This is a genomic window from Paenibacillus sp. LPE1-1-1.1, assembly GCF_040676435.1.
Classification (GTDB): domain Bacteria; phylum Bacillota; class Bacilli; order Paenibacillales; family Paenibacillaceae; genus Pristimantibacillus.
The window spans coordinates 1266844-1324514 of record NZ_JBEGHY010000001.1; the positions used below are offsets into that span (position 1 = coordinate 1266844).

A 57671-nucleotide genomic window follows, 5' to 3' on the forward strand; every position below is an offset into this window, starting at 1 on the left:
TGATTCGTTTATCGTCGCAACTTCCATAGTCACACCTCACTATTGTATCTATTGTATCTATGGTACATTTGCAGCATCTCTTGATGCGTTCTCTCTTTCTCTATAAAGAATTATTCGCCCAGTAGTTAAACACTCCTGCCCTTAACATTAATTCAATAAAAACGGGAGCTCATCATATGATCTTTACAATATATTTTCTTGAAATCATGGAATCTTTAGGATAAAATTGCAAAACTGGAGTCTGAGGGGGACAAAAAGGATGAACTTTATTTTTTTCTCGCCGAATTTCCCAAAGTACTGCACCGAATTCTGCTTTCACTTGAAAAACTGCGGAGTGAATGTGCTTGGCATCGGCGATGCAGATTATAACGATCTCAACGAAAAACTGAAAAATTCCCTTACGGAGTACATCAAAATTAATCGTCTGGAAAATTACGACGAGGTTCTGCGCACGGTCGGTTATTATACCCATAAATATGGTAAAATCGATCGTTTTGAATCACTTAACGAGCATTGGCTGGATCTTGACGCGCGCATTCGAACGGATTTCAACATTTTCGGTACGAAGCTCGATTTTATATCCAATTTAAAACAAAAATCGAAAATGGAAAAGTTTTTCAATAAAAGCGAGGTCGAGTCCATACGTTCCATAACGAAATTCCATCGGGTGAAGGCAAAAAAATTTATCGAGAAGATCGGCTATCCCGTCGTCGTAAAGCCAAATCAAGGCGTGGGAGCGAACATGACTTACAAACTCGCGAGCGAGTCGGAGCTGGAGCATTTCTTGCATACCAAACCATCGGAAGTCGAATTTATTATGCAAGAGTTTATAGACGGCGTCTTGCTAACCTACGACGGTCTTGTCAACAAAGATGGAGAAATCGTATTCGCAGCAAGCCACGAATTTCCGCATAGCATCATGGATACCGTAAATTCTGGAAATCATTTCAGCTATTATGGTTTAAAGGAAGTAAGTAAGGAAATCGAGGAATCCGGAAGAAGGATCATTCGAACCTATGGGATCAAAGAAAGCTTTTTTCATCTCGAGTTTTTTAAATCCAATGCAGATGGAAATATTATTGCGTTAGAAGTCAATATGAGGCCGCCGGGTACGTGGATGACGGATGCGATCAACTTCACTTACGATATCGATATTTACAAGCTATGGGCGAATATGATTGTTAACAATCAGGTGGAAGGACCTTTTGCCGGTAAGTATTATACCGGGTTTGCCAGTAAAAAAAACCACCTCACCTACGCTCATGAGCACGAAGAGATCATGCAGCGATATCATCATGAAATTGTCAAACACGACAGCATTACGGATGTGCAAAGCCAATCTAGAGGAAATTATGCGTATCAATTTCGTTCAAAGGACTTTGATAAAGTGAAACAAATTACAGCTTATATTCATGCAGTGGAAAATAGAATCAAGGTGTTCTCATGAAAGTAACCTATCACAAAGTATATAGCGGCAACTTGCATCGGGACATGGAATACAAAATATACGGACATCAAGGGAAGCCCTTACTTGTTTTTCCGACCTCCTGCGGACGGTTTTATCAGTATGAGGAATCCGGCATGATCAACACGTTGGAAAGTTATATTGAACAAGGAAAAATTCAAGTTTGGACATGCGACAGTATTGACGAAGAGACTTTTTATGCCAAGAACTCGACGACCGATGAGAAGATGAAACTCCATGACCAATATGATGCCTATGTGAAAGATGAACTCATTTCTTCCATTCTCCGTCAAAGCAAAGAGAACAACGGTGGAGGCACGCAGAAGATCTTGGCGACGGGATGTTCGCTCGGGGCTTATCACAGTACCAATATGTTTTTCCGGCACCCGCAATATTTTGACAGTTTAATTGCTTTAAGCGGTTTGTATTCGACCAATCGATTTTTTGGAGAAGAGGTCCCTCCTTCAGCTTATTTCCATTCACCGCTTCACTATTTAAGAAACTTGGAGGACGCTTTTTATCTGAATCAATACAGGAACAGCAAAATCATCATTTGCACAGGCCAAGGCGCTCATGAAGATTTAATGCGATCGGAGACGCAGAAGCTCAAGGAAGTGCTGCAGGAGAAACACATCCCGGCAAGCGTTGAATTTTGGGGGTACGATGTCAATCATGACTGGTACTGGTGGAGGAAGCAAATCCTTTACTACATGGATCGCTGCTTAAGTTAAAAAACGCCAGTCCTTTCATTACTGCCTCATACCTTGTTCAGACGATGATTGTCGACACCAAAAAAGCTTGAGAATGCTCTGACATTAGCATTCTCAAGCTTTACCTACTTCTTCGCCTTATAAAACTCATGATACAACTTCATCAACGCCCGCTTCTCAATCCGCGATACATAGCTGCGGCTAATCCCCAGCTCCTTCGCAATCTCCCGCTGCGTCCGCTCATCCCCGCCATGCTCAAGCCCGAATCGCCCAATCACAACTTCCTTCTCACGGTCGTCCAATATGTCGAGATTCTTATATATCTTCGACTTCTCGATCTTCAGCTGCACTTTATCAACAATATCATCGGCCTCGGTACCGAGGATATCGATTAACGTGATCTCGTTGCCTTCCTTATCCGTACCAATTGGGTCATGTAGCGAAACGTCCTTCCGTGTCTTCTTCAATGACCTCAAATGCATAAGTATTTCATTCTCGATACAACGAGCTGCGAACGTCGCGAGCTTCGTCCCTTTGCCGGTCTGGAAGCTTTCGATGGCCTTAATCAATCCAATCGTGCCGATCGAGATTAAATCCTCCAGGTCTTCCCCAGTATTGTCGAATTTTTTGACGTTGTGTACACAACCCTATGTAATTAATTCACTACGGCCTCATCGCTAGCAGCGATAGAGAAATGCTAGGATATATTGGGCTGATGTAGGAAGAAACCTTATTAAATAAGGCTTAATTCCCGATGTCTTAGGATCCGATCCGTTTAGTTCTTTTATGATGATTGGTCACGGTTTTCGTCCCCAATCCAATCAAATCTCTGCCGCACGCAATATTGCACAGCAAATCTATTTTGGCTTTAAAGTTCGGACAGTTTCGCCTTTTAGTTTCGCAGTAGATTCTCTCTCTTTAACGCCTGGTGATCATCTTACCGGCTCCAATAATAAATACAGTTCCATGATGTTGTTTAGTCTTTTATAATCTCTCCTTTAATCCAAGTACATTTTTTCTTCTGATTAAATCCGCTAAAGCCTTGTCCTGTCAGGGTTTTCGCAGATACTTTAGGTCTAATCGGATCGTCCGATGGTTGGGAACGAAGTTCGTCCCCAATCTGTCCCGTGCATCACCTTCACCAGGTGGTGTTCGCTGTTGGACATTCAACTTCCATGCCGCCCGTTCCTAGGGAATTTTCTTTAAATGAACGACCGTCCATTCAAGGATGGAGAAGGGATATCCTTTCTTTACGGTCTTCCTCTCCATCATTTCACATTTCCACACATCGTATATCGTAGCTTCATACTCGGGTTCGGTTCCGTCGAATGGTCCGTACCAGAGGTTTTTGCCAGGCAAATCATATCGGCAGAAGATTAAATATTCGTCAATGCCGTTGTGCAGGGCATAATAATGGTGGCCATCCGTATTTCGAGGATCTCTCTCCATTTTTTGATAAGAGCAAGACTCGAGGATTTGCTTCATATATTTCAACCGCGGACCGCTTTCTCCAACTAATTTTCCCCCGTATGACCAGAACAGGTCCTTGTCGTTTCCTTCGCTCTTAATCACTTCCCCATGGGAAGCATAACCGCCGGCCATGGCAGAGAGCCAATGGCGAAAAACTGTTGTTTGAGCGTCGCTGTTGCCCCAGTCATCCTTGATATTACCTTCATATTGGTACTCATCATTAATGACGGGCTTATTATAGGAATTTTTTAGTTCAAGCAACAATGTATACGTATCAGGGTGCTGATAGGATACATGGGTCAACCAATCCCGATCCGGGTAAATAAATCCTAGCGGGATATTATGATTAGATATGGGATGATGGTGAGAGTCGTTGGCTTTAATAAATGACCCGAATAAGTCCCAATCCTTCCGATCCATTCCGACACAGAACTTGCCTTCCTCGGTTTCCATAATGTCGTATTCATTAGCAAGCGACCACCACACATTACGGAAGGCCGATAACCTCGCAATCATATATTGTATATATAGCAGGTCATCTTCTTGCTGCATACCGCGATCAATGCCCCAGCAATCATAAGGGTGAAATAAGATCACATCCGCTTCGATTCCAAGCCGCAGCAAATCCATGACACGTTCCTCGTAATTTTGAAAGTATTCCGGTAGCAGCATTTGGAAATCAAATTCATTTGGCTTTCCCGCGAACGGAAAGACAGGGGGATCATAGGTAATATCTACGTCATTTACCCCACCTTTGTAGTACTTGGGGAACACAAGCATCCGAATCTTGTTAAAGCCATACTTGGAGAAGGATTCCAATGTCTGTTTCCTGACCTCCTCGGGCCTGTAAGTCCAGGCATACGCCGTCGTCCCCATCACGAAGAAAGGTGTTCCATCGGCAAAGCTAAAATGCTTGCCATTTACCTTAACTGGACCATGATTACCTTCAAGAGCTCTCGTACTTTCAAATGCTCCATTTAAACCGTTGAACTCATCCTGATTAGATGAGATTTGAAAGGTGTATGTTCCTTCTTCCTCCGGCATAAACCGGATTTTCCAAGTGGACCCTCCATCATAGAAACCATGGACTTTGGTTTGTATTTGTTCTTTCTGGAAGTGGGCTTGCAGCCTTACCTCGTGAAAAGGCTTTGCGAACTCCTTTGAAGATTGCAATTCAATTTCAAAAACACACCATCGTTCAACTTTCTGTGTATATTTCATTGTCAGCACCTCGAGACTAGGATGGATTTTTCTATAAAAGACCCATATTCATAAAACTTAATGCGTGTTACTCAAAGTTGTGCCTTCCTTGCCCGGCAACAGTGCTTTTGTCTATCCACTTGCCTTTGGGATGATGGTCTCTTCCGTCATTTCCCGAATATCTATGAGAACGATGGGTCATTGAAACGGATCAACTGCTCGAACAATTATTTACCGCTCTCGCCGTGCGGCTTAACACTACACGTGGAAGGTACGGAATTCGAAAGGCTCGTACCGATCCACCGCTTCTCCGCTGCCCACGCCTGCCACGGTATAATGATCGGCTTCCCCGATCAAGATCCCGTTCTTGGCATCGTCGCGAATGCCCTTCGCTCTGTGATGCAGATTCGATGTCGGCTCCTCATAGGATTCTGCGTAAAGAAGCTTGATCCGGCTCTCCCTGCCGCCGCGCATTTCCAATACCACATAGCCGGTGACTAACTCTCCGGCATCAATCTCCATCCAGATATCGATTCGCCTGCTTCAATGCGCACGGTTTCCGCTCGTCTTCCGTCCAGCAAGGCCTCATAGTACGATTGGACTGCTCTGTCGTTGGCCTTCGTTATGCCCTTGAACGAAGCATGCTCCTCACGCATCGGCGGAATCGGACGCGGAGCCAATTGCCACGGGGTCAGTTGACCGAAGCTTTCGCCGGTCTCGCAGATGATTACCGCATTCGCCCAGCCATCAGCGGTGAATCCGGGAAGCTCCCAACCATGGTCAAGCCCTCTTCCGTCGGTATCTTCACACCCGCCGAGCCATAAGATAATCGGGCTTGGCACAAGCTTAAATCCCGGCATCTTCTTACACTGCCACTTCTCGTCGGAATGCAGCGGTTGGGATTGTCCGTTTTCAATTAGTTCTCCTTCAAGCAGCATGGCGCCGCTAACGGCCCGATGAACCGAAATGGGTCCGCTAACTCCCAACAAATGCGGTCCCGAGGGGGCATAGTGCAGCACCTGAACCGCCAACACGTTCGTACCTGCAATTAAACGATCACTCAGATCAACTGTCTCATAGTAATGCGTGGACCGATCGCCCTTGCATGGTCCTACAGAGACCGATTCGCCGTTGAGGAATAAGCGATACCGGCTATCAGCGGTCACGTCGACGATGAGCCGAGCGTGATCCGGATCGGCGACATCAAATTCGCGGCGGAAGCACACCATCTCGTGCGCTCCCGTTTCCGATGTCCATGGATAACCCTGATGCCAAATCCAGCTTGCGTTCCATTTACGATTCTCTTCCATAATATGCTCCCTAAGTACAGTCGCTTATTTAGCTTCTTATTGCCGGCATCGCAAACGTAAAGTAATAGTGACCCGAGCCGAGTTGAATTCGATGATCTTGCGCCGTTTTCTCGAAGCCCACAAGCCCCGATATGTCTTTCAACTGCATTCCGTTCTCAGAAATGCTCTCATAATCGCAGGTAGGAATGATGACTTCAGCTGTCGTGTTTGCAGGAATGGACAACGTGAGCTCCACGTTATTGCCTTCCTGTTTCCGCCAGGACACGCCAATATTCCCGTAAACGGATTTGTAGAAAGCTTCGGCCCATGAGAGTTGTTCACCAAACTGCGGCTGAATGCGGATTTTTTTGTAGCCCGGCTCCATCAGATCGATTCCGCCGACAACGCGATATAGCCAGTCTCCAATTGCCCCGTAAGCGTAATGGTTGTAGGAATTCATCGCATCGCTCCATAGCGACCCGTCCTGCTTGATCCCGTCCCAGTGCTCCCATATCGTCGTTGCTCCTTGTACAACTGAGAACAGCCAAGACGGATACTCCTTCTGCAGCAGCAGCCGGTACGCCAGATCCGTATAACCGAATCGCGACAACACATGATTCAGATAAGGGGTGCCTACAAACCCCGTCGTAAGGTGTGTCCCATTCTCTTCAATGTGCTCCGCCAGCATCTTGGCCGTCCGCAGACGGTCCTTTTCCTCCAGTAAATCGAACATCAACGCGAGGAGGTATGCCGTCTGTGTAGGCGAGGCTACCCGCCCGTTCGGCGTAACGAACTCCGCCCGGAATGCCGACAAGATCCCTTCATGCAGCTTGCGATACTCCTTTGCGTCTTCAGCATATTCGAGAACGAAAGCCGTTCGGGCTAACAATTCTGTCGAATAGGCGTAGAAAGCGGTGGCGATCAAATCCTTCGGCGTCGCGCCGGTGTAGCTGTTTTCTTTGGCATCCAGACCAAGCCAGTCGCCGAAGTGGAAGCCGGTGTTCCACAGGTATTCGTCGTCGCCTTGCGCCCGCATATATTCAACCCAAGCCCTCATGCTCGGATATTGGTTTTCCAGCACGCGGACATCTCCATAGCATTCATACAGCGTCCACGGACAGATGACGGCGGCATCCCCCCAGGCGGAAGATCCATAACCCGCAGCCGGTACATCGGGAATGACATGCGGCACTCTGCCGTCCGATTCCTGGTCAGCAGCCAGATCCTTGAGCCATTTCTCGAAGAAAGGAACCACATTCATGTTATAGGCAGCGGTACGAATAAAGACTTGCGCGTCTCCCGTCCAGCCTAATCGTTCATCCCGCTGCGGACAATCGGTCGGGATATCCAGGAAATTCCCTCTCTGTCCCCATAAGATGTTTTGCTGCAGCTGATTGACTAATTCATCCGAGCAACGGAAACTTCCGGTTTGCTCCAGATCGGTATGAATGACACAGCCAACGAACTGTTCCAAGAGCTGATTAGTCGAGACACCAGTAACTTTCACATAGCGAAAGCCCTGGAATGAGAAATAAGGCTCATACGATTCTGTTTCTCCGCCTCGACAGATGTAGGTTACGGTTTGCTTTGCGGATCGAAGATTGCCCATATAGAAATTCCCGTCGTGATCCAAGACCTCCGCATGCTGCAGCGTAATAACGGTCCCGGCTTCGGCGCTTACGGTAAATCTCATCCAGCCAACCATGTTCTGGCCCATGTCCAGTACGGTGTCACCTTGCGGTGTCGTAATAACGGTTTTAGGCTTAAGGATTTCAATGACCTTGGCAGGCTCGTTCTCCTGGGCGATCAACTCAGAAGCCGGGGCGTCATGAACGATTGCCCTTTCCCAATGTTCAGCGGCAAACACCGGTGAGGCCCATCCGTCCATCTCAAGTCTGGCATCATAATGTTCGCCATGATAGAGCTCTGACATGAGGAGCGGTCCTGACGATGTACGCCAACTGCCATCCGAGACGATGACGATTTCCGAACCGTCGTCCAGCGTTACGTGCAACTGGATCAATGCGGCGCGTTCCGTTCCGAAGAACTCCTTATCCCCCTCCCATGCCAGGTACCCTTTATACCACCCGTTTCCTAGCATACAGCCGATTGTGTTTGCCCCCTGGGAGATCAACGCTGTCACATCGTACGTCTGATATTGAAGGCGCTTCGTGTAGCTTGTCCAACCGGGATTAAACAGCGTATCATCGGCCGGCACACCGTTCACGAATAGTCGATACAAGCCAAGAGATGTCGCATATACCCGCGCGGAAACGATTTGGCCGGTTATTTTGAAGTCCGAGCGTAAGTAGTCACATTGATCTGTACTTTCAAGATACAAAGGGGCCGTAATCCAGCTTGCCTGCCACTCCTCGGCGGATAACAATGCCGTCTCCCAGTACGAAGGCTCGCTCCATCCCGATACTATCCCTTGATCGTCCCATGCGCGAACCCGGAAATAATAACGCATGCGAGATTTCAATTCAGGACCGGCGTATGCAATGTGAACAGTGCGGCCCGATTCCATCTTTCCTGAGTCCCATACCATATCGGTTCTAAAATCGGGCGCTTTCGCTACCTCAATTTGATACGCGGTTTGGACAAAGCCTCTCCTTTCCGAAATCATCTCCCAACTTAGCCGTGGACGATAATCGTCTATTCCCAATGGATTCTTTCTATAATTCACCCGAAGGTTGGAAACTGTAAAATAGGTCATTCTGATCGTCGCTCCTTTATGTCATTGCGGCTTATATTCGAACCAGTCAAAATAAAAATGGCTGTTAGATGTTCCATAATGAAGAGAAATCCACAACCGAATGCGATTGTGGATCTTCAGAACAAAAGATCACCCATTTGAATTTCGTCTCTCGTCAGCCTCGTTACGGCCTCCTAGCGAACAATTCCAGCTTGGCGTACATATCTTCCAACGTAAATCTAACATCGACTTGACGGTAAACCCTGATCATCCGTTCCTTTTGATGGTGGATATAATGCATGTCTGAGGTGATTCGCGGAGCAGGGATCGTATCATAACCGTTCGTGTACTCAAGATCATCGAGAATGAGACTTACGGCTGGGGAATCTCCGAGCCCCCAGGTCTCACCCCGCGGCCACACGTTCGCTGGATCACTGTTGAATTGAACGAGCTGCTCAAACAGATACTTTCCAATCTCACCGTGAGGCTTTACCCTGCTCTCCAACTCCGCCAGGCTGACGCGCATCGTCCCGTACACATTTTGCGGTACCTGCCAGAGAGGGATTGGGGAGCTCATGACCACGTTTGCCGCGTGGATATCATTGCTCAGGTTGAATTCCGATCTTCCGTTCGGATAAGGCCCGCCGCCGATCCAAATCGCCGTCAATCGGTCCGCGATTCGAGGCTCCATGAGATATGCCGAGGCCAAGTCGGTTAATGGCCCAAGGAAAACGACGAATAGACGGTTCGGATCGTCCTTAAGCGCTTCTCGGATAATCGCTTCGGCGCCTTCCGAGACAACTGGCGTTTCCTCGTCCGGCAAAGCATGAGGGGCTCCTTTATAGATCGGAACGTTTCCTGCTTCTCCCATTAATTGCGCAACGAATTTCGACTCGGCATAGCTTTCTTCCATGGATTCCGTTGTCCGCCCTGTGCCGAAATGCGCGGCGATGATCCCCTTGTTCATGAACATCGGGGTGAGCAAAGCATGAACGATCGCATATTGGTCATCCGCTTCGTTCTTGGCATCGGTGTTGATCAGAAGCCGGACCCGCTTCAGATCCGGAACTTGAAAAGACAATCCCATATTTTCACTTGAGTGCTGCATCCGCATAAAACCCCCTTGTCTTGCCGTCAATGTTATTAGATGAGCTGATGCGGAAGCTTCCTTTGGCGCGAATGTCGTTCGAGGCTGCGCCGATCATGACTTCCATTTCCCCTGCCTCGATTTTCCATCTCATGTCGGCATCCAGAAAGGCAAATTGGCTCAGGCGCATCGTGAATTGGACCGTTTTCGTTTCCTTCGGTTCTAAGGGCACTCTGACAAATCCGGCCAATTCCATGACAGGACGGACCATGCTTGCATAGGGATCACGAATGTAAAGCTGAACCACTTCTTCCCCGAAGACCTCTCCCGTGTTCGTAACATCAATATGGACAATCAGTGGCTCATCCGGCTCATAGGATTCTTTCTCAATCCGCAAGTCCGAGTAAGCATAATTCGTATAAGAAAGTCCATGCCCGAAATAGTACCGAGGCTCACGCGGACAATCCACATAACTTGAGAACTCGTTGATGGTTCCAACGTGGTAGCTAGAACCGTTGTCATGATTATAGAAAACCGGGATCTGTCCCGCGTTGTAAGCTACCGAAACCGGCAATTTGCCTGTTGGATTATAATCGCCAAACAGCACGTCGGTAATCGCTTTCGCTCCGTATTGCCCCGGATTCCAAGCTTCAAGAATGGCATCCAGGTGTTGATCTGCCATGTCACTCGAGATGGGTCTTCCGTCGAAATGAACAGCGACCGTTGGTTTATTCAAGTCAGCCAACTTACGGATGAAGCTTTCCTGGCACTCCGGCAAATGAATGTTGGTCGCATCGATTCCTTCCCCTGTTGTACAGGACGTTCCCCAACCATGCTTCCCGCCTAATGCCAAAAGGACGAGATCGGCGTCTGCCGCGGCTGCTAATGCCTCGTCATGCTTGGAAGTATCATTTCCCGCGTAGGCAAATCCATAGGTATAGGTCACTTCGGCTTCTGGGATATCCAGCGTAATCTGCTCCAACAGATTAAGAGCCCCTGGATAGCACTTCCTCATAAGCTCCTCGACCTCGGGTAGTTCGATCTTCACTTGACTGCCAGGATAGGTAAAGTGATCACAGCCAGCACCGAACTCGTCTTTGCTGAGATTCGAGATTTTCTCAAAGTCGACGCCCGCCATCGTATTCCCGATCCCCAGCATATTTTCGGCTAGCGTGGCAAAGGTATAGCCACCGAACAACGCTCTTGTAGAAGCTGCAAGCTGACCGATCACGGCGATCTTCTGTTTCATCCGTTTCATAGGGAGCACGCCGTTATTTTTCAACAGAATCATCGATTGTCGTGCCGCTTCCAATCCGATCTGCTTGTTCCCGGGGTCTCCATAGATTGAATCCATATCGGCTTTTGATTTCGGGAACGGATTTTCGAAGAGGCCCAATTCAAATTTGGCGGTCAATACGTTTCTGACGGCCCGGTCGAGAACCTCCGCTTCGACGTCGCCGTTCATGATTCGCAGCATCAGTTCATCGTTATAGCAATCCTTGGAGGGCAACTCGATGTCCATACCTGCTTGCAGAGAACGTTCTCCGGCGTCTGTTTTATTCTCGCACAGCATAAGCCTCGTATGCTGCTCGGCAATCGAGGTGTAGTCCGACACGACCATACCTTCGAAGCCCATTTCTCCCCGCAAGAGCTCCGTGAGAATTTTATAGGAACCTGCGACGGATTCCCCGTCAATTGAGCTATAGGTATTCATGACGGATTTCAGCCTTGCGTTGGTAATTGCTGCTTGGAACGGCTTGGCATATACTTCTCTCAGCAATCTTGGGGGAATTGGCGTCGTTGCGGCGTGTATGCCTCCCTGCGTCGCATGATAACCCAGGAAGTGCTTCGCGCAAGCCAGAACTGCTTCTTGCACGTTGCCATCGTTCTGCAGCCCCGAAACATAGGCCGCTCCCATAGCCGATGCCAAAGCCGGATCTTCCCCATAGGTTTCGCCCTGACGTCCGAACCGCGAATCGCGCGAAATATCCAACACCGGAGCAAATGCATGCGAAGCCCCGACTGCCCGGGATTGGCTCCCCACTATTTTCCCCATCTCACGCATGAGTTCCGGATTCCATGATGAAGCCTGCCCAAGTCCGGACGGAAAGCTAGTCGCTTCCGGCAGCAATGCACCAGTAAGCGTTTCGACATGAAAAATCGCAGGAATGCGGTGCTCGCTTCGGTCCATGATCATCTTTTGTATCCGGGTTACTTCTTCCTCAACCGCTTCTTTATCGCTAAGCTTGCCGGCAAACAACATCGAAACTTGACCGGCGCCGCATGGATAGTCCTTCTCGAATTGTTCGAGCATCTCGTTCTGCGGCATATACCCGACGATTTGTCCCATCTTCTCTTCCATACTCATTCTTTCGAGCAAATCATTCGCGCGCACTTCGGGCGAGAGCGAAGAATCCAGATATTTAGTCATAGTCTTCTACCTTCCATTCCTCTTTCCAATCCAAGTAGGCCATCTTGCCATCGAAGCGTACCGGAAGCCATACATAATCCGCGATCGAAGTATCTACAAGCAAGTCATTGTGGTCTTCTTCCGTTATGACACGTTCTATCCCTGGATCGAAGACGGCATTGAATTGTTCGGACACCTTTTGATATTGTTGGCCGTTTTCAAATGCATCGCCAGACGTTTGCGGAAGATTAGGGATCCACCGATCCGCCAAGGCGATATACAGATCTTTTTTGTACGGATGCTTAAATACCGATGTAATCTGCGAATTATAAGAAGTACAGGAAGTATCGTCCGGATGCGGATTATCTAACACCTCCCACGGCCCATGGAACGTTTGCGCGCAGGCAACTTCCGATGGATTGGGATGATAGCCCGTCGTACCGGACGTAAACAAGTAATGCAGTCCCTTCCGATAGAAGTAAGCAGGCGCCTCACGCACGAAAGGAGGCTGTATGTTCGGGAAATGTGTGGAATAATACCCCGTAACATCCGTAAAGTCTTCAGTCAAGTCAGCACAGATTAATTCGCTATGCACTCTTTCGAAATAATAATAAGCTTTGCCGTCCGGGCTTACGACCAAGTCGAAATCACCTGCGCTCATATTCAACGGTCGAAGTCCATGCTTCACCATTATATAAGGTCCAAGAATATGATCGGCTTCCAACACCGTTGATTCTTGTGTCCCGCCTTTTTTCATGATTTTGAGCCAACATACGAATTTACCGGTTCGTTCATTAAAAATGATATGTGGCCTGTCCATGTACTGCATCGGATGCAGCGGTGAATCCGTATCTTCTTCATTCGGGGGAATAATGATGCCCTCGTCCTGCCAATTGTACAAATCCTGAGAAGAGTAACATTTGACCCCCCAGTGCCAGATTCCGCTTTCGGGTGTCGTTCTCTCCTTATTTTCACCATACCAATAGAAGGTATCTCCTACGGTAATGATGGATCCTCCGTGCGCCTGAATGCGCTTGCCTTCTGTATCCAACCAAATTTGGCCCGGTCTAATCGAGTTATATTTCATCTTCATATTCCTTTCATGTAAAAATGCATATCCCTACCGCGGATTACGCGGAAGGGATCGATCAAATCATCACACCGTAAGGTAGCTACTCTTTCACGCTTCCGAGCACGATTCCTTTCATAAAGAACCGTTGCAGAAACGGGTAGACAAGCAGGATCGGCAACGAGCCGAGAAAAATCTGTGCAGATTTGAAAGTGCGATCACTGATTTTTTGTAACTCTGCTATGCTCTCAAGGCTAGCGGAACTAAAATTCTGCTGGATGACCACGGTTTGCAGGTAGCTCTGCAACGGGTAGTTTTGGGGCGAATTCATGAAAATGAGCCCGTCAAACCAGGAATTCCAATGAAAGACCATGGTAAATAACGTAATGGTAGCCAAAGCCGGTGCGGACAACGGTACAAATATTTTCCACAGTGTTGTCCAATGGCCAGCGCCATCCATAAAGGCAGCCTCTTCCATTTCCCTTGGCAGCCCTCGAAAGAAGTTAAGCAGCAAGATCATATTAAATATCGGAATAGCTTGCGGAAGGACAAGTGCCCACACGCTGTCGAGGATTCCGGTGTATTTGACCATCATATATAAAGGAATAAGTCCGCCATTAAAAAGCATTGTGAATACAAACACCCATGCGTAAATCGTGCGTCCGCGGAACTTTTGAACCTCTTTCGACAATGGATAAGCCACTAGTACCGTGAGTACCATATTGACGATCAAACCGATGCTAACGCGTTTTATGGTCATGAGAATGGATCGGAAAAACTCTTCTTTCCCAAGGACATATTTATACGATTCCAGGGTGAAATCAACCGGCCAAAGCTTGACATAGCCTGCGGCGGCAGCGGAACTCGAACTAAACGAAACAGCCAGGACATGAATAAGCGGCATCAGACAAATCAAGGACAGAATCGTCAAGAATACGTAATTAAACCCGATAAACAGTCTGCGGCTCAGTGTGAAGCGTTCTACCATAATCAATCATTTCCTCTCTCTTAGAATATCCGGTAGTTGGCAAAACGGTAGGCTAGAATGTAAGATACCGAAAGTAGAATAAGAGAAACGACCGACTTAAACAGCCCTACGGCTGTAGCTACTCCGTACTGCGCATCAACGATGCCTATCCGGTAAACAAACGTATCGATAATGTCACCTGTTTCATAGACCTGAGGACTGTATAAGTTGAACACCTGATCGAAGCCAGCATTGAGTACTTGTCCCAGAGCCAGCGTTGCTGTCAAAATTATGATTGGAGCCATACCTGGCAGAGTGACATATAGCGTCTGCTTCCACCGATTCGCGCCGTCAATGACGGCTGCTTCGTACAGGCTAGGATTAATGCCAGTCAGTGCGGCTAAATATACAATTGTGTTGAACCCGAATTCCTTCCACACGTCCGAGACGACCAACACGGTGCGAAACCATTCGTTGCTGCCCAAGAAGTAGATGGAGTCAATCCCAAACCAATTTAACATTTGGTTAACGATCCCTTGCGAAGGGGACAATATATCGATCAAAACTCCGCCGAGAATAATCCAAGACAAAAAATGCGGCAAATATACCATCGTCTGAACAGTACGCTTGAATAACTCCTTGCGTACTTCGTTGAGCATCAACGCTACCGCGATCGGGACGATCAAACCGACAACGATCTTCATCACGGCAATGATGAGCGTATTCCAAACGACTTGAAAGGTACCTGGCAAATCCATAACGTAGCGGAAGTTATCCAAGCCGTTCCATTCAGAATCAAATATGCCGCGCGCAGGATTGAAATCCTGGAAGGCAATGATAGAACCGAGCATAGGGCCGTAACTGTAGACAAGAATTAATAGTAGACCTGGCAGAATCATGATATGCAGGGGCAATTGGGACCATTTAATCCGCTTGGCCCCCGTTCTATCGGCGGATTCCATCACTGCCATCCGCTTGTCTGTCATTTTTTTTAACATGGCGGCACTTCCTTTCCTAACAAGATGGCCGGATTCTGTCCTCACAGAGGACAGAATCCGGATCTGGTTGTAATTATTTGGCGTTCATCAATTCGTTGACTTCTTTCGTCATTTCATCCCCGCCAAGCTTCTTCCAGTTCTCAACGAATGTGTCGAAACTGTCGAGCGGTTCGCCCAATATAATTTTGGTGAATGTCTGAAGCTCCTGCTTCAGCAGCGTCGAGTCCCGCTTCACCATCGTATTCGTCATGCCCTGGTCAAAGGCGCTTGGCAGCAACAAGCCGTTCTTCTCATAGTTGTCGATCACGCTGAAAGAGGATTCTTCCGGACCGAACACGCGGTTCAAGGCCCAATCGATCGTCTCCAGTTTTTCACCGTTCACAACCTTCTTGACACTTCGATAGGCGCCCATCTGTTCGATGGTAATGACCGATTCTTCTTTTTCGCCGTTGATGACTTCTTTCACGATGCGATGCGTATTCAGGTTCTTCTCCGGTTCAGCCGTATAAATGGAATACATCCAGCGCTCAATCCCGTCAACCGGGCTAGTACCCAATCGATTGGCATCTTCCTGTGAATAAGATGTACCGTATGAGATTTCAAAAAACAGGTTAATCATTTTAATCAGCGCTTCCGGATGTTCGGCATCCTTGGTCACCGCAAGGTATTGCGGCGTCTTCAGATTAATCCCCGGCACTTGTGCTTTAGCAGGCTGTCCGTCGATAGAGACAAGCGGGAACGGCTTCAAATCCGCATTCGGATCGTTGTTCTTGAGATCCTGCAAGACGAGCGGCGCCGGCATGTTGCCGAACCACAAGCCGATCTTGCCTGCGACGACCAGCTCTTTCTCCTTGTTCCAATCTTTCACGCCGAATTCGGGGTCGATATACCCCTTCTTATACAGCTCCTGCAGCTTGCCGAGCGCCGTCTTCACTTCCGGCTGAATGCTGCCGAACACGAGGCTGCCGTCGCCGTCTTTTACCCAATTGCCTTTTCCTTGTTGGCGCGGGTACGCGTTGTAGCTATTGAAGAAGCCTTCCAGTCCGTCGAAGAATCCGTACAGATCCTTGTCCAAAGCCATGCCGTACGTATCCTTTTTCCCGTTGCCGTCCGGATCCTGGTTCACGAACGCATCCATGATTTTGAACACATCATCCATGGTCTTTGGCGCCTGAAGCCCCAGCTTATTCATCCAATCGGCGCGGATCCAAATCATCGGCGCTTGGTCAGTCTTTGATGTAGGGGCAGGGATCGCAAGCAGTTTGCCGTCGAAAGTGGCGGAATCAAGCGCTGCAGGTCCTGATGACGTCAAGACATCCTTCGTTATTGGACTGGCATATTTCTCGTAGATGTCCGTCAAGTCCGCCAATTTGCCTGCATCCGCTAATTGTCTCAGCTGCGAAGCATTGATCGGAACGATATCCGGAAGGCTGCCTGAGGCGATAGAGACGTTCATCTTCTGCTCCCCTTGACCGCCAGGCTCATCTCCGGTAACGGTCCATTCGTTGGTGAGCTTAATCCCAAGCTTGTTTTCATATTCCTGATACCACACGTTGTCGTCTATCGTTTCGCCATCCTTGAATTTCACAGTGGGGCTGAGTATGCGAACCGTCGACACCTCAATAGGAGTTTCATACTTTCCTAAATACAAATCCTCAGGATTGCTTGACTCAACAGCACCATTTTTCATTTTATTTTCTTCATTCGCATTATTCGAGCTACATGCACTTACAACTAAACTTAAGCCTAGTAGAGCAGATAGTGCCAGTTTTCCAGCCCGTTGTCTCATTCCTGTATTCCCCCCAAGATATGATAAGTAAGAGATCTCTCGAGATTTAGTATATTAAATTGAAGGAAGAGGGTATATGAGACTCTGTTTAGATTCTGATCCTCCCTTTGTGAGTTTTAAATGAGCCTCAGTTACAGAAGATATTCTTATCGATAACCATCATTTTTACTCGCGATATACCATACTAAAACAAACTCCAACGTTCCCGGGAACGTTGGAGTTTGCCTAAATCTCTTAGTCAGTCGTCAGTCGACTGCGGAACTCTTGCGGCGTAACGCCGACATGGCGTTTAAAAAACCGGGTGAAGTAACCAGCCGTATCGAAACCGACTGCACAGGCGATCTCTTGCACCTTCGCATGTGATTCCGCGAGCAACGTCTTCGCCCTCTCGACCCGGAGCTCTGTAATGTAATCTGAGATGTTGCGCCCAGTAAATGTTTTATATAGATTCGATAGATAGGATGGGTTCAAATAGACGGCATCTGCGAGTATAGCAAGCGAAAGGTCCTTATTCAGATGATCCACGATGTACTTGTTAAGCTTCTGAATGATGCGATGCGTCCGCTCATCCTGCTCCTGCTTCCCTTCTCGGAAAATGTCTTGACCCATCTGGCTCAGGAACTGGTGAGCTTGCTCCTTCGTCAAGTGCGAATTGACGTCAAGCAGCCTCCCGATCATGGGATCTGCGTTTACATCGGGCGTTAGACCGCTCCTGTGCATCTTGTTCCATTGGTTCAGCAAGATTACCGCTACGGCGTAATAGGCTTGAGCATAGACGGTAAAGTGATTTGGCACACGCTGGAACAACTCACTTAGCAAATCTTGAAACATTTGTTCTTGACCCACTTCAAAAGTGTTCTCAATTCTTGTTAACAGAAGCCCAGGAACGTCAGAAACTGAAGTCACCCTATCCTGCTCCCGGAAGAGCAGAATCATCTCCTCCCCACTTCCGAGGCCAAGGATGAGATTCTGTTTCAGAAGTTTATAAGTTTTGGGGATTTCATTCCATGCCAGAGGCCGCTCATGACAGATGAATGAGACTGGGACGCTAAGCAACTCCTTGCATTTGTACTGAATGCTCTCGAGCGTCCCCTGTACATAAGACTCCATTTCTTCCCATGGCATTTCTTCAGGAGCCTTCGATTGAATCAACCATACAAAATAAGACCCGCCTAACATGATAGGCAGCATGATGGCTCCCTGCATGTATTCCTCAGCGATATTTTGCACAGCATATAATAACAATGTTTTGTCGGAGGTACTGTAACCCTCTTTCCAACGGTCAACACGGCCACAGACAAGAATAACTTGCATGTCTTGATTAAGGCGTGTATCCAACTCCTGCAACCGTGAGTTATGGCTCACGGTTGCAAGTTCTCCCTGTTCCAGAAGTGAAAAGAACCATTCACGACGCAGCATTGGCAATACTTCTTTAAGCTGACCTTTGGCTCGAATCAAAACCTCCTCGTTGCGCATTTCCTCGAAGATCGTATTAGTCGCCTGGCGTATACTTCGAACGATGGCCTCGTCGCCTTCTGTTTTAAGAACATAATCAACGCCACCACTCCTAAGCACTTGCTGGGCGTACTGAATATCTCGAATTCCGGTTAAGAAAATAACCTTGCAGCGCGGCCATCTGGCCTGAATCCATTGCTGCAGCTGCAGTCCGTCCATCTCGGGCATTCGAATATCACTTAAGACGATATCCATCTTCGTGCGGGACAGCCTGCTGATCGCTTCATCTGCAGAAGTAGCTTTATATAAGTCCAGTTCAAGATCCGGTACCTCAGAGAGCATCTCATATAAGCCTTCTGTGGTTATCGGTTCATCATCAACGATTAGTAATCGAAGCACTAGGAACTTCCTCCTTTAGTGGTATTACCATAATAACCTTTAGTCCGCAGAGATCTCCTCGGCTCAAACGTAAACCTGCCTTATCACCATAGTTAATCAGGAGTCGCCGGTGGACATTAATAAGACCTGTGCTCTCGGCCACATCCTGTTGACTATTCAACATAATTTGCAGGTGGTTCAATGTATCCTCAGCTATTCCTCCGGAGTCTTCTACTCGGATGAGCAGCTCAGACGAAGTCATCTGAATGTCTACCTCGAGCAGGCCTCCTTTAGCTTTCTTCTCTAATGCATGTTCGTATGCGTTCTCAATTATGGGCTGCAGAATGAGCCGTGGTACTAAAATTCCCTCTGCCCCCTTCGGAACTTCCGAGAATCGAACTTCAATCCGATTGGAGAAACGGATGGTCTGAATATCGGTATATGATTTGGCATGAGCCACCTCACTAGCAAGCGTTACTTCCTGTGAGCCGTCTCGTGTAATGAACTCGAAATATTCACCCAGATGATTCGTCAAGCGCGCAATGCTTTCGTTCTCCTCCTGTTTCGCGAGCCTATAAAGGATGAAGAACGTGTTATACAAAAAATGCGGGTTGATCTGCGATTGCAAATGCCTAAGCTCCGCCACGCGAGCCCGGTACTCCTGCTCGTACACCTCGTGGATCAGCCGTTTAAGCTCCCGCACCATCGCATTCAACTGTTTATACAAATAACCAAACTCGTCGGTGAACGGATACTCGATGGAGATATCAAACTTCCCTTGCTCGATTCTGCGGAACGACCGGACAAGCAATTTGAGCGGCCGATGGATGATTCGATACATACCAAACGCGAATGCAATAATGACGAGCACAGACACACCGTATAAAGCAAACACCCAATTCCTGTACCGCTCTAACGGCTTCTCAACCTGTTTGACAGGCACAAACATCATTAATTTAGCATTAAGAATATCTGATTCCTTGCTGGCTAATAGATAGTCGACATGATCCAAGGTAATGATCTCAGTACCATCCACTTTTACCGTATCCAACCGGTCTGGCAACTCCGAACCCAATACTCGGTCGAACTCACCAGATACAGCCCATTCCATATTGTTGCTTACCAATGCCGCCAAACTAGCTTCTTGGGTGAATTGCTTAAGCTTGGAGGAGAGCTGCGTGCTGGAAATTTCGACTGCGAGCAAGAACATCGGCAGCTCGTTGCCTCCCGGATAAGGCATGCTAATGAAGATTCGCCCATTCCAAACAAGGAATGGTTCCGCAACATTTTTTTGCGGTTGTGACAATGCTTGGAACAGCTCGTTGTCGAGCTCGGAAATGGAGTTCTCCTTGGAACTTACAACCCGGTTCATATCCGGAATAAAAGCCATCGCATTCTCGACGAAAGAACTCGTTCGATTCAACTGGTCCATTCGATTTTTTAACCGGAGAACCGAATAGGTCCGCTCGATGATGGGCATTACTTCTGAAGATGTGCTTAGCTTCATCAGATCCTCGTCATACATATACTCACCCAGGAGTCGGATCGTCCGATCGAAATCGCTGTCTAGAAGGTCCATGTACAATTCGGTACGCGATGCTAACGAGTTTGCGATTTCTGCCCGAACAATATTCGAGCCGGACTCCCCCATTTTCAGACCAATATAGAAAAGCGGTGTGAGCACCATCAGGAAAGTCAACGCAAGCTTCGGCAAGATCGGTAACGAGCCGATCCTTTTGATCAGTCCCATCTGCAACATCAGTCCCCTTAAAGAAAATTTGACAAATCCTAACTTTACCTTATCGTCCATTGAGCAGCAAATGCAAGGCAAGCATCGCAGGAGCAAAACAAATGAAGCTGAGGTTGTTGAACAAAAAGGCGGACCCGATCAGCTAGGATCGAGTCCGGACGAGGTGAATTTAGATGACACGTTACATCTTTTTATGGACGACGACTCGAACTCGACCTAGATTTTGGATCAGCGCAAAGGCCGTTTTCGTGTCTCCTTCACGCTGGGAAGTCACTCGAACCGCCGGGAAGTAGGTCCCTGGCTTGGTGTATTTGAATGTCATCGAAATGTTGGCCGTCTGCCGCGGAGCTCCGAACTTCCATGCCTTGAAATCGCCCGTTCCGGCGAAATCCCATTCGGTTGCTACAATCTTCCCGCTTCCTTGTGGTACCTGAATCCGCGCGATGAAGGTGACGGTCTGACCAGCAGTAATATCAATCTTCGCAGTACCGTTGACGGTCAAATCCACCACGGGTTGAATACCTTGGCGCATCGCTGCCTTCGCCGGTACCTTTACCTGTCCGTCGACTACTTCATAATTGGTCGAGCGTGCAGGAGCCACACCTTTCTCTGCCCACGCGCTTACATCCCGCAGCGCTTGCTGGAGAAGACCATCGTACTGCACGAGTCTTGGAGTACGGGCAGGACTGATGTGATCCGCGTTGTCGTTATACCATACCCGGAAGTTGTCATCGTAGCGGTCTCCGAGAGACTCTTTTACCCTCGCACTATACCAGTCGGCATTCCATGGATAAGCATCGACATCGAACAAGTTAACGACCATAATCACTTTGGTGTGGATATCGCCATTGTATGCTGCACCACCGGTCACGCCTCGGGAGATAAGCGGCCCAAACTCCATGGCACGCTGCGGATAAATCGGCGTAGCGTCAGCTGCTCTGAACTGATCCCAGGCCGTGAAGCTTTGCGCCTGTATCAATGGCGGATAATACGTTCTCCGAGTTTCCTTTCCCGATGGTGAACTCCTTCGTTGCAGCATCGAATGATCCTGACAACTTCCCAACCATCGTCGTGCCGTCGGCTGCAAACAATGTATAGTCGAGCCAATACATCGGAGTCGAGACCACGGGTGCTTGATCGAGGGTCAGACTCGTCGTGAGGTTCTGCGCATTCCTGGTGACTTTCGTGACGGTGGAGGTGTGGTCGACCTTGGAAGTACGGAACAGCTCTCCCAGGGCCGATTGCTCCGTACCCAGATATCCTGGCTTATTCCAGAAGTCATCAACATAGGTAGAATCCATACCACGTAGGACGGTAAGAAAACCGAGCAAACCTTCAGCATCCTTCAATCCGAGCAAGTAAGCGTAGTCCTCCCAAGCCCGCAGAGGTACTCCCAGTTTCGTTACCTCAAGCAGTACCGCCTTCTCCATATCATTAAGCCCGGCGTATGGGTTTCCGCTGCCTCCCGGGCTCACCGCATCCCCGATCTGCTGTGCCTTCTTCTCCAGTACGAAGCGTGCGAAAGCCCGTATGAAGAAATTATTAGGAATCGAGGTTGGAACGCCAGTTATGAAAGGAACGGCACCATCCCATACCCCCTCACTACCCTCTATGGCACCAATAGTCTGAAAAGAGCCTCCGCTGCCACCATATATATATCCGTAGATCCGTCCGGACCAGCCATAGTACTTCGCCGCAACCGTCTTAGAGAACTTAGCCGCAGCAACATCGACCCGGTAACCGCCTCCGCCGTTCGTTTGCACGGTGTAAGCTCCGCTGTCCGCACCGAAGCTGACATTCACATCGGTAGCGTTCTCGTCCTGAAGCGGATACACAAGTTGGAAGAATCGTCCCTCAAACTGACTCTTCAGCGGGAGGTAGAAGGTAAATTTCTTATCCGTCCCTTCAAAGTGGCCCGATACCTTATGATGCTGCACCGGGGTGATCAGATCGGTCTCTTTGTCGATGACAGGTTTGTTGTACAACGGGTCTACACTGTCCGCCGTAACCAACGTGGACGTGTTCGGATTTGACGATGCTGCGCCCTCTGCAGCAGAGGTGCCGGTGCTTGGTAGCAAGAACGAGCTAAGCATAACCGTAACCATAGCACTCACCGCAGCCTTGCGAACAAATTTCTTAGAAAGAATCATTTGACTATCCCCCATTCCTTTGTATGCGCTTTCTAAATCATTTTCATTTTGTAACTTTCATATAACGCGTAAGAGATCTCTCGTGATTAAGTATATAGGAGGGACACTGAACGGCCTATTAGACTTTGTTTAGATTATGAACTTTCATTTGTGAGTTCGTCCGCAATTCTCCAGTTATACGGTTAACTGCTTCCAAGCGTCACCGTTACGCCATCCCTCAGGAAATGCTATGACAAGCCCCAGATCTTCATCTTCGTAAACATCGATATAACATCTCTTCGTCCGGCGATTCCGTGACTTTATACGCCAAGACAAATCGTCTGATCTATTGGATTACAGACTTACTCATAAGCGCTTTCTCGACATGCAAAAAAAACCGTTGACACCGGCTTGCACCTTTGTCAACGGCCTGCTGTGAGATAAGTTTGTACCATCACTTGGAAAAGGTTGAACACAGGCTTCCCTGCAGTTCAGTCCATGATCTCTAAAGTTATCTTGTAGACATAGATCCCCTTTTCAATTCTATATTCGTCGTGAATATTTTTGTGCCAGCCAGTGTCTCCGCCAAGCCCTGCATGCTTGTAATCGATATTCAGATAAATAGCATCGGAAGTACCAAGTTCGTCTTCATAGGCAGCCTTGTCGTACTGTTCTATGCTGTAATGATGAATATCAAAATGGAAGTGACCCGCTGCCGCAACTTTTACTTGGCGATCGTCCTCCGTGGATACATATAAATAACGGACATCTTCTTTACCGCCGCATTCAACTGGAATAATGTAGGGCACGTGCTGCTGTTCGACAGAGCTTTCGTATATTCCGACGAGCGCCGACGTTTTACGGTCTGCATAATTATCCCAAGGCCCGCGTCCATACCACTTGATATTTTTCCAGGCATTGGAGAATCTAAAGCTTAGGCCGACTCTCGGAATGGTATCGATTTTCGCCTTGTTCACGACCGTATTCGTGATTTCGATGCCTTTATCACCGACGGTATAGTTTGTTCTTGTTTCAATGCATCCATGATATAGACAATGAACTTGAATGATTACGGAAGCAGACGCTGCAGATACCCGAATATCCTTGATCTCTTTTTGATTAGATCCAAGCCCGAGAGCACTCCATTCGTCTGCATAGTTGGGAGAATTCAGATGAATGCCGGAGTCAATCCCCGTTGGCGGACGATAAAAATTGTTCGCTCCGCCCGCGAAATAATCCATATTCTTGTATTTTACGGAGGAAAACTCAGCCGTTTCCTTCGAGAAGACAACTTCCGTAGTTTCATTATGGATAACAATTCGATGTTCCGTTTCTTCATAGACCAGGCTATCTTTTTCAATATCTCCGACATGTAGGTTGGGAACGGAGTCTTCAAGCTCTATCTGACATGCATATATACAGGTTCCTTTTCTTGCATAATAGGTTGCTTCATCCAAATTAACATAGAAATTAAGATACGCTTCCCCAGAGACCTTGGAGACATCATATGGTGCCGGAATCCAGTCGAATGCTCCGGGCAACGAGGTGTATTTACGTAACGTACCTCTCTCTACTACATTTCCATCGCAAACGAGCTCCCAGCCGATGTTCAGATGGCTTAAGTCACGATGCGAATAATGGTTATAAATTCGATACCCTTTGGCTCCGGAGAAATTATTAGGAAGTTCAAGGTATTCTATCCGAACGGGCGACTGAACATATTTGATTTCATTGGCAGCCGGTTTCGGCGATAAATCCGGAAATACAATGCCATTCAGGCACATATCTGGCGCAGGATCAACGATATCTTCTTGGAATCCGCCGCCATAGACATATGTTTTATTTCCAGCTTCATCATACTTAACAAGCGCTTTATCCTGGAAGTCCCAAATAAACCCGCCCTGAAACCGCGGAAATTTATGAATGAGATCCCAAAATTTCTTGAAATTGCCGTTGCTGTTGCTTTTCGCGTATGCATATTCGCACATAATAAACGGCCGCAGGTCTTCGCTGTTGGCCATGCTATCCAGAATCCAATCCATTTGGGGGTACATCGGCGCAATGATATCGGATATATTCGCAGGTGGATTCACGGACTCATACTGTACATACCTTGTCTTATCGTATTCTTTGATCCAACCGTACATTGCAGCATGATTCATCCCATAACCGGATTCGTTACCCAATGACCATAAAATGATCGAGGGATGATTTTTATCTCGCAGGACCATCCTGGTTGCCCGTTCCATATAGGCATGCGTCCATTCGGGGGATGAGCTTAACTGGCCGCCGATGCCATGGGTTTCAAGATTTGCCTCATCTACCAAATAGATTCCCAGTTCATCACAGAGGTCGTACCATTCGACAGCATGGGGATAGTGACTTGTTCTTACAGCATTGATATTTAGCGTTTTCATGATCTTGATTTGCTCACGCATGTACTCCGTTGACACTACGCGACCCGTTTCAGGACAAAAGGCATGAAGGTTCGTTCCACGTATTATGAGCCTTTTGCCGTTGATTTTTAGAACCCCGTTTTTATCGATGCTGACTTCACGAAAACCGACGTTTGCGCTCTCGATGTCGACAACATTTCCGGCGGAATCGATCATCTCCAATACCAATTTATAGAGATAAGGATTTTCGTCGCTCCACAATTGGGGATTAGAAACAGTTTTTTTAACCTTCGCCACGTATTTCTCATGGAGGTAGACTCCGTAATCCGCAAACTTCTCTGTTTCAAACTGAGTAACCAGTTTTTGATCGCCATCGTACAGAGAGAGTCGTACATGAGCTTCTCCGTAACAGCTCGCTTGATTATTTGGGTAGACCGTCACTGCTAATTCTGCATTCTCGTAACTCCCAGAAAAGAGTGTTTCAATTTTATAATCATGGATGCGCATACGCGGTTTCGCATATATCAGAACATCCCTGTAGATGCCCGACAGATGCCAGTAGTCCTGGTCCTCCAGATAAGTGCCAGCGCCAAAACGCATTACCTGAACGGCCAACCGGTTCTGTCCCTTTTGGATGTAATCCGTAATATCGAAAGAAGCATTTAGCTTGCTGTCCTGCGAATAACCTACCAGCTTGCCGTTTAACCACAGATAAAAACAGGATTCCACACCTGCAAAATCTATAAATACGTCACGTTCTTTAAATTGTTCAGGAATGTCAAAGCTCAGGACATAGCATCCTGTAAGATTCTCCTCTGGGACATATGGGGGATTCAGAACAAATTCGTCTTTCGTTAGTTGAATTTCATGATAGGAGTCCGCCCCCTTCCTAGCGAAGGGATATATTATGTTGGTGTACACAGGTTTTCCATAGCCGTTAAGTTCCCAGTTGGATGGAACCGAGAGATTATTCCAATTCGAAACGTCATATTCAGGACCATAGAATTCATTGGTAACTTCATCTGGAGACGTAAACAATTTAAACTTCCATGATCCGTTTAGACATTTTACGTATTTGGAGCTTCCACGAACATTACTTAGCGCCTGCTCCACGCTTTCGTATACTCCGTATGGCTCATGCATGGGATAACGATTCATTTGTGTGACGTGCGGATTCTCCCACTCTCTGTTCATCTTCATATGCTTCATTAACACTCCCTTGTTCTAAATGGTTGCTCTCGAATATCGATAACCTTATAATATAAGGAAAATTCTTAAGGTGAAATGTTAAGCTTGGTATTTCATTTATCCATTTTGGTAGGAGTGGCTATTGTATGAATTATGACAACATCAAGGAAAACGATGTCATATACCGGTGTATCGGTGACGATTTCAATAAAGGTATTTTGTCCTGCGGCTTTATGAGAAAAAAAACAGTAGAGCGTTCCCAATATGAATTTAAAATAGGTTATTACAGTTGCTTTTTGATCCTGCAAGGCAGTGGACGGTTTATCTCAGATGACGGTAGTATTACTATCTTGCAAGCAGGCGACATGGTTCAGCGTATACCCGAATGTGTCCACTCTACCGAAATTAAGCCGGATGGGGAATGGATAGAGCTATATATCAGTGTTGGGTACCCTGTCTACGAGTATTTAAAAACGCTTGGAATCCTAAAGACTGATAAAGAGGTGCTCACAACACAGCATACAAGCGATTTTTTTTATGATTTTGTTGCCTTGCTAGACTCCCTTAAAGGCGCAACAGACGAATGGCTTCCTTATCTGCTGATCAGGGCACAAGAGCTCATTATCCGACTACACAATAGCGTACAAATTCAACTAAGAGAGCAGAATGAAGGCAAGATAATGAAAGCCTGTCAACTAATCGGCGGCTCCAATGACATCCATTATGATCTCAAAGAAGCAGCAGCATACGTAAATATGGGCTATGAGAATTTCAGAAAGATCTTTAAAGAAACAACCGGGATTTCCCCTCAGCGGTACCACATTGATCAGTTGATGAAACAGGCCAAAATGATGCTGTTCTCTGGGCTACCTATCAAACACATAGCCCTTAGCCTTGGTTACGGGGATATTTATTCCTTTACCAAACAATTTACGAAATCGGAAGGAATATCTCCGGGTCGCTATATCCGCAACCGTCAAAGGTGACTAGGCGGTTTCACATATAATACAAGCTAAAAAATGGGCTACGCTCTAAAAAGCTTTGACGGTCTCACGGTACTCCGATTTTCTTGATCACCATATTCGCAATGACTGTCTTACAGCTGTTCCCGTTTCAGCTATTGATTTACTTTTCAGCTGGTGCATTTCGTAACCCAATTGCATCCATCTCGGCCTTCAGCATCTCCTGAGTCGCTTCTGCAAAAGGGTTCTTTCTAGACCTGATTAACACAACGTACATTTTTTAAATTCATAAGAAAAAAGCCGCGCAAGAGCAGCTATATTATCCATTCATAAAAATCATTTTTCCCAATTGTTGTGAGTTACAATCGAAACATAATCTTTTAAAAGTGTTTGTGGGACAGCCTCTTTCAATTCCTCTACAGTCCATGGACCATCATTCTTCTTTATCATGCAGGCTCCTTGGTTCCATGTAGAGGGAAATGCGAGCATCGTCTGTTACCGAGAATACTGATCCGTTAATATAGGCTGCCTCTTGGGTGGACAAATACGCCAAGAATGGGGCAATATTTTCAGCTGGACCATGAGCTGCTTCGACTGCTATCATTCATTTTCTCTGGGTCAATATGAATTTTTCCGCCCGTAAGTTCCTCATTTTTTTCTTTGCAATTGCAAAATTGAGAACATATCCTGGCGAAATTGCTTGAGGGCATAGTCTCTCCTCGATTAAATTAACTAAACAATATTATTCTGCGTATTTGATTGTGGACGGAATTTCTAAATGGCGTTTTTCTGCGAATGCCATTATATTGCAAACAGCAGCATCGATTATTTCCAAACGCCACCGATCATATCAGGACAGCTATAGGCATAACCGAGAAGACCTTGCGCTAAGCCATCTGGAATTAAAGCATCGAGTCCATTGCCTTCCCATTCGTGGTTCTTATCCTTGAGCCGCTGAACAAGAGGTTGTCCTGCAAGCTTTCAGCAGGCACGGTATTCATTAAGCGGATATTTCAGACCAACCTTGGCCCATGCCTCACAATGTCCATTGCGAGTTGTGGCGGGGATATAACTGAGGTCGTCAGACTCGTAGAACTCCGAGTCACCGGCATCCAGCTTGAAGCCGTCGATCCCATATTCTTTCTGCAAAGCATCAAGCTGCTCATGCATCCATTGAACGGCCAGAGGGTTGGTGCAATCCAGCACCGTACTGTAGCCGTTCCACCATTTTCGTATCGCCGTCTTGCCGTCCCGATCCTTCAAGAGAATCCCTGTCTGATCGAGCTGACGGTAAATGAGGGAATCCGGAGTGACAAAGGACATACCCAAGCATTACCTTGAAGCCCATAGCGTGAAGTTCCTGCACCATACGCTTAGGTTCCGGGAAGCGGCCTTATGGAACTTCCAGGTTCCATAAGGCTCATGCCAATTATCATCGATCATAATAACGCCATGAGGCATCCCGTTTGCAAGCACATCTTTCGCATATTGCAATACCTTCTCTTGTGTAGGTTCATAAAGCAGTTCAATCCAAAGATTATATTGAGGAGCCGTGAACAGCAGTTCCTCCGGAATCGAAGAACTAGGGGGAAAGAAGGTTCGAGATACATAGCTGTACGCTCCCCGTAAGGTTTCATGGCCTTCTCCTGAAATGAGCTCTCCTGCACGGCTCACCTTTAAACTATTTTGTTCGAATTGATAGAAAAAGGGTTCTTACTCCAAATATTTCTGCCTTTGCTCGAAATAAGTAACGGGCAGGCCTGATTGCCATTGAGATTTGAAGCCAAGTCCACGCTAAGGATGAAGTGCCAAAGTGCATGCTTCGACCATCAGCAGCGCGGCCTCCCCACCAATATTCGTCAGGCAGCAGTTCGATCATCAGTCCATGAGTTGTCATCTATGATTACTCCTGCATCACAATTTGAACACAAACCGGTCCATGAAGGTCATGGCAATCGACGGTATAAAGCTGCGAATTATCGGAATGAGATCTCAGCACTCTCGTTACTCCGTTTACTTCAACGAAATCAGGTCTTTTATCCGCAAAGAAAGTAAATGCTCCCCCTTCGTCCAGAAAAAGTGTGGTCCTGGATTCGTTTCGAATGATATTCTTAATCGTTTTGGGGGATATCATCTTGTTTGTCAATCCAATCGGGGCAATCCCCGAGTCGCAGCTCACTAGAATGAACAGTTTGGATTCCCTCTCATTCAGGACAATCGGATATTCTTCATCACGCCCAATCACCGAACATGCTTCCGAGAAATATTCGTAGACTGCAAACCGGCTTCCATGCAGCCCCGGAATATCTGCAGGACGAATCCGGCTTTGGATCGGCCGTCCATCCTTGTTGATATGAAATGCAGCAACAATTCCAGCATCCCCGGCACGGCTCCATATCTTTAATGCAGCATTTTCATGGACCGGATCTACAGTCAAGCAATCCAATGCCGGCATCCCGGGCAAATCGCAGCGCAACAGCTTCCCGTCACGTTCAATCAGCGGTCGGATCAAATTGGGGTCGGTTGCTTGAAGAGGATCGCTAAAATATACTGGTCCACCGCTTACCGCTCGAAGAAGGGCATGACGTTCCGCATCGGCATGAACCGTCCAGAACATATCCCAATCTCCCCAGTAGAGATGGCCATGATAGAACGAGTTGTATACATTTTGCATGGCGTGTTCTGCGAAGCAATCCGGGTTCTGGGGAACAAAATCATCACTGTTACGGTTAATGGCGGACATGGGCCTGCTCCATAAGTTTTCCGAGGCCATTCCCATGCAGTTGATCATTTGATAATGGAAATGCATGGCGGCAGAAGCCTCCAGTGCCACATGTCCCCCTTTAGCGGCCTTTCCTGCAGGAAGATGATGTTTTGTGAAATTGGCTATCGCACTTTGTCCATCTACCTTGATGAGTCGAATTCCCTGAAGGCGTAACTGCTGATGAAACTCTTTCCAAAAGCCAAATCCGTGGTCATCACATGCAGGAATAAGAGCACCACCGTTGGTGGGCATCAGATGTTCTTTCATCTTCGCAGCCAATTCACTTTCAGGATGAATACCGCCCCAATAGCCTGCGAATGTATGCCATACTCCTACTGAATTGATATCCAGCTCCTTCAACTTGTCTACAACACTTGCAAGTCCGCCCGGAAATTTGCCTGCATCAGCCTTAAAAGATACAAGCTTCCCATCCTTAATGTCCTGCCATCCGTCGTCAATGATCACCCAGCGTACCGGAAGATTCATGTTCTTAAATTCATTGCACTTTTGTACGATTCCCTCTTCGGACACCTCTCGGTAAAAGGCATCCCAAGTACACCATCCGATGTACTCAAAAATTTCCGGATATTGCCGTTCATCCTTATTTGCAACACCAAGTTTGCGTCTCGCCGAGGTTAACGTATGTTCCGCCAATTCGAACGGATTCTCATGGATCCCCAACATTGCAACAGAGGTATTCATGCTGCTGTACCCGCCTGTGTTGTTAAACACAACCAATTGCAAATTGCCTGCGGTTGTTCCCTGCAAATCTGCCTTACCGTTTTCTTCGCAAAGCGGTATGATTTGAAAGAAGGAGCCTGTTTCACGTTCTATCAGCAGCTGCTGCGTTCGGCTGGGCAACCCATCGAGTGTCCCGGTATAAGGTCTTGTCCACCAATCGTTAAACCGGTAATGCCCCAACAGGCCCGTCATTCCAGGGAAGCTTTCCATCGTTAGCACAATCCCTTTGTTACTGTCAAAATAACGCAATTTCTCAAACAGCGGATTATCAATCGATGCGGAAAGAGATATCGCTGCACAGCCTTCCTCTATGCTCAAATGAAGCTTAACTAAAAGTCCTTCAGCCTCATTCCGAAATTCGCAATCTGTTACCGGCAACCCGCTTTCTTCTCCTGCGATCACCTGTGACAAATGTAAAGTGTGGCTGGAACCATCGTCCAAGTTCACAACAGCTGAGATTCCTTTTATAACCGTCTCCCCGCCGTCAACCAAATCAAGCCTATCTCCTGTTTGTAAGAAATTCAGCAAATGTTTTACCCTCCCGGAATCTAAGTTAATTCAACCTGTTGAAATCTGTAGAACACACTCGTAAAGTCGCCATGCATGACCGGAATGGTTAACCCTGCATGCATTAATTCGTCACCGCCGTAAATGCGGCCGGTCTCTGCATGTTTGTACTTCGCATCAGGATGCAAGCCGTTTAAACGCAGGAACCTTATCCGTTCTCCCGGTTGCGCAAGCACCTTAAAGTAACCTACAACCGCTTCATTCTTGTTTTCGGAAACGAACATCCACGCCGCTTCGTTACCTTGGAAGGGATCAAGCAAACGGTAGAAATCTCCGAATTGAATAACAGACCTGATTTCCTTATATTGAGAGATCATCTTGCGGATAAAATCCTTTTCTTCTTCGCTCAACTTCGTAAGGTCGAGCTCAAATCCCAAATTCCCTGACATGGCAACGTGAGAACGGATATCCAAAGAAGTAACCCGATGTACCTGATGATTCGGAATAACGGACACGTGCGCCCCAATGGTACTGATTGGATATACGAGACTTGTCCCGTATTGGATATTTAGGCGGCTGACCGCATCCGAATTGTCGCTGGCCCAAGTTTGGGGCATATAAAACAGCATTCCCGGATCGAATCTGCCGCCGCCTCCAGAGCAGCTTTCGAATAAAATATCAGGAAACGAAGACGTAATTTGCTCCAAGACGTGATATAAACCAAGAATATATCGGTGGGCGATTTCTCTTTGACGTTCAGGAGGCCAGGCAAGGGATCCAACTTCTGTCAAATGACGGTTCATATCCCATTTGACATAACTGATGGGTGCGCTATTCAACACCTCGGTTATCACACGGACAATATAATTGCAAACCTCCGGCCGAGACAGGTCAAGAACAAATTGGTTCCTTCCCCATGTCTTCGGCCGTCCTTCCACTTGGATACACCAATCAGGGTGTTCCCTGTACAGATGGCTATCCTCCGAAATCATCTCAGGTTCAAACCATAATCCAAACTCCATCCCTCTGGCACGAATTCTTTCAGCCAAATCTGCAAGGCCGTCCGGCAGCTTACGCTTGTCCACCTGCCAATCTCCTAATGAGCTGGTATCATCGTCGCGGTGCCCAAACCATCCGTCATCTAACACAAACAGCTCGATTCCAAGACGCTGCGCTTCATCTGCCAGGCTCTCCAATTTCTGCGCATCAAAATTGAAATAGGTTGCTTCCCAGTTGTTTATCAAGATCGGCCTGACTCGATCCCTATGTTTGCCCCTGCATAAACGGGATCTGTACAATTCGTGGTACGTGCGGGACATCCCCCCCAGCCCATCCGAGGAAAAGACCATGACTGCCTCAGGCGTTTGAAAGGTTTCCCCCGGACCTAACAGCCAGGTGAAATCGAACGGATTAATCCCGATCGATGCCCGGCAGGTATGATACTGCTCCACCTCTACCTGGGCAAGGAAGTTGCCGCTGTACACCAAATTAAATGCGTATACCTCTCCCTTACTCTCGTCGGCTCCTTTTCGCAATAAGGCCATGAAAGGATTCTGCTGCGGGCTGCTGGCACCCCGGGCACTGGTGATGGCTTGAACGCCGTGGGTAAGCGGACGCCTTTCTATATTCCGTTCATTCGTATGCGATCCATAAAGGGTCAACCACTCAAATTCATCATCCCGAAAGTCCACACTTGCGCTTGAAACACGCAACAGTTTGATATTGCACTGCCCATGATTGGTGATGGCAACGGCGCGGCTGATGGCATCATGGTCACGGAAGATGCAATAGGTTAACGCGACCGACAAGCCAAGATGCGCATCCTCCAAAACAATCTCAAGGGAAATAGCCTCCTTATCGTTCTCTGCATAAGTCGCAGGAAGGCCTTTTAGTACTGATTTCCCATGATAAATCCTGTGAGAATGATATCGTAAGTCAGATATCGTAGATCCGTCTTCCAGTTGTAATTGGAATGCAGGCTGCCGGTAGTCCCCGTTTCCGTACACCGGATATTCATGAGGTATCGTATCCAAAGAAAAGCTGCGGTCCATAGGGTTAGGGTTAGGTGCGAAGCCTCTATCCAAAAATATCAGAGGGTTGCTTTCGTTATAGGAGACAATGCTCCTTCCCCAGTACAAATGGACAAGATACCCTCCATCCAATACCTTCATCACATAACTGGTTCTTTTATTACTGAGGTGAAAAATCTTCCTCTTTTCATCGAAATGTATATTCATGTATCTTCCTCCCCAAATACAGAGAGCTACCCTGCGGTAATTCTCCTCTCACTGATCCATATCCGAGTTGTGAGCCATAATCAACCTTTCACACTGCCGAGAACGAGACCTTTCGTGAAATATTTCTGCAAGAACGGATAGACGACTAGGATCGGGACCGTTCCAAGGAACAACTGCGCGGCGCGGCCGGTTCTCACGTTCATTTGCGCGAGCAGCTCCGAATAGTCGGTGCCGGCTCTCAACATAATTTGGTCGAAGCTGAGCAGCAGTGTCTGCAAATAGCTTTGCAGCGGATAATTATCGGGATTGTTCATGTAGATGATGCCATCAAACCATGAGTTCCAATGCCCAACGATGGTGAACAGTCCGACGGTCGCAAGCGCCGGCTTAAGAAGCGGCAAGAGGATGCGGATCAAGATTTGCATCGGCCCGGCTCCGTCGATCGTCGCTGATTCCTCGATCTCTTCCGGCAGGCTCCGAATGAAGTTCATGAGAATGATCATGCTGTAGACGGGCAACGCGCCCGGCAGAATGAGCGACCAGATGGAGTCGATGAGTCCGGCTTTGACGACGATAAGGTAGCTCGGGATCAACCCTCCGTTAAATAGCATCGTCAATACAAAAAAACCCATATAGATGCCGCGTCCCATCACTTTCTCCTTCGTCTTGGAAAGCGGATATGCGGTGAGCACCATCAAGATGAGGTTGACTATAGTCCCCAGCACGACTCGCTGGGTCGAAACCCAAAACGATTGTAAAAATTGGCCTCCTTCCAACGCAAACTCATAAGCCTTCGTCGTAAAATCGACTGGCCAGAATACGACATCTCCCGCCGCTACCGCTGCGCTACCGCTAAAGGAAACAGCAAGCAGATTAACGAAAGGCAGGATGCAAAACAGCGAAGTCAAGAACAGAATCGAATAATTGGCGATAAGAAATAGCTTACGCCCTAGGCTTTTGTCTTGAACCATAATTTCCCTCCTTAATAAATCTTGTATCCTGCGGCTTTTTTCGCAAGCACGAGGGATAAGACGACCAGGATACAAGTGATAACCGATTTGAACAGGCCGATCGCCGTGCCTATCGAATATTGCGCTTGCACAATGCCGAGCCGATACACATACGTATCGATGATGTCGCCAGATTCGTAAACAGCGGGGGAATAGAGGTTGTAGATTTGGTCAAAACCCGCGTTCATGACGTTACCGAGGGACAGGACCGCCATCAGGATAATTGTCGGTGCAAGCAAAGGCAGCGTAATATAGATCGTCTGCTTCCAACGATTCGCCCCGTCGATCAGCGCTGCCTCATACAGCCCTGGGTCGATGCCAGTCAAAGCGGCCAAATAAACGACAGTGCCGAAGCCGAACCCTTTCCAGATATCGGTGACGATCATCGTCCACGGGAAGATCGAGGGGCTGCCCAGGAATGAAATTGGCTTCACACCGAGAAGACCGAGAAACGTGTTGACGATCCCATCCGAAGCTAGAATATCGATCATAATGCCGGCCATGATAACCCAGGACAGGAAGTTTGGGATATAGACAAGCGTTTGGAACGTACGTTTGAAGGCCGCCCGCATTACTTCGTTCAGTAATAAAGCGAAGATGACTGGCACGAAGATGCCTCCGAGCAATTTGAAAATCGACATGTACAGCGTATTCCAGATCGTTCGCAAGAATTTCTCCTGCTTGAAAATGTGTTCGAAGTTTTCCATTCCGACCCATGGCGAATGGAAGCCGAGTCCCGGATTATAGTCTTGAAACGCGATGACCAATCCGTAGAAGGGGAGATAGCTGAAGATAAAAACGAGAATGATACTCGGAACCAGCATGAGGTGGAAAGCCCTCTGTTGTCTTAACTTTCTTAACATGTCCCGATCCTCCGTTCCTAGAATAATATAAAGGAGGCGAGCGTAACCTCGCCTCTTCGCATGGTTCTCAATCGTTAGTTATTTGTTGCCGTACATTTTGTTTACAGCTTCGGTCACTTCGTCTCCGCCGGCTTCCCGCCAGTCCTTGATGAGCTTATCGAAATAATCGATGCTCTCCTTACCCATGATGATCTTCGTAAAACCTTCGGTCAAAATATCATCCAGCGTGGAGCCGTATTTGGCAAGTTCCTTGGGCTGTGCTCCCCAAAGCGAGTTCTTGATATACTGATTGTTGTCGATAAAAGGCTTGGCGAGGCCATATGCGCTCCTCGGCGCGCCTTGCTGCAGGTAGTCGCCAACCGCGGCCGGTGTGCCTTTCGTCTCAAACTCGACACTGTTGTTGTACTTCTGCCACTGACCGGTCGCTGTGAAATTGCTCGTGTCTTTCTTCTTCATCGCCTCGCTGACCTTCACGAACTGCTCGTAGTCCGTGTTCGGGTTCGTGACCTTAAACGGTTGAGGAGCGTGCTCCAAGCCATCGTTTACGAAAGCGGCCAAAGTCTCTTGCGATTCCTTGCTGAATCCTTCGTCCATCATATAGGCGTAGAAGTTAATCAGCTTGATCACCGCTTCCGGATTCTTAGCTTTCTTGTTTACGACAACGTAGTTCCCGTTTAAGAAGGAAACTGAATGAATCACTTCTTCGCCATTGGCGGACGGTATGTTGTAAGGATAAAATATCGCATTCTTACCCAAGTTCGTGACAACATCCACGCCCGGACTATAGCCCCACCACTGGTAGTGAGGTTGTACGCCGACTTTGCCGGCTACGACATTAGCGTTCATCGCTGCCATATCTTTAATCGAAAATTCCGGATCGATAATGCCGAGCTTATACCATTCCGCAAATGTTGCAAGCGCATCCTTCATCTCGGGCTGGGTCGAACCGTGGACGATCTTGCCGTCTTCGCCTGGAACCCATATGTCCGGATGAGCTCCCCATGCGACTGCGAGCGTGTTTAGTGTATCGAGAGTCTGATCAAGCGCAATGCCGTAACCGCCGTGTTTTTCCATGAACTTGAGCGCGATGTTCTTAATGTCGTCTATCGTCTGCGGATCCTGGAGCCCAAGCTCTTCCTTCCAATCGTTGCGGATCCAGACAAAATCGGGCTGGTCAATGACGCCGTAGTGTAATTGCGGGATACCGTATAATTTGCCATCCTTCATGCCGGATTCAAAGCTGGCACGATCGAATTCCATGTATTTTTTCACCCGATCGGATGCGTACTTGTCGAACACCTCGGTCAGATCCATGACCATGTCCGCTTCCATCAACTTCTGCAGCTGCGATGCGTTTACACGATAAATGTCGGGAAGCTCGCCGGACGAGATCGCGAGGTTCAGCTTCGTTTCGTAATCGTCGGATACCCAATCCGTCACGACGTTTATGTTGAAGCGCTCCTTATACGCTCGCGTCCAGATGTTGTCCGTTATGTCGTCGCCTTCCGGAAATTGAGTGGACGTATTCGTTTCACGAATGGTGTGAATCGTGACCGGCTCCTTGTATTTCCCGAAAGCGTAATCTACTTCCCCATTCTCTTTCGTCGCCTGTGAAGATTCGGCTCCCGATTCCGTCGCTTGCTCTTTCTTGTCCTCACCGTTGCTGCACGCAGCAAGTAACATTAGCGCAAATGCCAAGATGATGGATAATCCTTTTCGTTTCATTTGTACCCCCTATTTGTATCGATAATGGAATTTAGAGAAATAAATAACAGGCCCTTCATAAAATCCGTCTCGTCAATTTACCGACTCTTCTGGAGACCTTATTGAACCGTTTGCCAGTAGTTCTTATGAGTCAGCCACGAAATCACCCCTTTTTTCTTTCATTCGCTGCATACTTTATTCTGTATGAGCTTTTACTATCATGACATCATCAGGCTACGCCATCTATCAATATTGTGGACGAATCATCATAAATGTGTATTTCTATGAAAAAAAAAAAAATGAACCCGGTGGAACAAACACAAAAAGAAATAAAACAAAAAAAGCTGCTGCCCCTTGATGGAGACACCAGCTTTTTTTTTGCGGCAAAATGCCCCTTCCGCCTCGAAGTGAAGACATGTCATTACTTCAGCTTCTGACGTTCCTGATATTGTTTCGTCCACTCCTCCTCAACATCCTTAATGCCTATCTTCGCATACTTGGCCAGCAGTTCCTCAAGGCGTGCCCGGGCATCCTTTGCACTGTCAGCGATCAGCACTTTCGTAATGTCAGTAAGCATACCGGATTGTATATTCGCCCAGACGATCCCCGCTTTGCTGTTCGGGTCGATCGATAAAACGCTCAGGTCCGTTCCGTCAAATTTGAAAAGCTCGGCAATACGGCGATCCTCTTGCCGATCCGGCGATTCACTTTGCTTTTCCCAATTATACTTTTGATACTGGTTCAGTTCGAGATAACGTACTCCCGTTTTCTGACTGTAGCCATCCCAATCCTTCTGAAATTCCTCGTAAGCGTTCTGCTTCAGGACCGGTGTACCGTCTTTCATTTCCCAAGTCTCGCCTTCGATGCCATAGAAGCTTAACATTTGGCCTTCCGGACTCATGTGGTAATTGAAGAAACGCATGATCGATTCCGGATTTTTCGCGTTTTTGGTGATGACCGCCACGTTCCAGCCGACCGTGCTGTAACCCGCCATATAAGGCTTGACGCCCTCTTTTCCGGCCGGAACCGGGTAGGCTTTGTAGTAGATGCCGGGATCGGTTTTCTGAAGCACCTCGTTCGGCGTCCAATAATCCCAGAAATTCGTGAAGCTGGCCGCCCATTTTCCGTTGCTGCGCACTTCCTGTTCCATGCCGTCGTTGTAAGAGAAATTCTCCGGGTCGATCATTTTCTCACGGTACATCTTGTTCAGCCATAGTAGCATGTCCTTGGTGGACTCGTTGAACATAAAAAACTTGACCTTCTGTTCCTTCTCGTCATAATACCGGTAGTCCTTGTTTTTGCTTCCCCACATGTTCGACATTTCAATAAAAGAACCGTCGTTATAATCCAGGCCGAGAGGAAACACTATTTCACCGTTCGTCGTGCTCAGATTGGCATAACGCACCTTGGCTAAATAGGCTTCGAAGTCTTTGACAGTCTTGATTTCTGGCTTACCCATTTTCTCATAAATGTCTTCACGCAGCATAAGGGTTCTGCCGACGGATAACTCCCCCTTGTCGCTGAACCAGTTGGGGATCCCGTAAAGATGGCCGTCCGGGTGCTTCAACTTGTCGACGACATGCTGCGGTATATAAGTACCGATCAGTTTGTCATACCCGTACTTTGCCGCAAGTACGTCAATTGGCAACAGCGCTTTCGAATTGACATAATTGTCCCACGTCGGCCCGCGGTCCATCCACATCACTTCCGGATAGTCTCCAGATATGAGCATGATATTCGCCTTCTGATCGCCGTCACCGTCGGGACCGCTAAAATCGAATTGAACGCCGGTTTTTTCGGTAATTCGTTTCGTGACCGGATCTGCACCCCACTTCTTTCCTTTAAACCAGACATACATCCACATGGCTTTGACGGTTACATTCGACATGCTATTCGAAGAGTTATCGGGCGGTATCTGCGCAGCATTCCCCTTCGGTTTCGATTCGGCGCTCCCGCCGGAACAAGAGGCGACCAAAGCCGCGGTCAATGTTGTGGCGATCGCCATGCTCACTCCCCTCTGCCAACGCATCTCAACACACCTTTCCACTATTTGAAAGCCGTTTTTATTCATCCCGCATCAAAGTCAACTTGCGGTAATCGAGAGGCGAGTAGCCGCAGCACTTTTTGAATTGCTGGGCAAAATAAGAAAAATGAGAGAACCCCACTGCTTCCGCGACCGCGCTGATCTTCAAGTTTGTTTGGGAAAGCAGACATTTCGCTTCCTCCATCCGGACGTTCAAAATATACTCCGACAAGGAATACCCCGTTTCTCTGCGAAAAATACGGGAGACGTAACCTGCGTTCACATGAACGATCCCTGCGATCGTATCACGGGTAATCTCTTCATGGAAATGCTCTTGGATCCATTGCTTGATCTTCATGACCGCAACGGAATCATCCTTGCAATACGCTTTAAAATAGGACACGCACGTCCGTATTACCTTATCGCACCACCCCACAAAGTGATGAACGGAGCGCCTGGCGGCTGGGGCGGAAAGCAAATCTTCGTCCGGATAGATAGCGGAGATGGAAATTGTTTTTTTATGCGCAGCCGTATAAACCATATGGAGGATAGTATAGTACAACGATTCCAGCATTTCCGGATGTAAATCTTGCTCCCGACCCCAATGGTTGATCGTTTTTCTGATTTCCTCCATTAGAAGCTCCTCTTCTCCCGCTTCCAGCAAAGCAGACCACTGTGATGCAGGAAACTGACGGAACGCCCCCTTCAGAAGCTGAGGCGATCCTTCACGCAAGGAAACGACTTGATTCGATGCCGACACACTATCCCGTTCCAGCTTGACAAGTTGCCTATAGACTTCTGCCAAATCGGGAGCTAGTGTCCACTCGCCGATATAACAGGACAAGCTGCATTTGAAATACCGTATGCATGATTGGATGTATTCCCGGCACTTTCCCTTGATCTGCTCGTCGAGGTGATACGGATCATCCTGTTGATAGGCATCGAGATGAATCAATACGACATTGTGGCCATCCAGGCTCTGTAAGGCAGTGCCGCTCCCATCGTGCAGAATGATCTCCTGCGCAGCCTTGCGCAATGCATACTCCATAATCTCCTCATCCCTCAGGCTGAATTCTTCTTTCCAGCGTTCCACGCTGATGAGAATGGGAAGAATCGTTCCCCCTGCTTGGACGGGAATTTCGTAGAGCTGAAACATCGCATTCAGCTTCTCCGGTTCTAATCTGCACCTCTCTGACAGCAAATCCTGCCATATACGCTCCGACATAGAAGGAAGCTGATCTTCCCATAAGCGTACGTATTTATTGTAGGTTTCCCGAAACGCTTCATTTTCTTTGCGTTGCTCCAGCTTCCGTATCATTTCCTTCACGACAGACAGCAATTTATCAAGCTCAATCGGCTTCAAGATATAGTCGTGAATCCCGAGATGAACGGCTTTCTGCGCATACGAAAAATCGGCATACCCGGTCAGAAATACCGACTCCAAGCCGGGATGGTTGTTCACGGCCCACTCCATCAACTCAATGCCGCTTCGCCCCGGCATTTCGATATCCGTAATCATACAATCAACCGGTTCGCGGTTCAGGATTTCGATCGCCTGCTTGGTGCTGTATGCTTTGTAGACAACAGAAACACCGACACCGGACCAGTCGATTCCTTCCGCAATGGCTTGTACCGCTAATTTCTCATCGTCAACCACCAGCATCCGATACAATCAAGACATCCCCTTTTCCTGATGATTGTTGCAATCGTTCGGGATCACCAGGGTCACAGCCGCTCCCTGAGGCTGCCTATTGGCAAAACGGATAGCCACTTCTTCCCCGAAATGCATCCGCAAGCGATGATAGACGTTCCAAATGCCCACGCTTTCTCCTTGCCTGTCAAAGTATTCTCCGGTTTGCAGCCGTCTTAGCTTCTGTTCCTCAAAACCCTCTCCGTCGTCGAATACTGCAATGAATATTTCCCCCTCCGCCGTATCTGCGTCCATTCTCACTTCAATGGAGATATGAAGAACCGCTTCTTCGCCCTGGAAACCGTGAATCAACGTATTCTCTACGAATGGCTGAATGGTTAGCGGCGGGATCTCTACATCTTCAAGCTGTTTCGGAAGCAGTACCTGATAGAATAGTTGATCCGGAAACCGCAGCCTCTGAATTTCCAGATAATTGGCGATATGGGTGCACTCCTCCTTCAGTGTAACGATCTGACGGTCGGTTCGGATCGTAAAACGGAAGTAATCGGCCAGATGAATCGCCAATTTTTGTACGGTGGCATGATCCTTCAGCACCGCCAAACTATAGATGATATTCAGGGTATTCAAATAAAAGTGGGGTTTGATTTGACTTTGCAAATGCTTGAACTCGGCTTTTTGCACCCTCAATTTCTCTTCGTACATGCCGATTGTTAAGCCTTCGATTTCGGAAGCCATATGATTGAATGTCTTGATCAAATAGGCGATTTCCCATTGTGCGGGAACCGGGAGACGAATCCTCAAATTTCCCTGGCCGATCATTCGCATCCCTTTCAGCAAGGAGCTGATCGGTTTAATTAACACACGCTGCAAAATTATAACGAAAATAAAAATGAGAAGAAGGACAATGAACGGAATCGAATAAATCGCCCGTTGAAAAAAAGGCAAGTTCAAGAGCAAATCTTGTTCCGGGATCAACAGCAGCATCCATATGGAAGACTGGGTGTACGGATGCACCATGTATATATAGCTTGCTGCACTTTTGTCATTGATCGTTCCATATTGTCCGTTTTTTTCGTTCCCCGGGTTCAACAATGGATCGGGAAAATCATTTGCGCTTATCGAAGTGAGTACTCGTCCCTCATCGGATACAAGCAAAAATTTGCCTGACTCGCCGAAATTCAAATTTTTCACCGGCTCCATGAACCTGGATTCCGGAATCCAGGCTCCTACATACATTCCGCTCGATCGGACGATACGAATCAGGCCCGATTCCGTGCTGGTGCTAACCCAGCGCCATCGGTCGCCCGATTCAGATGTGTTCACTAAGCTGCGGATCAAAGCATTTCGTTCGCGCCCCCGATTCGTATCGTACGATTCGTAATACGAAATCAGATCATCATTGTCAGCGTTATATGCAAAGAACGAATCGACCAGATTGTATAGTCCGTGATCCGCATCGAATTTGTGCATCAGCATGATTCGAGAGAAGATATAGTCCTCGGATTGTTCGGGGAATATAGCTAGAGTTTTGACATAAGTATCAGTGGTTGCGAGCTTGTACAAGTAGGAGTTGATATCGCTTAAGGATTTATCCATTGCTCGGGTGTGCAGGGACAACAGGTTCAGGTTCGATTGGGCGACTTGCTTGCGGACCACTTCCATAGCGTAATAATTGCTGTAGTACAAAAAGGCCGCCAGAGGCACGATGACGGACAGAAACCCAAAAATGAGTTTGGTACGCAGCGAGCTGTTGATAGCCATTGATCTCCCCCCGAAAAAACTCTTCTTGTTTATTCCTCCACAACAATTTGAACACGAATCGGTCCATGAAAGTCATGGCTATCAACGGTAAATAGCAGCGAATCATCAGCCCCTTCGTTCAGAAAAAATGTGGTTCTAAATTCGATTCGTACTTTGTACGTCACTCTTTCGTATACCTGCCACTGCTCCCGCGTACCACCAGTGTCGTAGGTATGATTACTGTTAACGGTACTTCTCGCCCTCTTATCCGTTCAAGAAGAAGATTCACAGCTGTTTTCCCCATTTGCTCAGCATAAAGCTTTACTGTTGTCAACGGCGGATGTACATAAGCAGATAAGTCGATATCGTCAAAACCAATGATCGTAACATCTTGTGGAATCCGGATTCCCGCTTCATGCAATGCACGCATCGCACCGATTGCGATCGGGTCATTCGCGGCAAAGAAAGCTGTCGGCATATCCCCATTTGCAATGGCCGTTAACATGAGCTCATATCCGCTTGCCGAATTCCATTCCCCAATATAGATATCGGATTCCTTACAGTAGCCTTGATCCTTCGCGATTCGTTCAAACGTTCTGTACCGAACTTCAAACTCTTCATCACCCTTGTTAAAACCTGGTTTCAGAGAATATTCCCGTCCACCGATAAAGCCAATACGGGTATGTCCCAACTGCAACAAGTAATTCAGGGCTTGCTCTGTACCGTTCCCCAAGTCAGAAATAACACAATCATATTTTTGATGATCCGGAGGGAGGCTGTTTACAAACACCACACGATTATCGCGGGGATATATTTTCTCCATATCACTCATAGAAACCTTAGCTACCACAATCATGCCATCCAAGTGATTCATCGTTTCATCTTGCCTAAACTGATTCATCCTTATGGTTTTCGCGAGTTCAAAACCCGCTTCCTTCGATTGCTTCTCAATCCCTTGCCTTATGGTGTGGTAGTAGGGATCATCGTATTCATCCTCCATCGAACACCACATTAACAGACCAATTTTCGGTATGTTATCCTTCTTTGGCCGCTTTGGAGCTTTCCTCACTTTGTTTTGATATCCCAATTGGTTTGCAATGAAGATGATTCTTTCTTTTGTTTCCTTTGTAACCGAAAGCGTCGGATCTTCATTGAGAACTCTGGATACCGTTGCAATCGATACCTCAGCCACTTTTGCGATATCCGTTATGGTCGCCAATTCCATCAGCCCTTTAGTAAAATAATCGTTCTTTTAGTTAAACAAATCCTATCATATGACCTTTTTTTATGTCAATCACAATGTATATCCGGCTTAATAAATGCCGTTTTGGTTAAAATGTAGTTTTAACTATTTTTTTAACCTTTTTTAACTGATATTTCGTAGGCAAATCGACCGTTTTGTTAAAAGATGGATCTCCGTTTCCCATGAAAGCAAAGAAGAGTATTCAATCCTCGAGGGATAAAAACCCAAATACATGTTATTTCCTCCGTTAATGTGCTGGAGGATATAGGCTTTTAATGTTTTCGGACTAAATCCTTGAAATACGTTTGTCAGCCTCATACAATCGTCACAGCTCTCTCAAATTCATAACAAAACCTCCCGTTTAGAAGCTCTTAAATCTAGTTTGCTTCTAATAGGAGGTTTTAATCTGAAAGCTTTGAACTAGCGTTCCTTGTTAACTTAAATTCGCCCTCTATCTGCATCTACTTTAATTTTATTTATTATGTGTAATGGCAGCCAAGGTTAGTTAAATGTAGGACGACAAGAACTTGGTACCATTCCCGTAACAATGGCTGTGATGCACAAAAAACAGCGATCAGGTTTTTCGCTGATAGCTGTTTTTCATTCTCCATGGAATCCCTCAAGTCTATCTAACGGCAGATATGTATTTTTACCGGGACCTAATTTCCCCAAGTAATTCTGCATACTACTTTGTTTCATAGAAGTTTTCGACTCCAATTTACTAGATAAATTCATTTGTTCTTTATTCGAGGATCAAGCGGGGAGTTGCATGCTGATAGAAAAGATTACTGAAAGGGAAACACAATCTTGATTTTGTTTGTATCTTTCCATATTTCAATGACGAGAAACCGACGCTCCTCTCTGCTGTACGCTATAAAGAGCCGTTTGTGTTTCTCGTCCATTTTCATTCCGGGGGGACTTGCAATGTTGAGCATCGAAATTAAAGGCGAATTAAAAACGATAGTAGGCGATTCCTATTTTAAAGACGATCCCCAGTCGCTGATTACCCATTCCTATGACGGCACGCCGATGCAGCAAGCACTGCCTGACGGCGTTATTTATCCGGAAACGACCGAGCAGATAGCTGCAATTATGAAGGTTCTCCATCGTCATCGTATTCCCTTGATCACCCGCGGCTCGGGAACGAACTTATGCGGAGGAACTGTTCCTGTTACTGGCGGCGTTGTTATGGTTATGCACAGAATGAATCGGATACTGGAGATTGATCTTGAAAATTTGACGGCAGTTGTACAGCCCGGCGTGAACACGATGCAGCCTAGTGTTTTAAACCTCCACCGCTACCGCCGTAAACATAACCATAAGGGCGATGAGGACCATATAATTCTGATGCTTTGAATCTGGAATATTGCGCCACGGCTGCACTCGCGCGATTAATCCGAGTATAGTCATTTGTGGACATGCCACCCATATTGGATTCTACAAAATATGCTCCGCTGGATACCGCGAATCCAATTTTGCTTTCTGCACCAACCTTGCTTTGCTCCGAATTTTCACTCCCTTGAACAGGAGCGAGAAATTGGAAAAAGCGTTTTTCATAGCTTTCTTTAGGCGGAAAGTAAAACGAAAATCTGGTGTTCGTACCTTCGAATCCTCCGTGAATATACCGATGCCGTACCGGCAGATCTCGCCATTCATCGACATTTACATAGGGATATTGAAATTCAGGATCCTGAGTCCCATTATAAACGGTAGATGATGAAGCCGCATGCTGCGAATTAAGTTTCATTGTTTACCTCCGAACGTAGATTTCTTATGACAATATGATGTTGCAGGGCATGTGAGTCCGCTTCAAATGCCATGTTAGTAGACGGTTCAATAATCATTATAAAAGTATATCCCCCCCCCTTTCTAACACTTAGAGGACTTGTTGACTGGCATTTTGATGACTGCAAACTTAAGATAAAGTTGTTAAATATCCTGTCGCCCATTTTAATACACAAAGAGCCCTCGCATTATTATGTGTTCGGGGCTCTTTGAATTCCTACCGTTGTTTTATTAATGCTGCTGACGAATACCCCCGGAACCACTGGCCCCGGACCCAGACCTGGACCAAGCCTCGCATGTACGTTGTTATCTTCGAGTACATGTCCAATATATTCGACTCCCCGGGCTCTGCACCAATCTCCGATCTGGCTGCAGAAGTTGTCCGCGTAGAGCCTGATACTCATATACGCGTATAGTATGGCATTACATTGTTCTTCCGCATCTTCCTGCTAGAGAAGATAGAGATGCTTGCGGTAATCTTTGCCTAATGCCTGCTCAAGCAATGCTGGCATTTCACTGCTCCAAGGGAGCGGCACTCCTTTTTTTCCTGGCTTTAAATGGAAGTCAAAATTCGTTTTATCAATCCGGGTTCATCCGAGAAAAATCCCGCAAAGGTGCTGCCGAAATCTTCTTTATACCGTTCATATACAGCCTCATAAACGATATAAAGAAAGATGCGGACTGAATTCCGAGCAACGGAGATCAGCTTATTAACGCCGCACGCGTTTCGGAGTGGTTGAGATCGCCGGCCGAAGCCTGTTCATCAGCAAGGTATCGAGCAAAAGAAAGGCTCCACGCGCAGGGCCTATCGCATCAAGATAACGTTCAGCCAGAAACTTGCGGTGCAGCTCTTCCGGAGCCTCCTTAACCTTACTCGCTTCATGTCTCGTCGGGAAGTGATCGTCATCAAGCAGCCACACCTTCATTCCGCGTTGTCGCGCTTAGTCCATAATAATATCCATATCCAACCACCACTGTGGACCGAGAAAATCGGGGTGCGGCCGTTCTGTTTATCACGCGGCGGCAGAGGGCGTGTCTGTAAAGCAGATTGCTACTACAGTTAGCAAAAAACTGAATTTACCTTTGAGTAGCGCAAACAGATTGAAAGCGATTATCAAACTTTCCTGGTTCAGTCTTACAGTATCTTTGCATACTCCGGCAAATAGCAATTGGACGCAAAAAGAGCTCGGTTGGAAGGCTGTTACCGTACTAATGAGGATATTGGAGTTAGTCATACCGAAATCCTGAAAAAATCGCGTTATCCCATTTGGATAACGCGATTTTTATGTCCAATGATTTTGCTTCCAAGTTGACAAGGTACACATTTACTCCCCGAACGCACTTGGACAGTACATGTGTTACGACTTCTGATAGCTGCGGCGGAAGGCGCCGGGTGTGAGCCGTTCCAGCTTCTTGAAGATTGCTCCATAATAGCTGGCAGATTCGAAGCCGACTTGATGAGCAATATCCTGCATCCCGCGCTGCACATTGTCGAGCAGCAGTTCCTTGCTCTTGTTGATCCTTACCTGATTGACATAGCTGATGGGACGAATGCCTGTTGTCTTCTTGAATAAATGGCAGAAGTATTCCGGTGTGACGCACATCAGTCCGGCGAGCGTCTGCAAAGTAATCTCTTCGGCATAATGCTGGTCAATATAGTCCAGGACCGGCTTTAACCGCTCATACTGCTGCCCGACGGAATCGCTGCCCTCGACAGAGACGCGCTGAATAATCTCCGTCAATAAGGTATAGAGGATGGCGGAGCAGGCGTAATTGCTTAACGTTCGCTCTTGCGGCGTAAGGGCAGCTTGCAGCAGCTCCCGCATTCGGGATAGAAGGTATTCGGGCGATGCGAGCGCGAATACGCATGTGTCTACAATGCCGACTGTTTCAAACAAGTTCGCTGACCCGCTGCCATCGAAGATGATCCAGTCGACTTCCCAGCTCCCCGATAAAGCATAGTATTCGTGCTTCTGTCCGGGGAACAGCAGCATGCCCATGCCTTGCTTGACGATATGCTCCGTTTCACTTAGCTTGAGCTTGCCCTCGCCACTACGGCATTGAATCCACTGATAATCCTGAATGCCTGGGTCTCGGCGTATATGCTCCTGTTCATGATGCAGACCAATGCCGAGCAAATAAAAAGGGAGCAGCTTGTCTCGGGCGGATAGTACCGGGAAAGCGCGATTGGGATGAGGCATGCGACCAACTCTCCTGTTAACTTAATATTATTATATCGTATTAATTATTTAAGATATTCACTCCAATTAATATAGCATATAATCGCAATATATTGATGAATAAAGGAGATCACAGGATGACGATTAAGATCGGAATTGATTATTATCCAGAGCAATGGACTCCCGAGCTATGGGAGAAGGATGCAGCGCTTATGCAAGAGACGGGTGTTGCTGTTGTGCGAATGGCAGAGTTCGCCTGGAGCCGAATGGAACCGACCGAGGGTGATTATCGGTTTGAATGGTTGGATGCTGCTATAGAAGTATTCGCCGCGCGCGGCATGGAGATCGTGTTATGCACACCTACCAATACCCCGCCGAACTGGATGACAACACGTTATCCGGATGTGCTGCCAATGGATGAGCAACGTCAAATAATCCGGCCGGGTGTGCGTGGACATCGTTGCAACAACAGCTATTCCTTGAGAATGCTGGGCTCCAAATTTGTGGAAGCGATGTCACAGCGCTATGCGAAGCATCCCGCCGTCATTGGCTGGCAAATCGATAACGAGATGCACTACCAGGAATGCCATTGCGATACGTGCAATCGTGCATTTGTCGCTTGGCTGCAGAAGCGTTATTCCAGTCTGGAAGAGTTGAACCGGGAGTGGGGCACGGTCGTCTGGAGCGGGGAGTACAGCAGCTGGGCCGAGGTAACGACGCCGCTCGGTACCAGCAAGCCGATGAATCCTTCCTATCTTCTGGAGTATAAGCGGTTCTGCTCGGACAGCGTAGGCTATCTGCTGGGATGGCAGCTTGAAATTCTACGCAGCAACTGTCCAGGCCAATTCGTGACGCATAACATGTGGCAATTCCCGAATAGCCTGGACTATTATGATCTCCACAAAGAGCTGGACTTCGTCTCTGTCGATTATTATCCGAATGAGCTGTATCGCGATTATGGCGATCGGTTTCCTAGGAACGGAGCGCTGTCGCTGGACTTGGTTCGCGGCATCAAGCGCCGCAATTTCTGGGTAATGGAGCAGCTGAGCGGAGCGCAGGGCGCCTGGATGCCGATTCAGCGCACCCCTTATCCTGGACTGATCCGAGCTCGTTCCTGGCAGACAATCGCCCGCGGCGCCGATATGGTCGTCCATTTCCGCTGGCGGAGTGCTGCCGTCGGAGCCGAACAGTTCTGGCATGGGCTTATCGACCATAGCAATGTTCCTGGACGCAGGTTCAGGGAGTTCGCGGAGCTTACTCGCGAGGTGAACCGGCTAGGAGAACTGTTGGCCGGCTCGACAATCGTTACCCAGGTTGCGATTCTGCATTCGCATGATCAGCATACGGCGCTTTCCCTTCAGGCGCAAGCGGAGGGGAGAATGCACTATATGGACAACTTGTCCTCTATGCACAATGCATTTCTGAAAATGGGCGTCGGTACGGACGTTATCAACTGGACCGAGGAGCTCGATGGCTACAAGCTGGTCATTGTCCCTTCCCTCTTTCTGTTAAGTGAAGAAGCAGCGCAGCGGCTGGAGCGATTCGCAGCCGGGGGCGGCACGGTCGTCCTCACCAATCGGACAGGCGTGAAGAACATGAGGAATGTATGTGAGATGCTGCCTCTGCCGGGGCTGCTGGCGGAAGCGGCGGGTGTTGTCGTTAGTGAATATGATGCAATCGGCAACAGCGAGCATCGGATTCGGAACGCGGAGGGCCAGACATTCGCTGCGAAGCAATGGTGCGATCTGCTGGAACTGCGAGGAGCAGAACCGATTGCCTGGTATGACAACGACTTTTACGAGGGTGTGCCGGCGGTTACTGTCAATAAGCTTGGTGAAGGTGATGTGTATTATGTCGGCACTTGGCCGGAGCCATCGTATTTCTATCAGCTGTTCGAAGGCATATTGAAGGAAAAAGACTTGGCGCCCAAGCTCCAGCTGCCGGAAGGTGTCGAGCTGTCGATTCGAACGAAGGGTGAGGAAAGCTTCCTGTTCCTGATCAATTTGACGAATGAGCAACGAGAGGTTACGCTTGACGTTCCCTATCGCAGCTTGTTGACGAGCGAGAGATCGGAGCAGAAGATGACGCTGCCAGCTCTGGGAGTAGATATTCTAACTTTATAAGATCAGCGGCTTGCATCTTTGCGAAGGACTGTCTCACAAGGCTGAATACCTTGAGGTACAGCTCTTTATCGCTGTTCAACAGAAGTGTCGATGGACGCGTGTTAAAATGAAAGCATTTTCATTCTTGTTTATTCATCCGTCCAGCAAAGAAAAAAGTGATGGTATAACCTTACAATGTGACTCGAATTGGAAGGTTGTTGGCATGCTTATTAATCACTAGAACATAGGATTTCGAGTTGTTTTGCTGGAAATGTTGACAAGCTATTAGCTGGTATAGCATATTGGCTCACGGGATTGTATAGATGTTCTTGTCATCCGACATGGTTAGTATCATACACATTCGGTTAATCTAACCAGTAAAATGCATGATGTATAAAGAAAATCTGCCAAGTAAACAGGCTACCGAATTTATCGGTAGCCTGTTCACTTGGCACAATCATCACCTATTAACCTTAATGAATGGACATTTATCTTTCTAATAATTTTTAATTCAATGCTTCCTTATAAAACTCTCTTAACTCAGTTGAATTATATCTTTCCATTCAACAAGATGCCCGTTGACTATTAGGCGAAGTACATCCAGACTTCTGTGCTACCTGCAGAGCTCATGACCGCCATCGATCGATCATTGAAAGTGTGCGAGAAAAGCATCCTACATCCTTCGTCTTCCAATTGCAATTCAATGTTCAGTCAAAAGCAATCTTACCACCTGGTTTGAGTTCCATATTACCTGTCGCAAACGGGAACCAGCGAGAAGTAGTCAGGATTAGTAATGTCACGGAAAACAGTTTCAGGTTCCTGGGTGAACAAAAGTTCAAACTTTAATGAATATCGGCCGTCAATTTACATCCTTTGGTTAAACTGCTTTTTCTCGCACTTCAAATTGGTAACTTCCTGAACCTACGCGACTAATTGCAAATAGACGCCCATGCTCTTGAACAATTTCAAAGTTGATCAAAGTGTCACTTTCCATGATTACCGTTTCATCCGACGCAATAGGAAGTTTAATCATTCCGCTTGTATTCGGAGGCAAGCTGACTGCTAACCGCAAGCCACTCGCCTCGGATATGAAATCGACATGAATCTCGCCTCTAACAGAGCGATGGCTGCCTGTTACACGTTGGATTAAGCCCGAACAACCTGGTGCAATGAGGATTTCCTTGTAAGCATTCCGTACTGACGATATTCCTAGCAGTTCCTTATACAGCCACTCCAAAATATGTCCCATCATATCGTGGTTTCGGGAACGGGAATCATCCGTCCAGAATTCAGGCAGCGCTGTTTCGCCGCGTTCGACGAACCGAATATAGCTCGGATGCTCGGGCTGCATCATCATATCGAATACAATATCGTTTCGTTTCATTCCAGCAAGCGCGCCAAACAAATAACGAAGCCCTATCTCTCCCGATCGCAGCTGTCGCCCTGACGCCGCATGCAATAGCGCCGATTCAATATCGGAACGATACTCTTCATCCACGAGTCCAAAGTAAAGCGGAATTGCCTGAACCACCTGATTCAGCGGATCGAATTCTCCGTTCAGCCTACAATAGGCATAACGCGCTTCACCTTCGCTCCCGATCCGGCGCAATAGTTTCGCATTATAGCATCGCTTCACCCGTTCCGCTTCCGCCGCGTAATGCTCCGCATCGCTGACTAGCCCGAGAAAGGACGCGAACTTAGACGTTAACCTGTAGCTCTCATAATAAAAAGCTGTCTCTACGTTCTCGACGTAGTCTCCGCCGGTCTGCGGCGCAATGCCCCAGTCCCCGAGTCCATGATTAATAAGTCCTCCGTCTTCTTCCCTCGACTTCAAATAATCCAAATAAGCTTTCATGGCCGGATAGGCTTCTTCCATGGCTGTCCGGTTGCCGTAGGTGTTCATCAGCAGATCGGGAACGAGAATAATCGCGCTTCCCCATGCTATCGAATCACGGAAACCATCGCTAAATCTCGAATATTCCGGTGCTATATCAGGAATTAAGCCTTCCTCCGTCTGAGCTTCCATCATATCTCGCGTAATTTTCAGCCATAACTCCTCGACACTCTTTACGTACATAATCGAAGGGCCCATCAGACTTGCCGTCTCGACCCAACCCAGCTTCTCGATCGTCGGGCAATCGGAATGCACGCTTTGCAGATTGCTCTCGATCGCTTTGATAATAATCTGAGCAAGCTTCGTTATGCGAGGATCATCTGTCTCCAGTCGACCCACATCCTCTGATGCCGATGTTACGAAATGTCCCTTGACATCATGAATGATCGGCTTAGACTTGTCGGATCCATCACGGGTGCAGCCTTCGATCTGCACCCATCTCGCACCAAAGCAGGAGAAGTCGGGCTTCCATAATTCGATCTCCCCTGTACCGGCTAGCGTGTACTCGGAATAGGTAACAATGTCCCACGGGGTAGCTACCGTACCGTCCTCGTTCCGTAGTTCGCCAGGTTTTATAGTGACTTTAGAGCCGGCAGGCCCGCTGACATAAATTTCGAACATGCCAGACATATTTTGGCCCAAATCGTAAATATACACTTGCTCGAGCGGCTCTTCGATTCCGATCGTATCGTAGACCGTTCTCACCGTAATCGGCGGCTGGTTCTGGCTCACGAGATTACCGACAGGGGAAGCCAACACCTTGGCAGTCTCCCAACCCGAATCGTCGAAAGCAAATCCGTACCATCCATTCGGATATAGCCTCGCGTCGAAATTTTCGGAGCCGTACACGTTCGCTAGCGTCGTCGCGCTCTCGCGAACTTTCCAGTTTTCGCCCTCAGTCCTTACATATAGAACGGAGCCGTCTTCATATTCAATATGCCATTCTCCAATTGCAATCAGCTCGGCGCCGTAGGGCACGTAACCTTTTCCTATCGTATAGAAATGCCGATCTCCCGCATCTCCCGCATAAAATCCGTTACCAACCGAAAACCCGATTACATTACTGCCTTCGCGAATCCTGTCCGTCACATCAAAGCAAACATATTGTACGGACTTTGTATAATTGGTCCAGCCCGGATCCATCTCATTGGGGCCGACTTTCTCGCCGTTCATGTACAGCTTGAAGTGGCCAAGACCCGATACGAGCGCATAGGCGCACTTGACTCTTCCCTCCGTGGCAAATTCCGTTCTGGCGTAAAAGGGTTTGGTTTCGCCACTACCGATCCACTCGGCCTTCCAGGTTTCAGCGTTCAGATAGCCAGTAAACAGCGTTTGCACTTCGCTCCATGCCAATACGTCATGCTGATCCCATACAGCTACTCTCCAATAGTACGCAGTAACGCTTTGAAGCGGTTGCCCTTGATAGACAATGCCTAATTGCTCGGAAGAGCTCACCTTTCCGCTGTCCCAAAGCAGTTGTTCACAATCAATAACCGACTCCTCTCGTTTAGCGAGTATGATTCGATAGTAAGTCTGACTCTGATTCTGCTGCTCGCTTTCCAATTGCCAGCCAAATATAGGAATAGCCGTATCAATCCCCAAGGGAGAGTAATAGTTATTGATCTTTAAACGTACCGGTCTCATCATTTCTTATCACCTCGTTCTATTTGCTGGAACGCAGCAATCTAACCGGATCTATTAACCCGTATGGAGTACCTCTGTATTCGGTCGTATAATCGTTGTCCTCGGGGTGGAATGACCACCAATCCATCCATTTGGGATTAGTATCCAATTGATGGAGCGGACCAAACAAATTGCGCGGGCTGCCTACGACCTCGATAACGACTCGATTTTCTCCATCTGTCACTAAAAACGGATCCAAATCCACATAGGCTTCGCATCGCCAAGGAATCATCTTGCACGCCGCCCCATTCACTTTCACGTCCATCAGCACAGCTTCATAACGGCCAAACACCAGACTGTATCCGTTGCCTGCGTTAGTTTCCTTCTCAATCTCGAAACAATAATTCATACTGCCGCAATAATAAGGATAACCTTGACTACGCCAGTCTCCGTAACTCAGATTGCTAGGTTCGTCCACAATTCTGCGATAAGAGTCGACCGCAAAGTCTCCAATTATATAGCCATTCTCCAGCTCCATGTCGTTGCAGTACGCGATAAAAACATCAAGCGTGTTCACACCCTCCCGCAAAGTCGGTAGCTTCACCTTCTTCATGCTCACATCCAAGTAGTAGCCATCTGGTTCTGCGTCAATACGCCTTCCATTAAGCTCAAAATCGAAGCGGTGTGCATCCTCGAATACGAAGTACGTATCGTTTGAAGGTACTTCTGCTGCAGTGAACGTAAATCGCAGCTCGAATGGTGTCTCGTTACCGGGATGTTCCTCATGAATCCAGAAATACCGCTGCAGATTGCCGGAATGCAGGACTTGGCGCATGCCTAGCCGCTCGCGGATGATCCGCTGGGCTCTCCAGACCTCCATTGGTTCCGACCATTGTTCTTCCTTCATTCGAAATTGGCATTGATCGAGAATAAGTACGTTAGGTGCGGTCCGTTGGAAGGAAACAGGCTTCAGCTCCGTTGCCTGTTTATTGCGTGAGCAATCAAGCTCAGTTTCAGAATCAGCCAATTGCTCCATTTGCCCAGACAGATCATTCCCTATAACGTAAAGCTTGGACTGCGCCGGTTCAAAATTTTCTTTGAACGCAACTCCGCCTTCTTCCAAGCGAACGGATCGTGTTATTACCTTCCCCGTCCAAACATCCCATTCCTCCAAGGATTGGCCGCCTGAAAGCCGAATCTCTACCTGATGACCATTATCCCGATCATTATTTACGATAAATGCAACTGTGCATCCGTTCATTTGCCGATGCATATGAAGAAACGGCTTCGCTTCTAAGCCATTCTCATCCTTAATGCTTACCGCCCTTGACGCAGTCCCGTTCAGCAACGGCTCCAGCTCATCAGCATCCTGCAATCGGATAAACCATTTATGATCAAGCAGCTCCTCCAAACGATGAAGATTCTCCGATCGGCCATCCAATAATGATGGCATAGCCCCGAACGCTGCTACTTTGCCGCCTCCGTTCATATAAGCTAGCAGCACCTCAACCGTGGAGGACATCAGATTGTGAAGAGACGGAAAAATAACGAATTCATAGCTGGCCTCGCCAACGATAAGCCGCTCTTCATCAGCCCTAGCGAACTCCTTCATAATCAGCTCGTCTCCCAGATCATAATCGATATGCAGCTCGACTAGTCGGTTAACGAATGAGTTGAACGACTTGTCGTAATCCGCCAGCAGCGTCTCGTTGCCTGCGTTGTTTTTCCATGCAGCCGAATGGACGCTTTGTCCTAGCTTCGTCCATACTGAAGTGGAGGGATGGACGACGAGCACGTTGCGGGTAAGCTTGCCTTCGCTCAGCACCGCGCTAAGCCTTGCGTAATAATCCTCCATCTTCCGGTTATGGTTCCACCAATTCGTATGATAGTTGAAGGATGGCGGGTAATCGCGCTTGCGACACCCTCTGAGCGAATACCAGGAAAGGTGATGGGTCAACAGATTGACCCCTAGCGCATATTGCCAATCGCCGATCCATCTTCTATTCTCGAAGGTCAAATCCCAGCCCGTAACGCCGTACGTCTCGGTAATGACCCGCTTCTTCCCCAGCTGATTGGCAATGCTGGAAACTTGCTTTATCGTCAAATGCTCGGCCGTCTGCTCACACAGCGTATCGACGCCTGGTATATCCATATACCGATAATGCAACATCAAGGATCCGCTATGCTGGACCTGTCCGACGATACTGCCTTCGGAATGAAAATGACCGGTGAACTGTACGCCTTGCTCTCTGCACCAATCGCCGATTTGTTTCGTATACGATTCGCCGAACGTCTCTGCCACCGTTAACCAGTAGTCATGCCGAATTTGAGCAGAAGCTTTCCCTCCAAAGAAAAAGAAAGGAAGCAGCTCCCAGATCGAATAGCCCCTTCTCCGTTCAAACTCGCTTGCAAGTACCTCGCTCCAAGCGATCCACGTCAGCTCCGGCTCTTCCAGCCGTTCGGAAAATCCTTTCACCGTCGGTTCGTCGGTGAATATGCCAGGTACGGTTCTTCCGAATTCCTCCCCTACCGCTTTCCGATACGGTTCATAATTTTTCTCGATAAACAGCCTTGCCGTCTCCGGATTCATTAAATCCGTATACGTATCGCCATGGCACCAATCGTTCTTAGCGGCAATTCGAACACGAAATACAAGGTAAGTCTCGCTACTTCCATAAAGCCTATTTCCGCCTTTATCAGGTACAAGCCGGGATAGCTCTGTTATTTGATCTCCCTTGATGACTGCCTTATAAGCGGCAACGATTGACGCATCGCCAGACTCCATGGATTGGCTCAAACTCAGCGTCAGCGCCTTGGCGCGTACCGCATCGCCGCCCGCCTTCGGGACCAATCCGCCGCCCATGCCAGAGGAATAACGATCTTCATCGTACAGCCAAGCTTTCATGCCGGATTCCTTTGCCTTGGTCACGCTTCCCTTGATACGCTCCATGAATTCATCGCTCAAATAGGGAGTTTCCAAGCCCTCGCGCACATGCATCATAAATCCACCCATGCCTTGCTCCTTGAAGCCGTCGATCTGACGGTCCAATTCCTCCTGCTTCAAATCATCATTCCAAGCCCAGAACGGAACAGGGCGGAACGGGATTCCCGGATCCATGAATGATTGTTTTAATTGGTTTCGATTTCGATTCATTGGACACCTCTCTGATTTCTAGATCGTAATAAACGACTTACCCCTTCACGCTTCCTAATACAAGCCCTTTAACGAAATATTTTTGCAAGAATGGATAAATGCATAGGACCGGCAACATTGATACGAACAACTGAGCCGCCAAGACGGTTCGGTTCGAAATATTGGCAATCAGCGACAGATCGTTTGCATTCATATTCGTTAAGTCCCTGGCCACGATAACGGTACGCAGATAAGTCTGCAGCGGATAATGGGATGGCGAGTTCATATAGATCATGCCGTCAAACCAAGAATTCCAGTGAAAAATAATCGTGAACAGCGCAATCGTAGCCAAAGACGGCTTGGATATCGGCAAGTAAATGCTCCATAGCGTTCTCCATGTGCCCGCTCCGTCCATTTGCGCCGATTCCTCCAGCTCGGCCGGCTGCGTGCGGAAGAAATTAAGCATGAGTACGATGTTGAAGACATTAACCGCAGACGGAAGCACAAGCGCCCAGATTGAATCCATTAATCCTGTTTCCTTAACGACCATAAAGGTCGGAATTAGTCCCCCGTTGAAGATCATCGTCACGACGAAAAACCATGAATATACGGATCTCGAACGAAACTTCAAATTCGATTTGGACAGCGGATAAGCTGCGAGAACAGTCAGCGACAAGCTTAGAAGGACGCCAAGAATTAGCCTTTGAAAGGATACGCCTACCGTGTTCATAAAAATATGGTTGCTGAAAATATATTTATAGGAGTCCAGATTAAATCCGACAGGCCATACGGTTACCCACCCTGCCGTAACGGCCGCATTGCTGCTTAGCGACATCGCCGCCATATGAATAATCGGGAACAAGCAGGTTAACGAGAATAGGGCAAGAAAAATATAGTTGGCAAACAGAAATAGCAGCCGGGAAGGCGTGCGCCGTTCGATCATAAGATGATACCTCCTTAGAAAATCCTGTAGTTGGCGAGCCTGTAAGCGAGCAAGTAGGATGTACAAATAAAGACGAAGGATACGAACGACTTGAACAAGCCGACAGCGGTCGCTACGCCGT

The 57671-nt window shown here is 47.6% G+C and carries 37 protein-coding genes and 3 pseudogenes (2 of these 40 only partly in view); 5 read left to right on the top strand and 35 right to left on the bottom strand.

Annotated features, from left to right (window positions below; translation table 11 throughout):
• On the bottom strand, nucleotides 1-27 hold the start of the coding sequence (locus MRBLPE1_RS05615; RefSeq protein WP_364142600.1) for an alpha-amylase family glycosyl hydrolase. The gene continues 1950 nt to the left of window position 1, outside the view; the window shows 27 of its 1977 coding nt (coding positions 1-27); the start codon lies at nucleotides 25-27; its stop codon lies beyond the left edge, outside the window.
• A gap of 232 nt (nucleotides 28-259) precedes the next feature.
• Here MRBLPE1_RS05615 and MRBLPE1_RS05620 point away from each other — a divergent pair, with 232 nt between their 5' ends.
• Both MRBLPE1_RS05620 and MRBLPE1_RS05625 read left to right on the top strand, forming a co-directional pair.
• Entirely contained in the window at nucleotides 260-1447 is a 1188-nt protein-coding gene (locus tag MRBLPE1_RS05620; protein WP_364142603.1) for an ATP-grasp domain-containing protein, read from the top strand.
• The gene (locus MRBLPE1_RS05625; protein ID WP_364142606.1) at nucleotides 1444-2196 is read left to right on the top strand and encodes an esterase family protein; all 753 of its coding nucleotides are present in this window, start codon (nucleotides 1444-1446) and stop codon (nucleotides 2194-2196) included. Before MRBLPE1_RS05620 ends, MRBLPE1_RS05625 begins: the two co-directional genes overlap by 4 nt.
• 104 nt (nucleotides 2197-2300) lie before the next feature.
• On the opposite strand, the pseudogene sigK reads toward MRBLPE1_RS05625, so the two are convergent.
• The 16 genes and pseudogenes from sigK to MRBLPE1_RS05705 form a co-directional block, all read right to left on the bottom strand.
• Nucleotides 2301-2813, bottom strand: a pseudogene (gene sigK, locus MRBLPE1_RS05630) (RNA polymerase sporulation sigma factor SigK); the annotation flags it as partial.
• A gap of 550 nt (nucleotides 2814-3363) precedes the next feature.
• A complete protein-coding gene (locus tag MRBLPE1_RS05635; RefSeq protein WP_364142609.1) occupies nucleotides 3364-4866 on the bottom strand; it encodes a DUF5060 domain-containing protein in 1503 nt (500 codons plus the stop codon).
• A gap of 237 nt (nucleotides 4867-5103) precedes the next feature.
• Nucleotides 5104-5367: a hypothetical protein gene (locus tag MRBLPE1_RS05640; protein ID WP_364142612.1), complete on the bottom strand. Its 264-nt coding sequence runs from the start codon at nucleotides 5365-5367 to the stop codon at nucleotides 5104-5106.
• The gene (locus tag MRBLPE1_RS05645; protein WP_364142615.1) at nucleotides 5343-6155 is read right to left on the bottom strand and encodes an alpha-L-rhamnosidase N-terminal domain-containing protein; all 813 of its coding nucleotides are present in this window, start codon (nucleotides 6153-6155) and stop codon (nucleotides 5343-5345) included. The genes MRBLPE1_RS05640 and MRBLPE1_RS05645 overlap by 25 nt, the downstream gene beginning before the upstream one ends.
• A gap of 28 nt (nucleotides 6156-6183) precedes the next feature.
• Nucleotides 6184-8850, bottom strand: a complete 2667-nt coding sequence (locus MRBLPE1_RS05650; RefSeq protein ID WP_364142618.1) for a glycoside hydrolase family 78 protein — start codon at nucleotides 8848-8850, stop codon at nucleotides 6184-6186.
• Nucleotides 8851-9013: 163 nt separating this feature from the next.
• Complete coding sequence (locus MRBLPE1_RS05655; protein ID WP_364142621.1) at nucleotides 9014-9937, bottom strand: nucleoside hydrolase; 924 nt, start codon at nucleotides 9935-9937, stop codon at nucleotides 9014-9016.
• Entirely contained in the window at nucleotides 9921-12347 is a 2427-nt protein-coding gene (locus MRBLPE1_RS05660) for a glycoside hydrolase family 3 N-terminal domain-containing protein (protein WP_364142624.1), read from the bottom strand. The genes MRBLPE1_RS05655 and MRBLPE1_RS05660 overlap by 17 nt, the downstream gene beginning before the upstream one ends.
• Complete coding sequence (locus MRBLPE1_RS05665) at nucleotides 12340-13413, bottom strand: family 43 glycosylhydrolase (RefSeq protein ID WP_364142627.1); 1074 nt, start codon at nucleotides 13411-13413, stop codon at nucleotides 12340-12342. Before MRBLPE1_RS05665 ends, MRBLPE1_RS05660 begins: the two co-directional genes overlap by 8 nt.
• 85 nt (nucleotides 13414-13498) lie before the next feature.
• Nucleotides 13499-14383 (bottom strand): carbohydrate ABC transporter permease, encoded by an 885-nt coding sequence (locus MRBLPE1_RS05670; RefSeq protein WP_364144528.1) that lies wholly within the window; start codon nucleotides 14381-14383, stop codon nucleotides 13499-13501.
• A 20-nt stretch (nucleotides 14384-14403) separates the two neighbouring features.
• The gene (locus MRBLPE1_RS05675) at nucleotides 14404-15360 is read right to left on the bottom strand and encodes an ABC transporter permease (RefSeq protein WP_364142630.1); all 957 of its coding nucleotides are present in this window, start codon (nucleotides 15358-15360) and stop codon (nucleotides 14404-14406) included.
• 73 nt (nucleotides 15361-15433) lie between these two features.
• Nucleotides 15434-17050, bottom strand: a complete 1617-nt coding sequence (locus MRBLPE1_RS05680) for an extracellular solute-binding protein (protein ID WP_364142633.1) — start codon at nucleotides 17048-17050, stop codon at nucleotides 15434-15436.
• Between the two features lie 333 nt (nucleotides 17051-17383).
• Nucleotides 17384-19003, bottom strand: a complete 1620-nt coding sequence (locus tag MRBLPE1_RS05685) for a response regulator transcription factor (RefSeq protein ID WP_364142634.1) — start codon at nucleotides 19001-19003, stop codon at nucleotides 17384-17386.
• Nucleotides 18981-20732 (bottom strand): sensor histidine kinase, encoded by a 1752-nt coding sequence (locus MRBLPE1_RS05690; protein WP_364142637.1) that lies wholly within the window; start codon nucleotides 20730-20732, stop codon nucleotides 18981-18983. The genes MRBLPE1_RS05685 and MRBLPE1_RS05690 overlap by 23 nt, the downstream gene beginning before the upstream one ends.
• A gap of 181 nt (nucleotides 20733-20913) precedes the next feature.
• Nucleotides 20914-21771 carry a PKD domain-containing protein gene (locus MRBLPE1_RS05695; RefSeq protein WP_364142640.1) on the bottom strand — a complete coding sequence of 286 codons (858 nt, stop codon included), beginning with the start codon at nucleotides 21769-21771 and terminating at the stop codon, nucleotides 20914-20916.
• Nucleotides 21662-22882: a hypothetical protein gene (locus MRBLPE1_RS05700; protein WP_364142643.1), complete on the bottom strand. Its 1221-nt coding sequence runs from the start codon at nucleotides 22880-22882 to the stop codon at nucleotides 21662-21664. Before MRBLPE1_RS05700 ends, MRBLPE1_RS05695 begins: the two co-directional genes overlap by 110 nt.
• A 470-nt stretch (nucleotides 22883-23352) precedes the next feature.
• Complete coding sequence (locus tag MRBLPE1_RS05705) at nucleotides 23353-26466, bottom strand: glycoside hydrolase family 2 TIM barrel-domain containing protein (protein WP_364142646.1); 3114 nt, start codon at nucleotides 26464-26466, stop codon at nucleotides 23353-23355.
• A 125-nt stretch (nucleotides 26467-26591) separates the two neighbouring features.
• Here MRBLPE1_RS05705 and MRBLPE1_RS05710 point away from each other — a divergent pair, with 125 nt between their 5' ends.
• The gene (locus tag MRBLPE1_RS05710) at nucleotides 26592-27431 is read left to right on the top strand and encodes a helix-turn-helix domain-containing protein (protein ID WP_364142649.1); all 840 of its coding nucleotides are present in this window, start codon (nucleotides 26592-26594) and stop codon (nucleotides 27429-27431) included.
• A gap of 957 nt (nucleotides 27432-28388) precedes the next feature.
• On the opposite strand, the gene MRBLPE1_RS05715 is transcribed toward MRBLPE1_RS05710, so the two are convergent.
• The 11 genes from MRBLPE1_RS05715 to MRBLPE1_RS05765 form a co-directional block, all read right to left on the bottom strand.
• Complete coding sequence (locus MRBLPE1_RS05715; protein ID WP_364142652.1) at nucleotides 28389-28730, bottom strand: TIM-barrel domain-containing protein; 342 nt, start codon at nucleotides 28728-28730, stop codon at nucleotides 28389-28391.
• Between the two features lie 9 nt (nucleotides 28731-28739).
• Nucleotides 28740-29081: a hypothetical protein gene (locus MRBLPE1_RS05720; RefSeq protein ID WP_364142655.1), complete on the bottom strand. Its 342-nt coding sequence runs from the start codon at nucleotides 29079-29081 to the stop codon at nucleotides 28740-28742.
• A 229-nt stretch (nucleotides 29082-29310) separates the two neighbouring features.
• Complete coding sequence (locus MRBLPE1_RS05725) at nucleotides 29311-31440, bottom strand: Sip1-related alpha-galactosidase (protein WP_364142657.1); 2130 nt, start codon at nucleotides 31438-31440, stop codon at nucleotides 29311-29313.
• A gap of 20 nt (nucleotides 31441-31460) precedes the next feature.
• The gene (locus tag MRBLPE1_RS05730) at nucleotides 31461-33656 is read right to left on the bottom strand and encodes an alpha-galactosidase (RefSeq protein ID WP_364142660.1); all 2196 of its coding nucleotides are present in this window, start codon (nucleotides 33654-33656) and stop codon (nucleotides 31461-31463) included.
• An 80-nt stretch (nucleotides 33657-33736) separates the two neighbouring features.
• Entirely contained in the window at nucleotides 33737-34627 is an 891-nt protein-coding gene (locus MRBLPE1_RS05735; RefSeq protein WP_110771168.1) for a carbohydrate ABC transporter permease, read from the bottom strand.
• A gap of 11 nt (nucleotides 34628-34638) precedes the next feature.
• Complete coding sequence (locus MRBLPE1_RS05740) at nucleotides 34639-35529, bottom strand: ABC transporter permease (protein WP_364142664.1); 891 nt, start codon at nucleotides 35527-35529, stop codon at nucleotides 34639-34641.
• 78 nt (nucleotides 35530-35607) lie between these two features.
• The gene (locus MRBLPE1_RS05745; protein WP_364142667.1) at nucleotides 35608-37254 is read right to left on the bottom strand and encodes an extracellular solute-binding protein; all 1647 of its coding nucleotides are present in this window, start codon (nucleotides 37252-37254) and stop codon (nucleotides 35608-35610) included.
• 400 nt (nucleotides 37255-37654) lie between these two features.
• Nucleotides 37655-39238, bottom strand: a complete 1584-nt coding sequence (locus MRBLPE1_RS05750) for an extracellular solute-binding protein (RefSeq protein WP_364142670.1) — start codon at nucleotides 39236-39238, stop codon at nucleotides 37655-37657.
• A gap of 58 nt (nucleotides 39239-39296) precedes the next feature.
• The gene (locus tag MRBLPE1_RS05755; protein ID WP_364144531.1) at nucleotides 39297-40919 is read right to left on the bottom strand and encodes a response regulator transcription factor; all 1623 of its coding nucleotides are present in this window, start codon (nucleotides 40917-40919) and stop codon (nucleotides 39297-39299) included.
• 9 nt (nucleotides 40920-40928) lie between these two features.
• Complete coding sequence (locus tag MRBLPE1_RS05760) at nucleotides 40929-42668, bottom strand: cache domain-containing sensor histidine kinase (RefSeq protein WP_364142673.1); 1740 nt, start codon at nucleotides 42666-42668, stop codon at nucleotides 40929-40931.
• Between the two features lie 160 nt (nucleotides 42669-42828).
• Nucleotides 42829-43866, bottom strand: a complete 1038-nt coding sequence (locus MRBLPE1_RS05765; protein ID WP_364142675.1) for a LacI family DNA-binding transcriptional regulator — start codon at nucleotides 43864-43866, stop codon at nucleotides 42829-42831.
• A 948-nt stretch (nucleotides 43867-44814) separates the two neighbouring features.
• On the opposite strand from MRBLPE1_RS05765, the pseudogene MRBLPE1_RS05770 reads away from it, so the two are divergent.
• Nucleotides 44815-45165 (top strand): annotated as a pseudogene (locus MRBLPE1_RS05770) (FAD-binding oxidoreductase); the annotation flags it as partial.
• A 1-nt stretch (nucleotide 45166) separates the two neighbouring features.
• On the opposite strand, the gene MRBLPE1_RS05775 reads toward MRBLPE1_RS05770, so the two are convergent.
• The 3 genes and pseudogenes from MRBLPE1_RS05775 to MRBLPE1_RS05785 all read right to left on the bottom strand — a co-directional run bounded on the left by MRBLPE1_RS05775 (nucleotide 45167) and on the right by MRBLPE1_RS05785 (nucleotide 47876).
• Nucleotides 45167-45637, bottom strand: coding sequence for a hypothetical protein (locus MRBLPE1_RS05775; RefSeq protein ID WP_364142678.1), 471 nt, complete (start codon nucleotides 45635-45637; stop codon nucleotides 45167-45169).
• 310 nt (nucleotides 45638-45947) lie between these two features.
• Nucleotides 45948-46679: pseudogene (locus MRBLPE1_RS33140) on the bottom strand (glycosyl transferase family 2); the annotation flags it as partial.
• 354 nt (nucleotides 46680-47033) lie between these two features.
• Nucleotides 47034-47876, bottom strand: a complete 843-nt coding sequence (locus tag MRBLPE1_RS05785) for a helix-turn-helix transcriptional regulator (RefSeq protein ID WP_364142683.1) — start codon at nucleotides 47874-47876, stop codon at nucleotides 47034-47036.
• 116 nt (nucleotides 47877-47992) lie between these two features.
• Between MRBLPE1_RS05785 and MRBLPE1_RS05790 the strand changes: the two genes are divergently transcribed.
• The gene (locus MRBLPE1_RS05790; protein ID WP_364142686.1) at nucleotides 47993-49978 is read left to right on the top strand and encodes a beta-galactosidase; all 1986 of its coding nucleotides are present in this window, start codon (nucleotides 47993-47995) and stop codon (nucleotides 49976-49978) included.
• Nucleotides 49979-50834: 856 nt separating this feature from the next.
• Here the strand turns inward: MRBLPE1_RS05790 and MRBLPE1_RS05795 are convergent.
• The 4 genes in view from MRBLPE1_RS05795 to MRBLPE1_RS05810 are tightly spaced (at most 37 nt apart) and all read right to left on the bottom strand, a layout consistent with a single transcriptional unit that may run on beyond the window.
• Nucleotides 50835-53498, bottom strand: a complete 2664-nt coding sequence (locus MRBLPE1_RS05795) for a family 78 glycoside hydrolase catalytic domain (RefSeq protein ID WP_364142689.1) — start codon at nucleotides 53496-53498, stop codon at nucleotides 50835-50837.
• Between the two features lie 16 nt (nucleotides 53499-53514).
• A complete protein-coding gene (locus MRBLPE1_RS05800) occupies nucleotides 53515-56628 on the bottom strand; it encodes a glycosyl hydrolase (protein WP_364142691.1) in 3114 nt (1037 codons plus the stop codon).
• A gap of 37 nt (nucleotides 56629-56665) precedes the next feature.
• Nucleotides 56666-57550 carry a carbohydrate ABC transporter permease gene (locus tag MRBLPE1_RS05805; protein ID WP_364142693.1) on the bottom strand — a complete coding sequence of 295 codons (885 nt, stop codon included), beginning with the start codon at nucleotides 57548-57550 and terminating at the stop codon, nucleotides 56666-56668.
• Between the two features lie 14 nt (nucleotides 57551-57564).
• Nucleotides 57565-57671: the 3' end of an ABC transporter permease gene (locus MRBLPE1_RS05810; protein WP_414698831.1), read on the bottom strand. Its footprint extends 811 nt past the window's final position; the window shows 107 of its 918 coding nt (coding positions 812-918); its start codon lies off the right edge, out of view; its stop codon occupies nucleotides 57565-57567.

Bases quoted from the DNA above. Each gene is read 5' to 3' on its own strand.
- MRBLPE1_RS05620 (WP_364142603.1), top strand. From the start codon at position 260: ATGAACTTTATTTTTTTCTCGCCGAATTTCCCAAAGTACTGCACCGAA.
- MRBLPE1_RS05625 (WP_364142606.1), top strand. From the start codon at position 1,444: ATGAAAGTAACCTATCACAAAGTATATAGCGGCAACTTGCATCGGGAC.
- MRBLPE1_RS05635 (WP_364142609.1), bottom strand. From the start codon at position 4,866: ATGAAATATACACAGAAAGTTGAACGATGGTGTGTTTTTGAAATTGAA.
- MRBLPE1_RS05640 (WP_364142612.1), bottom strand. From the start codon at position 5,367: ATGGAGATTGATGCCGGAGAGTTAGTCACCGGCTATGTGGTATTGGAA.
- MRBLPE1_RS05645 (WP_364142615.1), bottom strand. From the start codon at position 6,155: ATGGAAGAGAATCGTAAATGGAACGCAAGCTGGATTTGGCATCAGGGT.
- MRBLPE1_RS05650 (WP_364142618.1), bottom strand. From the start codon at position 8,850: ATGACCTATTTTACAGTTTCCAACCTTCGGGTGAATTATAGAAAGAAT.
- MRBLPE1_RS05655 (WP_364142621.1), bottom strand. From the start codon at position 9,937: ATGCAGCACTCAAGTGAAAATATGGGATTGTCTTTTCAAGTTCCGGAT.
- MRBLPE1_RS05660 (WP_364142624.1), bottom strand. From the start codon at position 12,347: ATGACTAAATATCTGGATTCTTCGCTCTCGCCCGAAGTGCGCGCGAAT.
- MRBLPE1_RS05665 (WP_364142627.1), bottom strand. From the start codon at position 13,413: ATGAAATATAACTCGATTAGACCGGGCCAAATTTGGTTGGATACAGAA.
- MRBLPE1_RS05670 (WP_364144528.1), bottom strand. From the start codon at position 14,383: ATGGTAGAACGCTTCACACTGAGCCGCAGACTGTTTATCGGGTTTAAT.
- MRBLPE1_RS05675 (WP_364142630.1), bottom strand. From the start codon at position 15,360: ATGTTAAAAAAAATGACAGACAAGCGGATGGCAGTGATGGAATCCGCC.
- MRBLPE1_RS05680 (WP_364142633.1), bottom strand. From the start codon at position 17,050: ATGAAAAATGGTGCTGTTGAGTCAAGCAATCCTGAGGATTTGTATTTA.
- MRBLPE1_RS05690 (WP_364142637.1), bottom strand. From the start codon at position 20,732: ATGGGACTGATCAAAAGGATCGGCTCGTTACCGATCTTGCCGAAGCTT.
- MRBLPE1_RS05695 (WP_364142640.1), bottom strand. From the start codon at position 21,771: ATGCTGCAACGAAGGAGTTCACCATCGGGAAAGGAAACTCGGAGAACG.
- MRBLPE1_RS05700 (WP_364142643.1), bottom strand. From the start codon at position 22,882: ATGATTCTTTCTAAGAAATTTGTTCGCAAGGCTGCGGTGAGTGCTATG.
- MRBLPE1_RS05705 (WP_364142646.1), bottom strand. From the start codon at position 26,466: ATGAAGCATATGAAGATGAACAGAGAGTGGGAGAATCCGCACGTCACA.
- MRBLPE1_RS05710 (WP_364142649.1), top strand. From the start codon at position 26,592: ATGAATTATGACAACATCAAGGAAAACGATGTCATATACCGGTGTATC.
- MRBLPE1_RS05715 (WP_364142652.1), bottom strand. From the start codon at position 28,730: ATGTCCTTTGTCACTCCGGATTCCCTCATTTACCGTCAGCTCGATCAG.
- MRBLPE1_RS05730 (WP_364142660.1), bottom strand. From the start codon at position 33,656: ATGAATATACATTTCGATGAAAAGAGGAAGATTTTTCACCTCAGTAAT.
- MRBLPE1_RS05735 (WP_110771168.1), bottom strand. From the start codon at position 34,627: ATGGTTCAAGACAAAAGCCTAGGGCGTAAGCTATTTCTTATCGCCAAT.
- MRBLPE1_RS05740 (WP_364142664.1), bottom strand. From the start codon at position 35,529: ATGTTAAGAAAGTTAAGACAACAGAGGGCTTTCCACCTCATGCTGGTT.
- MRBLPE1_RS05745 (WP_364142667.1), bottom strand. From the start codon at position 37,254: ATGAAACGAAAAGGATTATCCATCATCTTGGCATTTGCGCTAATGTTA.
- MRBLPE1_RS05750 (WP_364142670.1), bottom strand. From the start codon at position 39,238: ATGGCGATCGCCACAACATTGACCGCGGCTTTGGTCGCCTCTTGTTCC.
- MRBLPE1_RS05755 (WP_364144531.1), bottom strand. From the start codon at position 40,919: ATGCTGGTGGTTGACGATGAGAAATTAGCGGTACAAGCCATTGCGGAA.
- MRBLPE1_RS05760 (WP_364142673.1), bottom strand. From the start codon at position 42,668: ATGGCTATCAACAGCTCGCTGCGTACCAAACTCATTTTTGGGTTTCTG.
- MRBLPE1_RS05775 (WP_364142678.1), bottom strand. From the start codon at position 45,637: ATGAAACTTAATTCGCAGCATGCGGCTTCATCATCTACCGTTTATAAT.
- MRBLPE1_RS05785 (WP_364142683.1), bottom strand. From the start codon at position 47,876: ATGCCTCATCCCAATCGCGCTTTCCCGGTACTATCCGCCCGAGACAAG.
- MRBLPE1_RS05790 (WP_364142686.1), top strand. From the start codon at position 47,993: ATGACGATTAAGATCGGAATTGATTATTATCCAGAGCAATGGACTCCC.
- MRBLPE1_RS05795 (WP_364142689.1), bottom strand. From the start codon at position 53,498: ATGATGAGACCGGTACGTTTAAAGATCAATAACTATTACTCTCCCTTG.
- MRBLPE1_RS05800 (WP_364142691.1), bottom strand. From the start codon at position 56,628: ATGAATCGAAATCGAAACCAATTAAAACAATCATTCATGGATCCGGGA.
- MRBLPE1_RS05805 (WP_364142693.1), bottom strand. From the start codon at position 57,550: ATGATCGAACGGCGCACGCCTTCCCGGCTGCTATTTCTGTTTGCCAAC.